The sequence below is a fragment of the Nocardia alni genome (genome assembly GCF_019038435.1).
GTDB lineage: Bacteria > Actinomycetota > Actinomycetes > Mycobacteriales > Mycobacteriaceae > Nocardia > Nocardia alni.
Genome location: NZ_JAGPOX010000083.1, coordinates 1 through 41670, shown reverse-complemented (window position 1 = coordinate 41670; position 41670 = coordinate 1). Strand labels below are relative to the sequence as shown.

Here is a 41670-nt window from a genome sequence, read left to right as displayed (position 1 = left end):
CCGTCCCCTCCACCGTGAACCAACTCGTCCCCCAGGGCGCCCCCCACCGATCACCGGATTCGATGGGCGTACGTTCGGCGGCCAGTCCCTGCGCCACCGGCACCGGTTCACCGGGTGCGACCCACACCGACACCCGCAGCGGCACAGACTCCGGATAGATCGCCGGAACGATACGCTCGGACAGAACCCGCCCGAGCCGGTTCTCAACCAATCGACGGTCATCGTGCATGACGGCGCTCCCAACCGGCCCGGGGACATGATCAACCTCATTGTCCGGCAGCTCAGTGAATTCCCCGTACCGTTTCCCCGAACGGCGATAGATCACACTTCAGAAGGGCGCAGGCTGAAGCTCGGCGCGGCGTGTAAGGATTGCCTGATGCTCTCGGTAGTGGGCTATCAGGTCCGGATCGTTGCCTGGGTGGTCGGTCGGCCTCATATGTCGTTCCCACCAGGTTTCGGTGTACAGCAGGTCGAGGGATTCCTCCGGGGTGAGTGCGTCGCTGTAGGAGTGGATCGGTGCCGTGGGTGTCTCGGGCAGCACGCTGGATGCGATGGCGAAACCGCTGCAGGGCACGGTAATTCGCTCCAGGCCACTGCGGTGCCTCCAGTGGCGTGCGCCACCGGGCAGCGCCGTACAGTTCCAGTAGCGATGCGATTTCACGTCGTGATGGCGTTTGCACAACGGTTGCAGGTTCGCGGGGATCGTCCAGCCGCCGCGGCGCGGGTCGGCGTGGTCGAATGCCGTCACGTGGTCGAGTTCGCAGCGGCGGGAGGCGACCGTGCAGCCGGGGAAGGCGCAGGTCGGATGCTGGGCGCGCACGAGCGCGGCCACATCGGCGCCCGGGCGGTAGGCCAGCGCGCCCGGTGGGGGATCCTTCAGCCCGCCGTGCCCGTCGGGGTCGCTGCGGGCGAGGCCGGGATTGCGGGCGAGCGCGTCGTCCCATGCCTCGATGAGGTCGGCCGCGCCAGTGAACTGTCGGTGAGAATCGCTGTGGCGGTGTCGCTTACAGCCGAGCACCGAGCCGGGGCGGTGTGCGCGGCTCCGTGCGAGGAAGTGACGCTCGACCGGTCCAGGCGGTGGCTTCGGCATGCTGAGATCGGCTGTGCTGAAGCATGCCTCGATATCGGCGAGAGCGGCGGCCAGTTCGGCGTCACAAGACGGTATATCGGCGGAGGTATCGGTAGCGGCATCGTCGAGATCCACCGCATTCGATCGCGCAAGCGCTGTCTTCAGTCGGGCGGCGCCCTCATCCGCGATGCTGGGCACGACCGCGAAACCCTTGTCGCGAACCGTTGCACTGTCGGCATTTTCGTTCGAAAAGCCGATGGTCCGCGTTTCGGCTGACTGGCGGGTATCGGTGATTATGGCCTGCCAGGTGGCATCCTGGGCCAGGGTGCGGGCGAGTTCGGGATCCACGGGGGTGCCGTCGGGCAGGGTGGCGGGGTGGTCAGCGAGGCCGAGCAGGGTTTCGGCGTCGACGAGTAGCTGTACCAGCGGCTTGCGACGAGGCGGGGCCGTGCGTGCGCTGCGCGGGCAATCCGGTTGACCGCACCCACAGACCAGGGCGGCCTCGCCGTGCAGCAGAGCCATCAGCCCGTCGGCCCGCAGCCCTGCCTTCGAACGCGGATCGCCCGCACACACGGTGGCCGTGATCTCGGTGAGCAGCGCATCGGCCTCGGTGCCCTCGACATCGGTCAAACACGCTGTCAGCCAGGATAATCCGTGACCGCCCCGGCGCACATACGCCCGGCGGTCGGCGGTAGCGCGGCGACGGCGAGCCTCGGCGGCCTCGTCCGGAGCGGCGGACAGCCACAGCTTCCAGGCTTGCGTGCGCAGTGCCGAGGGGGTGAACTCGGCCGCGGCGCGCGCGATCGACTCGTCCAACTGGGCGAGGGTGCCGAGTCCGGCATCGTCCGCGAAGACGGCGCCGATCATGCGGAGGTTCGCGTAATCGACCTCACCGCGCGCGACGGTGTCGCCCAGGATCGGCATGCGCAGCAGCAGCGACGCAACCTCGACGTAGCCGCAGGCGGTGGTGTGCGAGCAGCGCAGCCGGGCGGCGATCTCGGAGAACGTGTCGTTCCCAGCCAGGATGGCATCCACGCCCGCTTCGGCGGCGGTGATCATGCGCCGCTCCCACAACTCCATGGCGGCGAGAATCTTGCGATGGCACGCGATGTTTTCCACCATCCGCGCATAATCGAGATCGGCCAGGCACGAATCCGCGGCGCGCGGATCACGCGGATCCGGGTGCGCGTCAATCGTGGGCATCGTCTCGAACATGTCTTCGATTCTACCGATAGAATCTCGACACGCCCATGAAAAATAATGTCCAGCAACCAATTAGGCGTGTCTCATTGGTTCGAGCCTTACGAGGCTCCTCGATGCTCGGGAACTTTCAACCACGCGCAGCTACTCGCCAGCGCGGAGCGACCAGAGTCACGACGCGATCGGCCGTACCCGGATCATCCATCCGGGTACGGCCGATCGCTGCGAGCAACGAATTACTCTGTCGTGTCAGGTGATTGGTGGGTGCGGGCCAGTTTGGTCGGGCGCACGACGGTCCAGATCCCGAAGGCTATGCCCACGATGAGCATGACGATCCCCGACCACAGGTTGGTGTTCCAGCCGCCGCTGCGGGCCAGGTCGGCGGCGCTGTGCTGGACCGCGCCGGTGATGATCAGGATCAGCCCGTACAGACCGACCAGCGCGCCGATAATCGTTCGGATATCGAAAAACATTGCGTCACTTCCCTATGCGAAGACGATGTTCAGAACGATCACGAGCACCAGACCGATGCCGGCCATCAGCACCGGCCGCTGGTACCAGGACAGCGACGCGGCGTCGGCGTCGGCGAACGTTTCCTTGGGCGTTTCCGAGTACACGAGCCCGACCAGCTCACTGGCCGGCTTCGGCTCGGTCACCATCGTCACCACCACGCTCACCACGATATCCACGACGAACGCGATACCGGCGGCGACGAAACTCTCGCCCTGTCCGGGCAGGTGGGTCACCCCGGTGTGGTCCAGGATGAACAGCAGCAGCGCACCCGCGGTACCGAACACCAGGCCCGCCCAACCGGCCGTGGGCGTCATCCGCTTCCAGAACATGCCCAGGATGAACGTGGCGAACAGCGGCGCGTTGAAGAACGAGAACAGGGTCTGCAGGTAGTCCATCAGGTTGGAGAAGCTGCCGGCGATGAACGCGGTGCCGACCGCGATCACCGTGGCGACCACGGTGGCCCACCGGCCGATCCGGACGTAATACCCGTCCGGGCGCTCCTTCTGGATGTACTGCTGCCAGATGTCGACGCTGATCACGGTGTTGAACGCCGAGACGTTCGCGGCCATACCGGCCATGAACGAGGCCAGCAGGCCGGCCAGCGCCACACCCAGCAGACCGTTGGGCAGGACCTCCTTCATCAGGTACAGCAACGCGTCGTTGTAGGTGACGCCGCTGGCGCCGTGCCCGGCCTTGAGGTCGCTGATCTGCGGAATCATTTGCCCCGCAATCATTCCCGGAATAATGATGATGAACGGAATGAACATCTTCGGGAAGGCGCCGATGATCGGGGTGCTGCGGGCGGCGGAAATCGAGTGGGTCGCCAGCGCGCGCTGCACCTCGACGAAGTTGGTGGTCCAGTAACCGAACGACAGCACGAAGCCCAGGCCGAACACGATACCGATCACCGACAGGAAGCTGTTGGAGAAACCGGACAGCTCGGTGCCGGGCCAGGAGTGAATCTGGCTGTGGCCGTCGGCGAGTGCGGACACCTTGTCCTTCAGGCCGCTGATGCCGCCGATCCGATGCAGGCCGACCAGGGTGAGCGGCAACAGGGCCGCCACGATGACGAAGAACTGCAGAACTTCGTTGTAGATCGCGGCCGACAGACCACCGAGGGTGATGTAGGACAGCACGATGACCGCGGCGACGATCACCGACACCCACAGCGGCCAGCCCAGCAGCACGTTGACGACCGTGCCGAGCAGATAGAGGTTGGCGCCGGCGATGAGCACCTGCGCCACCGCGAAGCTGATCGAGTTCACCAGATGTGCGCCGGTGCCGAAGCGGCGGCGCATGAACTCCGGCACGCTTCGGACCTTGGAGCCGTAGTAGAACGGCATCATCACCACGCCGAGGAACAGCATGGCCGGGATGGCGCCGATCCAGTAGTAGTGGAAGGTCGGCATGCCGTACTGGGCGCCGTTGGCCGACATGCCCATGATCTCGACGGCGCCGAGGTTTGCCGACATGAACGCCAGACCCGTCACCCAGGCGGGCAGCGATCGCCCGGACAGGAAGAAGTCCAGGCTCGAGGAGGCCCTGCGGCGGGCCAGCAGGCCGATGCCGAGAACGAAGACGAAATACAGTGCGACGAGGACATAGTCGACCGGAGCCGCGTTCAGCCGGAGGCTGCTTCCGCCGGCTAGGACGGTCTGGGTAGGCCCTCCTGCCAGCACCGTTTCGATAATTCCTGGTGGCGCAGCAGCGGGTGGCATGCGGCCCTCCTGTCCCATGAAATCCACTGACCGGTTGGTCGTCGTTGTCCGAATCCTAGCGGCACGTTAGCGCTCACATAGCCAGTACGCCCAACCGTCCTCGCACGTGTCCTACGTCACCAGCCGTGATGCCTCATCGACATTATTCGATGCGGACCGACACGCACTCAGTTTTGCCGCAAGGTCGCCCTTCAAAATGCAACACTGAGATCATGGGGGAAGGATCGACAGATGCTTACGACGTATAGACAGCACGGCCCGCACTCCGGATCACATCCCATCGCGGGCACGGGCCAGACCCGCTCCACCGCACTGACGATCGAGGTCGGGGCGGCCATCGGGCGTGGGGCGACCTCGATCGCCGCGTTCGACGCCGCGTTGCGCGAACTTGGTGTGGCGGACGCGAACCTGATCCGCCTGTCCTCGGTGATCCCGCCGCAGACGACGATCGAGCGCACGCGCCGGGTGCGCATGCCCATCGCCTGGGGCGATCGGCTCTACTGCGTCTACGCCTCGCATATCGCCACCGAGAGGGGCAGCGACGTCGCCGCGGGCCTGGGCTGGGCGCTGCGCGAGGACGGTTCCGGCGCCGGGCTGTTCGTCGAGCACGAGGGCGAATCGGGCTGGGAGGTGGACGAACTCATCCACGCCAGCCTGGCCGACATGACCGCCCGGCGCGCCGAATCCTTCGGTCCGGTCCGCACCTGCACGGTCGCCGCGCGCTCGGACGGGCGGCCCACCTGCGCACTGGTGCTGGCGGCGTATCTGACGGTGGGGTGGACCGTACCGTGAACGACATCCGGGTGAGCATCGAGACCACGATTCCCGACGCCGAGATCGAGGGGTTCCACCTGCTCTACGAGACAGCGTTCGCCCCCTTGCGCACCGTGGCGGTCGCGCGTCAGGTACTACACCCGGCCGAATTCCGCGAGGAGTTGGCAGATCCTCGAATTCAGAAACATGTGGCCCGTACGGCACAGGGAAAACCGGTCGGTCTTACTACTTTGACCAGGCATCTCGAAACTGTGCCCTGGATCAGTCCGGAGTATTTCGCAATGCGGTTTCCGCAACACGCCGAACGCAATGCGATCTACTATGCAGGTTTCACATTGGTCGACCCCAGTGCGCGACAAGGGGCCGCATTTCATGTCATGATCGAATCAGTCGTGCGGATCTTGGCGGTCGAGCGTGCGGCCGTCGGCTGGGACATCTGCGCGTACAACAATTCTCGTTTTTCGTTTGCCGACGCGTTGCGTACGGCGGTCGGCGAGCAAGCGAACGTGGAAATCGCGGTGGAGGACTCGCAGACCTACTACGCGGCGCGGTTCATCGAGGGCGGAGCGGACTAAGGGGGACTGATGGCGCTCGGCGAACAGCATACGGTTCTCGTCCGGCAGCTGACCGGACCACTCGGCCGCGCTCTACTTCCGATGCTCGCCGCGTTGTTGATCGCGCTGCCGCTACTCACCTCCGCCGCCGTGGTCACGGCCATCGTGCTGGTCCTGGCTGTCGCCGCGACCGTGACGATGATCGCGCTCGGTCTGCGCCGGCACCGTCCACCGGCACCGATGCCGTGGTATCTGCTGGGCGGGTCGGCGGTGCTGTTCGGGATAGGGATCGCGCTGCGCGATGTCGTCTCCGATCGCTACCTGTTCGACGACGCGTTCACCCTGTCCGGATACGCCGGGGTCGGCCTGGCGGCCATGCTGTGGCTGGTGCCGCGCCGGGTGCGCGGCGGTAACGATCTGCTGCTGGACTCCGGGCTGATCGGTCTGGCCGCCCTGCTGGCCTCCTGGACGTTCCTGATCGCGCCGATTCTGGACGAGGGGCCCAGCCCGCAGACCATCGTGGCGGCCTGCTATCCGGTGATCGACGCGGTGCTGCTGACGGTGGTCAGCCATTCCATGGTCACCGCGCTGCGCTCGGAGACCTCGCTGCGGCTACTGCACGCGAGCCTGCTGGCGATGCTGGCGGCCGATCTCGGCTACAACCTGGACGACGCGGGCTCGTTGCACGTGTCGCACCAGATCCTGCTCGTTCCGTTACTGGTCGCCTATCTGCTCGTGGGGCTGGCCGCGCTGCATCCGACCATGGTCACCCTGGGGCAGCAGCAGCGCATCCGCCCGGAACAGTCCCGCAAGCGTGCCAGCATCGTCGCGGTCGCCCTGGTGGTGGCGGCGCTGGTGCCGACGCTGGGCGCCAAACCCGGCGCCCTGGATCGCGCGGTGGTGTCGGTGTTGCTGGCCCTACTGCTGATCGGTGTGCTGGCGCGTAGCGAGCGAGCGATCGTGCGCAGCGCCCGCAGCGAACGGCGCGCGCAGTATCAGGCCGATCACGACATGCTCACCGGTCTGCTGAATCGGTCGGCGCTGTTGCGCGCACCCGCACGCAATCACGAACGCTGGGGTGGGCGGGCGCTGTGCCTGCTGTTCATCGACCTCGACGGGTTCAAGACCGTCAACGACAGCTACGGCCACGCCATCGGGGACGAGCTGATCGCCAACGCCGCGGCGCGCATCCGCCGCATCATCGGCCACGACGACGTCGCCGCTCGCTACGGCGGCGATGAGTTCGTGGTGCTGACCTGCGCGGACCGCGCGGACACCGCCACGCTAGCGGAGAAGCTCATCGCCGCCTTCGGCAAACCCTTCGAGCTCAGTGTCGGCGAGGTCGCGATCACGGCGAGCATCGGCATCGCCTGCGGCGCGACACCGGGGCTGCCCCTGTCGCGCACAAGCGGCGGCGCCGGTCCGACGGCCATCAAGGTCAAGACCGCCGCTGCCGGAAATACCAACGATGAGACCGTGAGCGCCGCGGCCGCCGACCCCGATGCCCGAGCCGCCGCCGAACTGGCGGCGTACACCGAGGCCACGGTGTACGACCTGCTGCGCGAGGCGGATTCGGCCATGTACCACGCGAAGGAGTACTCGCTGGGGTACGTGTTCAAGGACGAGATGCGCCGCAGCGGACATCCGGAGGCCCGGCGAGTGTGGCGACGCGAACCCCGTCAGCCGGGCGACAACCGGCAATCCCACGAGTCTGTCCTATATGACCTGGGTTGACGGCGTGAATCCCGGCTGACACGGTTCGCGACGACTTTCTACCCCTGTAGTTCGTCCAATACCTTGCGGGCCTGTTCGAGTTCGGCCTGCAGCAGTTCCACCTTGGCGCGCTGGGAATCTCGCACGGAATCCAGCACCGAATCGACGACCTCGGAGACCTCGGGGTGCAGCAGTTTGGCCGCCTGCGCGACGGCCGAACCCGACACCGACAGGCCGCGCACGGTGCGCTTCTTGCCGTTGACCACATCCACCGTCCACTCGCCGTCGGCGGTACCGGAGAGTGTGACTGTGACCTCGGCGGGTTTCGCCTTGCGCGCGGGGGTGGCGGGCTTCTCGCGAGCCGGGCGCGCGGGCTGTTTGGCCGGGGCTGGCTTGGCCGCGGACTCGGCGGGTTTCGATGCGGAACTCGACGGGTCTTGTTGCGCCGCACCGGAATTTGCCGCGCTGGACTGCGGCGCGGCGGCGGGTGTCACCGCCGAGCTCCCCGAATCGGGGCTCGGTGACGACGCCACGGGGGTGGCGCTCACGGTCGACGGGGCGACAGACGGCATGCTCACTGCGGTGTCCTTCCTGGGTTTCGCGGCGGCCGCACGGGCCGGTTTGGTCAGCGTCACTTCGGTGGGCGAGAACGACAGCACATCTTTCGAGCCCGTGGGCCGCACCTGCAGGAAATCACCCTCGGCGGGATCGCCGAGTGCGAGTACCTTGCCCGAGCGGCCCTCGGGTACTCCGACCGCGTCCGCGGTGAACCACACCATCGGCGGGCGACCTTCGGCAAGATCGGCGGTGATCTGTCGAATTTCTGTGTCGGACAACGGCTGCGGCTTCGTTCGGCGGGGCGACATGGTGTACTCCGGGCGGGTTCGTAGACATCTGCGTGCCAAGAGCATGCCCCATGACACCGACAAGTCCACATCGCCCGAACGTCCCGAGCGCCTCGATGGCCAATGGCAATCCTATGGCAACCAATACATTCGACACCAACCGGCGAACTCGACCGATTCGAAAATCGTAGTCGCTACCCTGAGTACGCGTATCCGCATGCGGCATATGTCCGTACCGCGCACGCCTGAGCAAGAGCATCCGGCAAACCGGGCAGCAATTGTTCAGTATCCTCGCGCCGCACGGACAGTCGGGCCCTGACCGGGTAACCTTCGGAATTCATGAGTAACCCGGTGGCTGTCGGGGCCACGAGATCTGTCAGGGCCACGCGATGAGTTCACCTCTCCTGCCCGCACTGCGCGACGAGCGGCGGGCCGTCCTGACGTTCTGCGGCGACCTGACCGAGGCCGATCTGGCCGCGACCAGCGCCGCGCCCGGCTGGTCGGTCGCCGATGTGCTGGTTCACGTCACCACGATCACCCGCGCGGTGATCACCCCGGCGTCCGTCCCGTATATGACCACCCGGAATGTGGAGGCCCTCAACGAGCAACTGGTCGGCGAGAGACGCGCGCACGGACCGGGTTACACCGTCGACGAATTCGCCACCTGGAGCCGCCGCACCGCCAAGGCGCTGACCGCGCTGACCATGCCGGGCCTCCGCCTGGTTCGCGTGCCGCTCGGCGAATTGGGCTGGTACCCCTCGAGTCTGATCCCGGCGATCCTGCTGTTCGAGTGGCACACCCATCTGCGCTACGACATCGCCGCCGCCCTGGACCGGCCCACCCCCGCCACCGACGCCCGCCGCATGGCCGCGCTGCTGAGCTGGTTGACCGCTCAGCTCGAGCGATCGCATCGCGAGGCGCTGGGCTGGCTGGACGCGGTGGTGGCGCTCACGCTGCGCGGCCCCGGTGGCGGCACGTGGCGGCTGGATCCACGCGATGGGCGATTACGAATGCGCCCCGGCGAGGCCGCGGGCGCGACGACCCATATCGCGGCTCGGTCACTGGAATTCCCCCAGTGGAGCACTCGCCGGGTGCCCTGGCGCGCCTGCGAGGTCACGATCACCGGCGATGCCGAGGTGGGTACACGGGTACTGGACTCGATCAATCTGCTGTGAACGGCGATCTCGGTTCCCCCCGCCACCACCCGGCGAACGCCACGACTAGCATTCCGGATGCGGACCGTCCACGCAGGCACGGTCCGCGATACGAGTGTTGGTAGAGGTGTTGCGAGTGGACAGGCCGGCGTGGGCGCCCGAGGGCGTCGACATGAGTCAGGCGAGCCCGGCGCGGATGTATGACGCGCTCCTGGGTGGATCGCACAATTTCGAGGTCGACCGCAACGCCGCGGAAATGGGCAAGCGGCTCGTGCCCGATCTACCGCGCTTGGCGCTGAGCAATCGGGCCTTCCTGCGGCGGGCGGTGCGTTATCTGTCGAACGCGGGAATCCGCCAGTTCCTGGATATCGGCTCCGGCATCCCGACCGCCGGGAATGTGCACGAGGTGGCGCATGCCCTGGACCCGGCCGCGCGCGTCCTGTACGCCGATATCGACCCGGTGGCCGTGACGCACGCGCGCACCATCCTCATCGGCGACGACAACGCCGACGCCATCGAGGCCGACCTGCGCAAACCGGATGATTTGCTGGCTCTCGCCGAGCGCACCGGACAGATCGACTTCGCCGAGCCCGTCGGCCTGCTGCTGGTGGCGGTGCTGCATCTGGTGCGCGACGACGAGCGGCCGCGCGAGCTGGTCGAGCGGCTGCGCGCCGCGCTGCCGACCGGCAGCCACGTGGCCATCTCACATCTCACCTCCGCGCTCCGCCCCGAGGACGCGGCCCGGCTCGGCGAACAGTCGGCGAACCGAACCCATACCGGCATCATCTTCCGTGACCGCGCGGCGATCACCGCCATGTTCGACGGCTGGGAGCTGATCGAACCCGGGGTGGTCGAATTACCCCTGTGGCATCCGGAGTCCGAGCGCGACTTACACGAAACCCCTGGCCGCTCACTCGGTTTGGCCGGTGTAGGCCGCAAGGTCTAAGGGGCGCAGGTGGGTTCGCACGAGCTGGCGGTGCGGTGGGCCGACGCACTCGACGGCCTCGTCGCGCCGACGCTCACCCGAACCCAGATCGAGGCGCTGCTGGCCGGTCTGTCCGAGCAGCTGCTGGCCGCGCTGCGCCAGGGCGGTGACGTCGCGACCGCACGGGTCGCGGCCTCGGCCCTGGTGGCGGCGAACTACCGCGACGAGGCCGCGGTGAGCCGCACGGTCTCGGTGATCTGCCGCGAGATGGTGAACGAGGTATGCGCCGGGCTCGCGGCACAACCCGCCGCGTGTGCCCGGGTGCGCGAGCGCGCGATCGATCTCGCGGCGGAGTTCTCGGCCGGGTTCACCTCGGCCCTGCGCACCGCGGCGCTGGCCGAACAGGAGGCCACGCTCGCCGCGGCGCTTGCCGCGGCGCGAGAGGCACAGGCACAGCGGCAACTGTCCGAGGCGCGGTTCGCGGCCATCTTCGCCGGGGCGTCGGTCGGCATCGGCACCATCGACGCCGCGACCGGACGGGTCGTCGACGCGAACGCCGCGATGGCCGAAATGCTCGGCACACCGGCGGATGTCATCACCGGCATGCTCGTCGCCGAGGTGCTGGGGCCGATCAATATCGGCCCCGCCTACGCGCAGCTGCGGCGGCTGCTCGACGGGAGTCTCGACCGGTTCCGGCTGGAGACCGGCCATACCCACCCCGACGGCCACCGCACCGCGATCGACCTGTCGATGTCGGCCGTGCGCGACAGCGGGGGCCGGGCCCGCTTCCTGATCGGCGTGGCCGTGGACATCACCGAGCGCAAGGCGCTGTCGGATCGGCTCTGGCACGACGCGCATCACGACAATCTCACCGGCCTGCCCAACCGCGTGCTGTTCTTCGACCGGCTCGCGCACGCCACTCCCCCGACCGGGCTGTGCTACCTGGACCTGGACGGCTTCAAGGAGATCAACGACGAGTACGGGCACACCGTCGGGGATCAGGTGCTGCGCGCGGTGGGCGAGCGGCTGCGCGCCGCCGCGGAACCGGGGCTGGCCGCGCGGCTGGGCGGTGACGAATTCATCGTCCTGGTCGAGAACTGCACCGACGACGACCGGCTGCTGACGCAGTCCGATCGGCTGCTCGCGGCCCTCGCGGAACCCATCGTCGTTGCCGGACAGTCGATCTCGGTCGGCGCATCGATCGGCACGGCCCGGGTCACCGAACGACCCGAGGCCATCGACGATCTCATGCACTCCATCGATACGGCCATGTACCGCAACAAATCCGCCCGCGTCCGCGGGGGTCTGCGCGACCAGCAGGGCCGTTGACCCCGTGGGCGGCCGGATCGCTTCGTGCTTATGATCTGTGCGGTAGCCAGGAGTTCTCCGGAGTCGGGAAGGTAGCTGTCATCGATGACCTCGCTGACCAGAACCGTTGACGATGTGCAGCAGGCCGGGGATCTGCTCGGCGTGTTCGCCTTCGCGGTGTCCGGTGCGCTGCTGGCCGTGCGCAAGGACTACGACATGGTCGGCATCGCCGTGCTGGCGTTCGCCACGGCGGTCGGCGGCGGGGTGGTGCGCGATCTGGTGATCGGCGCGCGGCCGGTGGCTGTCACCGATCCTTGGTATCTGGGCCTGTCGCTGTTGGCCGCGGTGATCATCTTCTTCTGGCATCCGCCGGGCAGGCTCATCGGCGGTCCGCTCGCCTTCGTCGACGCCATCGGGCTCGGACTGTTCAGCGTGACCGGCACAGTCACCGCGTATCAGCACGGGCTGGCCACGGTGCCCTCGGCGATGCTCGGGGTGGTGACCGCGATCGGCGGCGGGCTCATCCGGGACGTGCTGGCCGGCGTGCAGCCCAGCGTGCTGCGCGATCAGGAGATCTACGCCCTGCCCGCACTCCTCGGCGCGAGCGTCGCCGCCGCGCTACTGCATTTCGGCGCGTTCACGGCGTGGTCGGGAGCGCTGGCCTCCGCGGTGGCGTTCGGCCTTCGATTGCTGGCACTGCGTTTTCACTGGCATGCGCCGAAGGCGCGCCGACGGTAGAGCCGTCAGCCTCTGTGCAGCCAGGTGTCGTGGAACTGCAACCGCGCAGAGGCTTCGAACTTCAAGTCCGACAACGTATTCGATACACCGATCGCCTGGGACAGTTCGATGGTGGGTATCCACAGGCCGTTGTCGAGGATCAATTGCTGTGCCCGGCCGATCAATCGGGCGCGCACCGCCTGGTCGGTGGTCTGCAACTCGGCGGTCAGCGCCTGATCCAGGTCCGGGATGGGGCCGCGCACATTGAGATTCTGGCCGTCCAGCCCGAAGGTGGTGCGCAGGATGTCACCGTCGGCGCGACTGCTGTTGTAATAGCACGTGTCGAAGTCGCGATTGTTCTGCCGCACGGTGTATTCCGCGTCGGTGACCGGTTCCAGGCGGATGTCCACGCCGACCGCGCGCAGTTGCTGTTGGATCAGTTCCAGGATCGCCTGATTTCCAGCGAAGTTCTGGCTGAACAGCACCCCGAACGACAGGCGTGCGCCGTCCTTCGCCCGGATCCCGTCGGAGCCGGGGGCCCAGCCCGCCCGGTCCAGCAGCTGCCGCGCGGTCCCGGGGGCATAGGCCAGCCGGCTCGACTGATCCAGGTAGCCGGGAGTTTTCGAGGCCAGCGGGCTCTCGGCGGGCCGGAACTGCGGCCCCAGGACGGTATCGACCAGCTCCTTGCGATTGATCGCGGGCAGCAGCGCCGCGCGCACCGCGGGATCGCGCAGCGGACCCCGGGTCAGGTTGGGCTGAATACCGAACGGCACACCGGGATTCGAGGTGAACTGCACCCGGCCCCCGGACGCCTGGATCTGCGGCACGTCCTGCGGCAGCGCATCGCTGATCGCATCGAGCTGCCCCGAGGACAGGCTGCCGGTCCGCACGCCGGACTCGGGGATCACCGTGAAGTCGATCCGGTCCAGATACGCCTCGCCCGGATGCGCGAATATCGCGGAGCCCCAGGTATATCCGGCGCGTTTGACCAGGGATGCCGACGCGCCCTGCCGCCAGGCGGCATAGGTGAACGGCCCGCTGCCGATATCGTCTCCGCCGCAGCGTTGATCGGCCGGCTTCGCGGTCGTGGCATCGGCCAGGATGCCCAGTTGCGGGGTCGAGACCGCCTGCAGGAACTGCGCGTCCGGGTGGTCGAAACTCACCCGCGCGGTCAGTGGGTCCGGCACCGCGGTGCCGGTGTACCCGGCCAGATAGCTGGCCGCCAGCGGCGCCTTGGCCCCGGTGAGGGTGTGCACGATGGCGTCGAAGTTGTGCTGCACGGAGGTCGCGGTCAGCGGGGTGCCGTCGCTGAAGGTGACGCCCGGGCGCAGATGGAAGGTGAACGTCGTCGCGTCGGGGCTCACCTCCCAGCTCTGCGCCAGCCAGGGCACGATCGCGCCGGTCGCCGGGTTCTGATCGGTGAGCGAATCCACGATCTGCCGTGTGACGTAGAGGGTTTGGTTGGTCGCGGACTGCGCGGGGTCCGAGCAGGTCGGCGCCAGCGACAGGCCGTAGCGCAGAGTGCCGCCGGGCCGCGGCGGACCGGTCGGGGTATCGGCGCCGGGACCGCCGCCACAGGCCGATGCCGCGAATACCGTTGCGAAAGCGGCCGATAAGGCGACCACGCGAGTCGTCAGCGAGATTCCGATCTTCACGGCGCCTTCTTCGGTAGCCCGGGCGGGTTGATGCGGGACTGCTGGACGGCCTCACTGTCCAAGCCCCACCGGTCCAGCACCTTTCGGTACTGACCGTGGTCGATGGCGTACTGCAGCGCCTCGTGGATCGGGCCGATCAGACCGTTGTCCTTCTTGGTGAGCACCGCGATCTCGGCCTGCAAAGCGTCGCCCGCGCCGGAAAACCTCGCGACGATCTTCGTCTGGTTCGCGGTGGCGACGTGATAGGCGGCGGCCGGGTTGGGGCCGAGGAATCCGTCCAGGCGATGCGAGGCCAGCGCCAGGTAGTAGTCGGCGGTGTGCTGGTAATAGGCGATATTGATCGGAGCCAGCCCCTGTGCCCGGTTCTGCTGATCCCACTGCACCAGCAGCTGTTCCTGATTGGTGCCGCTTCCGACACCGATTCGCTTGCCCGCCAAGGATTTCCGATCGGTGTAGGTCCAGGTGGAGTCCTTGGGCACCTCGAGGGCGACATTGTCCAGGCGATAGGTGGCGAAGTCGTACTTCTCCTTGCGCTCCTCGGTCACGGTGACGTTGGAGACGAACGCGTCCACCGTTCCGTCATCGATCGCGACGAAGTTCTGCGCCCAATCCGCGTTCCGCACGTCGAGCTTCAGTCCGAGGACGTCCGCGATCAGCGAGGCGAAGTCGACATCCGAGCCGATGACGGTGCGGTCGTCGGTGGCGTAGAACCGCAGCGGGGCGCCGCCATCGGCCGATCCGGTGACGATGAGTGTGCCGCGAGCACGGATGGCCGCGGGCACCTGCGCCGCGATGGCGTCCACCCGCTGCGTGTGCAACCGGCCCGCCTGCTGCGGTGAGAGGTCGTAGGTCTGCCCGTTCACCGAGTGCACCTCGTTGTCGGGGTCGGACCCGGCCCCGCACGCACCGACGAGCAGGGCCACCAGGGCGAGCACGGCGCTCAGCGCCACCACCCGCCGCCGGGTGCGCGAATGTGCCAGGGGTCTCATGAATCCTCCATCGATCCTGGCGGTAGCACCCTCTCGCGAATCGGCCGGACCCGCGAGAGCACCCGGGCCCGTGCGCCGGGGGTTGCTGCAACGTCGACGAGCCAGGTCTCTCGGTCGCTCTGGATGGTCGGCATCGACGCTATGCGGATCACGCTGTGGCGTCTGCGTTCTCGATCCCGATGAATCGAATCCTTGCCGCCGCGCGCGGCGCATACTGTCCGATTCCTTGGAATGACCGGTGAGTACGCCCGGAAACGCCGCGCGCTGGGAGCTCCGCGCTATTATGTGGAGGAGAACTCCGTTTATCATCGCTTTCACTGGAGGGTCCTTGGACGCAACGGTGCGGCCCATGCGCGCCGACGCACGGCGCAACTACCAGCGCATTCTCGAATGCGCGGCCGAGGTGTTCGCCGAGCAGGGCCCGGAGGCGCCGCTGGACGACATCGCCCGGCGTGCCGGCGTCGGCCCCGGCACGCTGTACCGGCACTTCCCGCATCGCGAATCGCTCATCGCGGCCGTGTACCGCTCCAGCGTCGAGGACCTGCGCGCCCGCGCCGTCGAACTGTCCGGGACACGCTCCGCCCTGGACGCCTTACAGCTGTGGATGCGCTCGCAGGTCGAATTCGTCATGGCCAATCGCGGGCTCGCGGTCACGCTCAAGGGCGCGCTCGACCACGACTCCGACGCCTACCAGGCGTGTTCCCTCATGGCCACCGACGCGGCGGCCGCCGTTCTGAAACCGGCCCAGGACGCCGGTCTCGTTCGTCCGGACATCGAGGCCCGCGATCTGATCCGCCTCGGCCACGGCATCGGCGTCGCCTGCGAAACCGCGCCCGAGGCCGCGCAGCGCCTGCTCGAGGTGGCTTTCGCGGGTCTGCGCAGCCCTCACACACGGTCCAGCACGAGTTCGTAGTCCCGGCACCGCGCCGTCACATCCAGCCCCGCGGTGGCCAGCGCCGCGCGGACGCGCGGTTCGTCGCATTCGAAGACCCGCAGTACCAGCGCCTGCGGCACCTGATCGCGCAGTTCGGCGATCACCGCGCCGATCAGCGCGGCGAGCCCCTCGGAACCGACGTCCTGATACGAAAACCCCTCGCCCGCATTGATATACGCCTCGCTGCCGGTGACCGAGGTGGCCACGCTGGCGATCGGATCCATCTCCCCCGGCGCGAACAGAGCCTCCACGAGCACTTGCCCCGGCGGTTCGGCGGACTCCGCCAGGGCGTGCAGCACGCAGTCGACCGGATCGGCGAAATCCAGCGCGACCGGCGCCTGCCAGGTGCGGGGTTCGGCGGTCCACACCCGGGCGTACTCACCGATCGTGACCGCGCCCAGCGCCGCGGCCGCGCGGCCCTCGGGGCCGATGTCGGTGCCGGGCCATTGCAGCACCCGATAGCCCAGCGCCCGCGCCTGTTCGGCCGCGCCCGCCAGCAACGCCAGCACGATACGTTCCTCCGTGTCGGTCGCGGGCTCGAAATCGTAGTGTCCCCACTGAATCTGCCGCAGATACCGCGAGGCGAAGACCGGATCGGCCACCACCCGCGTGCCGGTACCACCGCTGAGCGTGGTCCAGCCGACCAGCTCGCCGTCCTTCCGGGCGGCCAGGATGCCGAGCCGGAGGCCGGAGGCCCGGCACACCCGCAGATCGAGGACGTCGGTCTCATGGGTGGCCAGACCGGCCGCACCCGCCAATTCGTTGGCCAGGCGCAGACCGGTTCCCGGATGCCGATCCCATTCGAGCGCCAAGTCCATATCCGCACAGTATCGCGGAGAATTTGCTGTTGGATTACTAGACACGTCACGCGACGGCAACGCGTGATCACGGACAGGTGTCGAGTTCCGACAGAATTCCGCTAATCGGCATAAAATACAGCCGGGTTGACACAGCCTTCGGAGGCGTGATTCGCAGAGGGTAACTAGATGTTGACCAGGCGGGCGATACCAAGGAGAGGTTCGATGACCACACCACTGCGATCCGGCCATGCTGCTCTCGTCGCGGTCACCCTGGCGGCAGCCGGTTACGTAACCATGCCCGCCCTAGCGCACGCCACCCCGTTCCCCCTGGACGGCCGACCGGCCGACGCCGCGAATCTGGTCGCGAACGCCGACTTCCACCACGGTATGAGCGGCTGGGGCACCCACGTATTCCACGCCGGAATCGGCGGCCACGGCGCGAACCTCTACGACAACGGGTACGTCGGCCAGGACGTCCCGGTGAACCAGGGCGCGAGTTACACCTTCTCCGTCCAGGCCGGGCCCAACGCCGGTGGATCGGTCATCGCTCTGGCCCTGGACTCACACAGCGGCGTCCAGTACGTCGCCCGGACGGTCAACGCGCCGACGACCGTCACCAGCACCTTCATCGCCCTGGGCCCCACGGTGTACATCGCCTGCCAGGCCTCCGGCCGTGGCGGCTGGTGCGACAACTTCAGCGTGGTCTCCGCGCCGAACGCCGGGTTGGGGTCATCGAACACCGGGTCGAACTGATCCACGCGTAGTCGCCTCGGCTCAGCCCGCCGTATCCGGTCGGTCGGTCAGCCCCAGGCGCAGGTGTTCGCTGTGATAGACGGCCTCGTCGAGTAGCTGCGCGACGTGATTGTCGTACAGGCTGTAGACGATGCTGCGCCCCGAGCGGGCACCGCTGACCAGGCCCAGATTGCGCAGCAGCCGCAGCTGATGTGAGACGGCGGACTGTTCCATCCCCACCGCCTCCGCGAGGGCGCCTACCTGCCGGGGGCCCTGGCGGAGTTCGGTGAGGATGAGCAGTCGGCTCGGCGTCGCGAGGGCCTGCAACGTGGTCGCGACGTGGGCGGCGGAGTCGGCGTCCAACCGCGCCACGGGCCGATCGCGGCCCTGAACCCCGTGTCCCATAACCGTGCAGTTTATCCCACCCACGGGATATACCCGTGGCCGTACATGAACACCTCTTCATATGTTCTGTTATTCTCAGGTCGCTCATCAGTCTCGCTCGACCGGAGGTCCGCCATGACCGCGTCTCTCGCGACCGTCCGCACCGTCGCACCCGGTCGTACCCGTCTGTTCGCGCTCACGGAAATGCGCTGGGCCGCCGCGGCATTGGCACTGTTCCTGGTCGGGCTGGCCGATCAGCTGGCGGACGGTCCCCGATGGTCGTGGTGGGCGCTGTATCTGGCGTGCTACCTGTGCGGCGGATGGGAACCGGGCCTGGCCGGACTACGCGCCCTGCGCGAGCGGACACTCGATGTGGATCTGCTGATGGTCGCCGCGGCGATCGGCGCTGCGGCGATCGGGCAGATCACCGATGGTGCGCTACTGATCGTCATCTTCGCGACCTCCGGCGCGCTCGAGGCCCTGGCCACCGCCCGCACGGAGGATTCGGTGCGCGGGCTGCTGGACTTGACCCCCGATACCGCGACCCTGATCACCCTCGACAAGGAACGGACCGTGGCGGCGATCGAGCTGCGGATCGGCGACCGAATCCTGGTGCGCCCGGGCGAGCGGATCGCCGCCGACGGGGTCGTCGAGTCCGGCGCGAGCGAGGTCGATCAGGCCACCATCACCGGCGAGCCGCTGCCGGTGGACAAATCCACCGGCGACGAGGTCTTCGCCGGAACCCTCAACGGCACCGGCGCGCTGCGAATCCGGGTGGACCGGCGGGCGCAGGATTCGGTGGTGGCCCGCATAGCCGGACTGGTCGCCGAGGCCGGGCGCACCAAGGCTCGCACACAGCTGTTCATCGAGAAGATCGAGCAGCGCTACTCCGTCGGCATGGTCGTCGCCACCGTGGCGCTGTTCGTCGTGCCACTGGTATTCGGTGAATCCCTGCGGATTTCGTTGTTGCGGGCGATGACGTTCATGATCGTCGCGTCGCCGTGCGCGGTCGTCCTGGCGACCATGCCTCCGCTGCTGGCCGCGATCGCCAACGCCGGACGGCACGGCGTCCTGGTGAAATCGGCGGTGGTCCTGGAACGGCTCGGCGAAATCAGCAAAATAGCGATCGACAAGACCGGAACGCTTACTCGCGGAACGCCCGCCGTGAGCGAGATCCACTGTCTCACCACTGATCTCACCGAGAGCGAACTTCTGCGCCTGGCCGCGGCGGCCGAACATCCCAGCGAGCACCCCTTGGGCGCGGCCATCGTGCGCGCGGCGCGTGAGCGCGGGCTGGCACTGCCGGAGGCACGGGAGTTCTCCGCGCAACCGGGCCGGGGAGTCACAGCCCGGGTCGACGGTCACATCCTCGAGATCGGCTCGCCCGCGGCCCTGGTGTCGGTGCGGAACCAGGCCGTCCGGCCACTGGCCGTGCTCGGCGTCTCGTCGGTGATCTGCCGCCCCGCAACAGAATTCCCCGCCACGCCGGTCGAACCGACCTTCGGCGATGCAGGAGCCCTTGCTCGCGATCTCGCCGACACGGTTGCCGCCGTTCAGAACAGCGGTCTGACCGCGGTCGTGGTGCTGTGCGATCACCGACCGGCAGGGGTACTGGCGATCGCCGATCTGCTGCGTCCCGAGGCCGCGACGGCCGTGGCCGCCCTGGCCGATTCGACCGGATCGGCGCCGGTGTTACTCACCGGCGACAACGCGGTGACCGCCACGGCCGTGGCCCGCCGAGTCGGCATCGCCGACGTGCGAGCCGGACTGCTGCCGCACGACAAAGTGGCCGCCGTGCGCGCACTGGCCGCCGACGGGGCCGCCGTCGCGATGGTCGGCGACGGCATCAACGACGCACCGGCCCTCGCCGCCGCCCACGCCGGAATCGCCATGGGCGCGGCGGGATCCGATCTCACCCTGCAGACCGCCGACGCGGTGGTCGTCCGTGAGGACCTCACCGCGATACCGGCGATCCTCGAGCTGTCCCGGCGCGCCCGCCGGGTCGTCACCGCGAATCTGGCGATCGCCGCGACTTTCATTGCGGCCCTGGTACTCTGGGATCTGATCGGCACACTTCCGCTGCCGCTGGGTGTCGCCGGGCACGAGGGATCCACCGTCATCGTCGGCCTCAACGGGCTGCGGCTGCTCCGCCGCGCCGCGTGGCCACGGATCACCTGATCCATGCGCTCCGGTACTTCGGCGGCGGGACTCAGCGGCCGAGCATGTTGAGCACCGCCACATGGCTGAACAGGACCGAGGTGCCGATCGGGTTGCCGCCGCCGGGGTAGACGGTTCCGCTGGGTGCGGCCATCGTGTTGCCCGCCGCGTACAGGCCCGGGATGGGGTCGCCGGACTCGGTGAGCACGCGGGCGGCGGTGTCGGTGCGCAGGCCGCCCTTGGTGCCCAGGTCCGAGATCCCGAATGCGGCGGCGTGGTACGGGGCTTTCGTCAGCGGCACGAGCGGTGAGGCGCCGCCTGTGAACATGCGGTCGTAGGCCTCGTCGCCGCGACCGAAGTCCTCGTCCTTGCCCCCGGCCGCCAGCTCGTTGTAGCGAGCCACCGTGGCGACCAGCGCGGCGGGCGGGACACCGATTTTCTCCGCGAGTTGCTCGAGCGTGCCGGCGGTGTGGCGTAGTCCGGCCGCCTCGTACTTCTCCGGCTCGACCATCGACACGTTGCTGGCCCCGACCGGCGGCACCGGGCCCTGGCTGTCGTCGTAGATCATCCAGTACGGCAATGTGGTTGCGCCGCTGTCGATCTGCTCGATGATCGAGCGGCCCAGCCGGTCGTAGGGTCCGGATTCGTTGACGAATCGCACGCCGTCCTGGTTCACGAACAGTCCCCCGGTGAACCACAGCGCGAACGCCGCGCGCCCGTCCGGGTGGATCATCCCGGGCGACCACCACGCCTGATCCATCAGGTCGGTATCCGCGCCGACCGCCAGCGCGGCCTCGAGCGCCTTACCCTGGTTTCCCCACGGCCCCATGGTGTCTCGCGCCACGCCCGGCACACCGTAGCGCTTGCGCAACTCGTCGTTGCCCTCGAAGCCGCCGGCGGCCAGCACCACGCCCCGGTGCGTGCGAATCGCGACACGCACGCCCTCGCGCTCCACGATCGCACCGGTCACCGCGCCGTCCTCGGTCACCAGCTGCACCAGTGTTGTGTTCAGGTGCACGGATGCGTTGGGGTACTGGGATATCGCCTTCAGGAACCGGCCGACGAGGGCGCGGCCGCCGATCAGCAGTGCGGGCGGTTCGGCGCCGAGCCGGTCGGTGTCCAGCGGGCCGCGGATCGCGGTACCCAGCTCACCCACCTCGGCGACGGGCAGCGGGGTCGGGATGATGTGACGTTTGCCGTCCAGTCTCGCCTTCGGCGCCGAGCCGAAATAGTCCGGCCAGGGGTAGACCTCGAAGGAGAAACTGTCGTCCTGCAGCAGGTATTCGATCACCTCTGCGCCGCGGCGGATATAGGTCTCCTGCAACTGCGCGGGCGTGCGGTCACCGACTACCGCGCGGTAATAGGTGAGCGCGTCCTCGAGGGTGTCGTCGACGCCCGCGCGGCGCAGCACCGGATTGCACGGGAACCACACGCCGCCGCCACCGGACAACGAGGTGGTGCCGCCGAATTTGTCGGTCGCCTCCGCGACCGCGACCCGCAGCCCCTCCCGCGCGGCCGTGTAGGCGCCGGACAGCCCACCGCCCGAGCCCACGACCAGCACATCGAGTTCTTCGTCCCAGATCACTGCCTACCACTTCCGCCGAACTACCTTTCCTCGACGGTAGGGCGCGAAGTGCGGCGCTGATCCCGAAGGTCCCGGTGATCGGAACCGGCTCATCGGCGGGACGGAACGCACCTCACCTCGGTGTGAGCCCGTCGCGCAGGATGCCGAGCAGCCTGCGGACCTGATCGTCGTCGGCCGCCGCGTGGCCGATTCCGTTGGCGGAGGCCAGCAGATCGGCGAGTGCCAGGTCGTCCCGCAGGACCCCGGCGTCCTGGGCGCGGCGCAGCAGGTTCGCCGCCGCGGTGTGCAGGGTGTCGTGCCACTGGCGGTACAGCTCGGATCGCTGCCCGGCGTCGTCATCGGAAATGGCCAGGGGCAGTTCGCGTTTCGTATTGATATGGGTGATGAACGCGTGCAGCCAGGTGAACAGCGCGTCCGCGGGCGAGGGATCCTCGAGCAACGATCGGCCGAGGTCGCCCAGCGCGGCGATCTCGTCGGCGTAGACGGCGATGACCAGGTCCCGGCGCGTGGGAAAGTGCCGGTACATCGTGGCGTTGCCGACGCCGGCGCGGCGGGCGATCTCGTCCAGGGGCGCGGCGACGCCGAGTTCGTCGAACACGTCCTTCGCCGCGGCCAGCACCAGTTCGTAGTTGCGGCGTGCGTCGGCGCGGCGCGGTCGTTCGGCCATACCACTCCCTTGCTAAGTGGGGATCTCCCCGGTTAGTCTATCTACAGCTAAACGGGGAGTTCCCCACTTATGAAAGAGGCTGTTCATGCTGGATATAACCACCGAGGATCGGCTCGCCATACACGAGGTGATCGCACTGCACGGACACGTGGCGGACGATCGCGCGTGGGATCGCTGGGGCGAGTTGTACACCGACGACCTGGTCTTCGATCTGGAGGACTTCGGCCAGGGAACCCTGCACGGGTTGCGGGCACTGCGCGAGCTGGCCACCGCCCAGCAGGACGATTCCGGACAACCGCTGGGCCACCACGTCACCAATATCGTCCTGACCGCCCGCGACGGTGACAAGGTGCGGGCGCGTTCGAAGGGTCTGGCGGTCATGGCGGACGGCGCGAGCGGGACCGTCGTCTACGAGGACACCCTCCGCCGGGAACCACGGGGCTGGCGCATCTGCCACCGAAAGATCCTGGGCCGCAAGGGGTAATCGCTATCGTTCACTGCCCGACGACGTTCAGATGCCCGGTGTCCTTCTTCGGCGCGGCGGCCGCGGCTCGGTCTCGTTCGAAGCTCAGCAGCAGGTCCGCCGCCACGCTGACCGCGATCGTCGCGGGCTCCTTGCCGGTGATCTCGGGGAGTCCGATGGGGGTGCGGATGCGGGCGATGGCCTCGGGGGTGTGGCCCCCCTCGGTCTCGAGGCGGCGGCGGAAGCGGGACCATTTGGCCGACGAGCCGATCAGGCCGATCGAGCCCACGTCGCCACCGCGCAGGGCCGCGTCGCACAGGGCAGCGTCCTCGGCATGGTCGTGGGTCATGATCAGCAGGTGTGTGCCGGGCGGGAGTTCGGCCAGGACCTGTTCGGGCAGTAGCGGCACGTGGTGGACGTGCACCCGGGCCACCGGCTCGGACAGCACGCGCAGGCGTTCGGCGGTGAGCACGTCGGGGCGGGTGTCGATCAGGTGCAGGTCCAGGTCGTGGCGGGCCAGGATGCGCGCGAGTTCCAGTCCGACGTGGCCCACCCCGAAGATCGCGACCGCGGGCACCACGGGCAGCGGTTCCAGCAGCACCGCGATCGTGCCGCCGCAGCACTGCACGCCGTGCCGGTTCACGACCTTGTCGTTGAGCGCGAAGTCCATCAGCTCCGGCTGCGGGTCGGGCGCGGCGAGCAGTTCGCGCGCCCGATCGATCGCGACGGCCTCCACGTTGCCGCCGCCGATCGAACCCCAGGTCTCATGCTGCCCTACAACGAGTTTCGCACCCGGTCGGCGTGGTGCATGGCCGCGCACGGTCACGACGGTCACCAGCACACCGGGCTCACGGCGAGACCGTAACCGCGTGACCGCGTCCACCCACGTCATCGCACACCTGCCGGGTTGTTCGCGGCGGCGCTGTCGTCGCTCACCGAGCTGTCGTCGGCCGCACCGACGACAGTACTGCCGTTACCGCGTACAGCATTGTCACCGTCCGCATCACGGCTCCCCTGCGGGGCACTGCCATCCGCCCCATCGCCGTGTGCACCAGCGGAATCCGCGCCGTTACTCGCGCGAGCGCCACCCTTCGGACCATCAGCGTGTGCGGCAGCGACATCCGAATCGTCCTGACTGTGCCGCGCCCGCTCGATCGCCCAATACACCGCCTCCGGAGTCGCCGGCGCCCCGAGTTCCACACTCACCCCGCCCGGCCCGAACGCCGCGGCCGCCGCCCGCAACGCCTCGCGCACCGAGAACGCCAGCATCAGCGGGGGTTCGCCGACCGCCTTGGAGCCGTAGACCGCGCCCTCCTCGGTGGCGTTGGTCAGCAGCTCGACGTTGAACACCTCGGGCATCTCCGAAAAGCTCGGCAGCTTATAGGTACTCGCGGCCTGGGTCAGCAACCGGCCGCGGCCCGGACCGTCGCCGGTATCCCAGCGCATGTCCTCCAGCGTCAACCAGCCCGCGCCCTGGACGAATCCGCCCTCGATCTGGCCGATATCGATCAGCGGCGAGAGGCTGTCTCCGACGTCGTGCACGATGTCAACGCGGCGGATGCGGTACGCCCCGGTGAAGCCGTCCACCTCGACCTCGCTGGCCGCCGCGCCGTAGGCGAAGTACTTGAACGGCGAACCCTGCATATTCTTCGCGTCCCAGTGCAGCCCCTCGGTCCGGTAGAACCCGGCCGCGGACAACTGAACTCGCTGCATATAGGCGGCTCGCACGAGATCGTCCCACTCGACGCCCTCGGACCGGCCCAGCGCTCGAGCCACCCCGTCGATGATCCGCACGTCCGCGGCGCCACAACCGAGTTGGGTCGCGGCGACCTGTACCAGCCGCTCGCGCAGCTGCTCGCAGGCGTTCTTGATCGCCGCGCCGTTCAGATCCGCGCCCGAACTCGCCGCCGTGGCAGAGGTATTGGGCACCTTGTCGGTCCGCGTGGGCGCCAGGCGCACCTTGTCCAGTCCGATGCCCAGACTGGTCGCGGCCACCTGCAGCATCTTGGTGTGCAGGCCCTGCCCCATCTCGGTGCCGCCGTGATTGATCAGGACCGAACCGTCCTTGTAGATCAGCACCAGCGCACCACCCTGATTGAAGGCGGTGAGGTTGAACGAGATCCCGAATTTGACCCCGGTCACCGCCAGACCTCGTTTGGTATGCGGGTGCGCGGCGTTGAAGGTCTCGATCTCCCGGCGGCGTTGCGGCACATCGGCTTTCTCGTGGACCCTGTCCCAGATGACCCGTATCCGTTCGGGATTTCGCACCGGTTGCCCGTACGGGGTGAACTGTCCGGCGGTGTAGAAGTTGCGGCGGCGCAGTTCGCCCGGATCCAGCCCGAGCAGCGGGGCGCAGCGCCCCAGCAGATCCTCCATGACCAGCATGCCCTGCGGACCGCCGAAGCCGCGGAAGGCGGTGTTCGAGGTCTTGTTGGTCTTGGCGATGCGACCGATGAAGCGCGCGTTGGGAATCCAGTAGATGTTGTCGACATGACACAGCGCGCGGGCCAGCACCGGCTCGGACAGATCCAGGCTCCAGCCGCCGTCGGCGGTGAGCGTGGTCTCGAGCGCCTGTACGCGGCCGTGCGCGTCGAAGCCGACCCGCCAGCTCGCATGGAATCCGTGCCGTTTACCGGACATGGTCAGATCCTGAGTCCGATTCAGGCGCAGCCGAACCGGCCGACCGGTCAGGCTCGCACCGAGCGCGGCGATGGCCGCGAATCCGTGCGGCTGCATCTCCTTACCGCCGAAACCACCGCCCATGCGCAGACATTGGACGGTCACCTCGTGGTTGTGCAAGCCGAGCACGTGCGCGACGATCTCCTGGGTCTCCGAGGGATGCTGCGTACTGCTCTGCACGAAAACCTGTCCGGCCTCGTCGATCTGGGCGAGCGCCGCATGCGTTTCGAGGTAGAAGTGCTCCTGATCGGAGAACTGGAACTCGCCGGTGAACACGTGCGCCGACTCCGCGAATCCGGCCTCCACATCACCGCAGCTCACCTGCGGCTGCGCACCCTGAAAATGCTGCGCCGCAATCGCGTCCGCGATCGTGATGAGCGCGGGCAGCGGCTCGACGTCGACCTCGACGGCCGCCGCGCCCAGACGCGCGGCCTCCAGGGTCTCCCCCAGCACCCAGCACACCGCATGCCCGTGGAACATGACCTCCTCGGTCGGGAACAGCGGCTCGTCGTGCTTGACCCCGGCATCGTTGACACCGGGCACATCCGCCGCGGTCAGAACCCGGGCCACACCGGGCACCGCCAGCGCGGGCGAGGTGCGCAGCGCCAGGATGCGCGCGTGCGCGTGCATGACCTGAACCGGATACGCGTGCAGCACATCCTTGGTGCGATGCACCAGATCGTCGGTGTAGAGCGCGGCGCCGGTGACATGCAGGGCGGCGCTCTCGTGCGGGACGGGCACACCCACCGACGGGCTTTCGGGACGATCGGACAGCGCGCTCATCGGGGCACCCCCTCAGCGGTCCGGGCGAAAAGCTTGCGCAGGCTCTGCCCGAGCATCGCGCTGCGATAGCGCGCGCTGGCGCGGTGATCGTCCATCGGAGTTCCCTGCGCGGCAAGGATTTCCGCTGCCGCATCGACGGTGTCCGAAGTCCAGGCCCGGCCCACGAGCGCGGCTTCGACGTCGTACGCGCGGATCGGGGTCGCGGCGACGCCGCCCAGGCCGATCCGCGCCGACCGCACCATCCCGTTCTCGACGTCGAGCGCGAAAGCGACCGCGACGCTGGAGATATCGTCGAAGCGCCGCTTGGCGATCTTGTGGAACCCGGCGAACGGGGACAGCGGCCGGGGAATCCGCACGGCACGGATCAGCTCGTCCGGACGCCGCACGCTGCGCCGGTACCCGGTGAAGTATTCCGCCAGGTCGACCTCGCGCTCGCCGTCGGCGTCGGCCAGGACGACCGACGCGCCGAGCGCGAGCAGCACCGGCGGGCTGTCGCCGATCGGCGAACCGGTCCCCAGATTGCCGCCCAGGGTCGCGGTATTGCGGATCAGCCGGGAGGCGAACTGCGGGAACAGCTCGGCCAGCAGCGGCACGCGGCCGTCCAGCCGGCGTTCGATCTCGGTGAGCGTCAGGGCCGCGCCGAGTTCGATCCGGTCCGGTTCCACGCGCAGATCGCGCAGCTCGGGCAGGCGCTCGATCGCGACAACATAGTCGGCGCGGCGGCCGCGGATGTTCACCTCCACACCCCAGTCGGTGCATCCGGCGGCCACCACGGCGTCGGGGTGCTCGCGGAGCAGTTCCAGCGCCCGTGCCAGGGTCGGGGGCCGGAGGAAGGCACGGCCGTCACGTTCCAGGACGGTCGGCACGGTCTCGGGTGGCGCCTGGTCGCGGCGGTGCGCGAACGGATCGTCCGCGTCCGGGGTACCCACCGCGAAGGCCGCGTCGCGAATCGGGCGGTATCCCGTGCAACGGCACAGGTTGCCGCTCAGCGCGTGCAGGTCGAAGCCGTTGTGACCGTGTTCCGGATCGACGGGGTGCGTCGGGCCGTTGGCGGTGAGATCATCCCCCGCGTGGACTGATCCGTTGGCAGCCGCCACGTCCGCGGGGGACCGGTCCGCCCGGTAGTACTCGGCCGCCATGCTGCACACGAAGCCGGGCGTGCAGTATCCGCACTGCGATCCCCCGCGCACCGCCATCTCCCGCTGCACCGGATGCAATGCCTTCGGGGTGCCCAATCCCTCGGCGGTGACGACCTCCTGGCCATCCAGCGCCGCGACCGGCATCAGGCACGCGTTGACCGCCACCCATTCGGTGCGGCTGTGTTCGGCTACCCCGCCGGCTCGCCCTCCTCGGGGGATCCCGGGACGGGCCACCAGAACCGAACACGCGCCGCATTCTCCCTCGGCACAACCCTCTTTACTCGCGGTGAACCCCCAATGCCGCAGAAAATCGAGCAGCGTCGTGGTCGGCGCGGCCGGAGATATTGGCATGGACTCACCGTTGACCGTGATTCGCGGCACTACCATGGCAGGCCTTTCGACAAAATCCATTTTAGGCTGCTTTCTACATCGTGACGCGAATCAGCGCGCTACCGCGATACGTCGAATATGGCGAGAGAAAATCGCGATCGAGCCTGGCGATCAGCAGCCGTGCGCGACGCGCCCGGGAATCCACACCTCACTGTGGGCGAGACGGCGCAGGTCATGGTCTGCGGCCATGGCGATCGCCTCCTGTCTCCGGTATTCGCGCGTCGATGGCCTCAAAATCTAGTCGTGCCGGGACGATAGGGTCAAGATGATACGACGGTCCCGCCCCGCCTTCTGGATGATCCTCCAAACCGCGTCGCTCATGCGAACCCCCCTCCCGGATTATCGTACAAATCCACACGACGGGGGTGTTACGTGTTGTAAACATATCGTTGCGGCACAGCCGGGCGTCGTCTCGCGGCATTTACGCTGCCAGAAAATGCCATCTTTCGGGTCGGAGCTCCGGTTCGCTGTCGGCCGTTATATCTGCTTGCCCAGGAGGCTTGCCATGCAATTGCGCTTCTCGCGCCCCTCCCGCAATCCCGGCGACGGCGTGCCGTCGCCACGGCACCCCGTCGACGAGGTACCGCCACCGACCCGAATGGCATTGCTCGGCCTGCAACATCTGGCGATCATGTATGCCGGTGCGATCGCCGTGCCGCTGCTGGTCGGCGGTGCGCTGAAATTACCCCAGCACACCATCGGTGTTCTGGTCAACGCCGATCTGCTGGTGTCGGGCATCGTCACGCTCATCCAGTCCGTGGGCATCGGCAAGATCATCGGCGTGCGCCTGCCGGTGGTCGCCGGTGCGACGTTCACCTGTGTCTCACCGATGATCCTGATCGCCCAGCAGTTCGGCGGCGGTGAGGCCGGACTGCCGACGGTCTACGGCGCGGTGCTGGTGTCCGGCGTGTTCGGCCTGGTAATCGCGCGATTCTTCGCGATGGTGGTGCGGTTCTTCCCGCCGCTGGTGTCGGGCTGTGTGATCTGTGTGATCGGGTTGTCGCTGATCGGCGCGGACGCCGGGCTCATCGCCGGGAACGATCCGAAGTCGGCCGACTACGGCCAGGTTTCGCATATCGCGCTGGCGGGTCTGGTGATGCTGCTGATCGTGCTGCTGCACAAGTTCGGCCGGGGCCTGGTGAGCCAGATCGCCGTGCTGCTCAGCATCGTGATCGGCACCCTCGTCGCCATACCGATGGGGCTGGTCGACCTGTCCGGGATGGGCAAGGTGGGCTGGTTCGGCGTCTCGCATCCGTTCACCTTCGGCGCGCCCCAATTCCATATCGCCGCGATCATCTCCATGTGCGTGGTGATGCTGGTGACCTTCACCGAGTCCACCGCGGACATCGTCGCGGTGTCCGAGATGGTCGACAAGCCACTGGCGCCGGGCGATCTGGCGCGCGGCCTGGCCGCCGACGGCCTGTCCGGAGTCCTGGCCGGATTCATGAACTCCTTCCCCGACACCGCGTTCGCCGAGAACGTCGGCCTGGTCGGCCTGACCGGCGTACGCAGCCGATGGGTGGTCGCCACCTGCGGCGGCTTCCTGGTCGTACTGGGCCTGATCCCCAAGGTCGGCAGCCTCGTAGCGGCGCTGCCCGGCCCGGTGGTGGGCGGCGCGGCGACGGTGATGTTCGCGATGGTGACCGCGGTAGGCCTGCGGGTGCTGCACAAGGTGCAGTTCGAGGGGACGCACAACATGCTGATCATCGCGGTGACCCTGTCGGTGGCGCTGCTGCCCTCGGTCGCCCCGACGTTCTACGCCAAGTTCCCCAGCGACTTCCAGATGATCGCCAGCAGCCCCATCACCTCGGCGGTGATCGTGGTGTTTCTGCTGAACCTGCTGTTCAACCACTGGCGTGTCGGCAATCGGCCGGAGGTCCCGGCGGGCACCCACTGAACCACGTGAGTTCCGGTGCGTGACGGCCGCAGCGGAATCGACGGCCCGGCGAATGCTTTCGCCGGGCCGTTCACGTGTCCGGACCGCAGAACTGCTTCCGATCTCACAGAGCTCAACGCTTCACATAGACGCCGAGTTGTAGTTGCGTGGATGGGAGTGCGGTGCGGTAGCTGACTCGGCTCGGCGTCGCACCGCGGCACGACGATTTCAGGAGCAGCGAGATGACCTACCGCCCCGACATCCACCGATCGGACACCTTGATCTCGGTCGAGGAGTTGCGCGATCGTCTCGCGCTCGGGCATCCGCTGACGATCCTGGACGTGCGCTGGCGGCTGGACCGGCCCGACGGCCGCACCGAATACCAGCTCGGGCATATTCCCGGCGCCGCCTATGTCGACCTCGAGACCGAACTGTCGGATCACTCGGTGAGCGGGCACGGACGCCATCCGCTACCGGACGGCGCCGATCTTCAGGCCGCCGCCCGGCGCTGGGGTGTACGCAACGACGTACCGGTCATCGTGTACGACAACTGGAACCGGGCCGGTTCGGCGCGCGCGTGGTGGGTGCTGCGCGCCGCGGGAATCCCGGAGGTGCGCATACTCGACGGCGGGCTCGCGGCGTGGAGCGCGGCCGGCCGTGAACTGGCCACGGGCACAGAGCATCCCGACCCCGGCAATGTCGAGCTGGCCTACACCGATCTCTACCACGGCGCGCTACCCACGCTGACGGTCACCGAGGCGGCCGCCCTGCCCGAGACGGGGGTTCTCATCGATGCCCGTGCCCCGGAACGTTTCCGGGGCGAGGTCGAGCCCGTCGATCCGGTGGGCGGGCACATTCCCGGAGCGCGCAACGTGCCCAACGGATCACTGCTGGACGAGCGTGGATTCTTCCGCCCCGCAGACGAACTCGAGGCGCGGTTCGCCGCCGTCGACGCGCATCGGGCGCCGGCGGTCGGCGTGTACTGCGGATCGGGCGTGACCGCCGCCGTCGATCTCGCCGCGCTGGCGGTTCTCGGCATCGACGCGGCCCTGTTCCCGGGGTCCTGGTCGCAGTGGAGCGGCGATCCCGACCGTGCGGTGGCGGTGGGTTCCGCCGCACCGCACGGAGAGTGACCGAACGGGATTACGCGGTCTGCTCGTCGGTGTACCTGATCCGGGTTTCACCGGCGCGCACCGCGGTGTCGAGCCGGTTCGAAGCCGGGGGCAACGGGCACAGATAGTGCTCGGTGAAGGCACTGGGCGGCAGATACGCGCGGTTGAAGTCGAGTTCGACCCGGGCCTGTTCGTCCGGCGCCGCGACGGTCAGGAAACGGTAGCGCTGGGTCTCGACGCCGACCGTGGTGTCGGAGAACGTGATCGCGATGCTGCCGTCGGCGGCCGAAACGCCCCACAGCCGCACCTCGCGCCCCTCGATGCGCACCCGTAGCCGGATCCCGGTGTTATCGCTGACGAAACCGTCGACATGCTCGAGTTTCAGTGGCCGCGTTCCGGTTTCGACCACACCGGTAAGTATCCAGGCGGGATCCGGATCGAAGGTATCGATGCCGATGAGCCCCCGGCGGGTGGCGGCCTGCGGATCCAGGACGCGCAGGGCCACCCGTCCGGGCCGCGCGATCGCCGTCACGGTCCGGGCCTCGAGCGTGACCCGCTCGCCTGGTCCGAGGTCGATACCGAGATCCGGGCTGACGACGCGCCCGTCTCGGGCGATCCACGTGCCGGACGCTCCCGGGATCCGCCGGGCGGTGTCGTCGAGGAAGTGAGTGCCGGTCGCCGCGGCCAGGCCGTCCACGGCGGTGGCGGCTGCGGTGCGTTCGGCGTGCCAGCCTTGCCAATCGGCCAGCCAGGTATCGGTCAATGTGGTCACGGGATTCCTCTTTCTCGAGTGGACGGTCAACTGCGGCGGGCCAGCGCCCGCCGTCCGGGTATCGCGGCGAGCAGCCGCTGGGTGTATTCGCTGCGCGGATTGTCGAACACCTCTGCGGCCGAACCGGATTCGACGACCTCGCCCGCGTCGAACACCGACACCGTGTGCGCGATCTGCGCCACCACAGCCAGATCGTGCGAGACGAACAGATACGCCAGACCCAGCCGCTGCTGTAGTTCGCCCAGCAGCGTGAGGATCTGCTCCTTCACCGATACGTCCAGCGCCGAGACCGGTTCGTCCAGCAGCACCAGCTCCGGGGACAGGGCCAGCGCGCGGGCGATGGCGACCCGCTGGCGCTGTCCGCCGGACAGCTCGGCCGGCAGCCGGTCGGCGAAGGTTCGCGGCAGCGCCACCTGGTCCAGCAGTTCGGCCGCCCGGGCACGCCGCTGGGCACGGTCGCCGACTCGAAACGACACCAGCGGCTCGATGATGCTCTCGCGCACCGAGTATCGAGGGTCGAGGGCGGCGAACGGATTCTGGTGCACGAGTTGGAAGCGCCGTCGCAGCGGACGCAGCCGCCGCCGGTTCATCGCGGTGATGTCGGCGCCGTCGAATCGCACGACGCCCGACGTCGGCTGGATCAGCCCCATCGCGATGCGCAGCGCCGTGGACTTACCGGACCCGGATTCGCCGACCACACCGTGCGTCTGGCCGTACATCACGCGAAACGATATGTCCCGCAGCGCCACCACGGGCTCACGCCCCGCGCCCCGGGGCTGGCGATAGTGCTTGCGGACCGCGTCCAGTTCGAGGATCGGGTCGGCGGGCGCGGTGACCGCGACCGGCACGCGCGAGCGCCCGAACACCGGGGCCGCGGTGATCAGCCGCCGCGTGTAAGCGTTCTCCGAGTCGGTGAGAATCTCTGTGGGCGAGCCGGATTCGACGATCCGCCCGGACCGCATCACCACGATCCGATCGGCGCGATCGGCCGCGACGGCCAGGTCGTGAGTGATGATCAGCAGTGACGTGCCGCTGTCGCGCACGAGCGATTCGAGGTGGTCCAGAATGCGGGCCTGCACCGTGACGTCCAGGGCGCTGGTGGGTTCGTCGGCGATGATCAGATCCGGATGCCCGGCCAGGGCGATGGCGATGAGCACGCGCTGGCGCTGACCGCCGGACAGTTCGTGGGGATAGCGATGCACGCGGTGTCGCGCATCGTCCAGCCCGGCCTTGTTCAGGAAGTCCAGAACCTCCGCCCGCACCCCGGCGCCGCGCACTCCGCGCAGCTTCACCGCCTCGGCGACCTGAGCGCCGATCCGCTGGGTGGGGTTGAGTCCCACCATCGGATCCTGCGGTATCAGCGCGACGGTCCGGCCGCGCAGTGCGCGCACCTGCCGTTCGGTGGTGGACTTCGCGGTGATGTCGATGCCGGCCACGGTCACGGACCCGCCGGTGACCCGGCAGTTGTCCGGCAACAGGCCGATGAGCGCGTGGGCGGTGGTGGACTTCCCGGACCCGGATTCGCCTACCAGGGCGACGATCTCACCGGAGCGCACCTGGAGCGACAGCTCGCGTACGGCGGGCGTCACCACGCCGCCGCGAAGGTACCCGGCGTCGAGACGATCGATGTCGGCGATCACCTCGTCCGTGCGCACGGGGGCGCTCTGTCCCCGGTCTGTCGGTGCCGTCATCGCCGCACCTCCTGCAAGGTCTTGGCAATGTGGTTGAGCGACAACACCGTCACCACCATCACCGCTCCGGGCAGCAGCGACACCCACGGAGCGGTCAACAGATAGTCGCGCCCGGAGGCCACCAGCGAACCCCATTCGGCCCGCGGCGGAGCTGCTCCGAAACCCAGAAAGCTCAGTGCCGCAACGGTGATGATGGCCGTACCGAAGTCCAGGACCGACAGCGACAGCACCGGCCCCCACGAGTTGGGTAGCACGTGGCGCAGCACTATCCGCAGCCACGAGGCGCCGCCCACCCGCGCCGCCTCCACATACGGCAGCGTTTTCACCCGCAGCACCTCCGCGCGGGTGGTCCGGGCGAATCCCGGAATCGTCCCCACACCGACCGCGAACGCCACCGGTATCGTCCCGAAGCCGAGCGCCGTCACGATCGCCAGCGCCAGCAGTAGTCCGGGAATCGCCAGTTGCACATCCACCGCGCGCATGAGCACGGCGTCGATCGGGCCACCGAAGAATCCGGCGGCCAGACCCAGCACCAGCCCGACGACGAGCGCGATCCCGACCGCGATGAGCGCCGCCTTGACGGTGAGGTCCGCACCGTAGACCGTGCGCGCCCACAGGTCGCGGCCCAGATTGTCGGTGCCGAACAGGTGACCGATGCCGGGCGGGCGCAGCAGTCGATCCGGTGCGGTGGAATACGGGTCGACGGAGGTGAGCGCCCGCGGCGCGAACGCGGCGACGATCACCCCGGCCACCACGAGGACCGCCAGCACGAATCCCGGTCGGCGGGCCAAGCGCCGCAGCCGCGAGCGCGGATGGGCCGAGGCGGGCTCCTCGACCTCCACGCGGGCGGGTTCGACCGCGGTGGTGACAGCAGATACCATCTCAAGCCTCCTTGGCGGCAGCCACGTGCGTGATGCGAGGATCCAGCAGCGCATACAGCAGATCGACGACGAGGTTCACCACGACGAATCCAGCCGCGCCGATCACGACGATCGCCTGTACAACCGGAATGTCCTTGTCCAGCACCGATTCCTGGGCCAGCTGGCCGATGCCCTCACGGCTGAATACGGTCTCCACGACGATCGAGCTGGTCACCGTCAGCCCGACCAGCACGCCGAGGATGGTCAGCGCGGGCAGGGCGGCGTTGCGGAAGGCGTGCCGCAGCTGAACCGCGCTGCGCGACAGACCCTTTGCCCGGGCAGTCACGATATACGGCTCGCGCAACGTCTCGGAAAAGCTGCGCCCGAGCACCTGCGCCAGCTGGGAGGCGGGCGGCAGGGCCATCGTGATCACCGGCAGCACAAGATATTTCCATCCCCCGGTGCCGCCGGAGGGCAGCCAGCCCAGCCGGAACGAGAAGTACTGGATCAGCACCAGCGCCACCAGGAACGACGGCACCGCGACACCGACGGCGGGCGCCCGGTCCAGCACCACCTGCACCCACCGCACTCGTACGAAGGCGGCCAGATATGCCAGGGCGGTGCCGATCAGCACCGCGAGCAGACCCGCGACCGCGCTGAGGATCAGCGTTCCGCCGATGCGGTCGGCGATGAGCTGGCTCACCGGAACCTGTTTGGCGATCGAGGTTCCGAAATCACCGTGCAGCGCGCCGGCGAGGGAGGAGAAGTACTGGTCGAGTATCGGACGGCCCAGACCGTACTCGGCCTTCGCCGCCGCGAGTTGGTGCGGCGTCAGCGAATCGGGTTCCAGGCCCGCGGCGCTGAGCTGGATCGACACCGGATCGCTGGGCAGCAGGTACAGAATCATGAACGAGACGGTGAACGCCGCCCACAGCACGACCGCCGCCTGCGCGATCCTCCCGGCCAGATAGCGAATCATCGTGTCTTCCAGACGTTGTGCAGGTCCAGCAGGCTTTCGGAGGTGAATCGGAAGCCGTCGACCCGGTTGCGGATTCCGGCGAATTGCAGACGTTCGAACAGCGGGAAGGTGATCCCGTCATCGATGAGGGCGCCCTGCAGCCGGGCGTAGATCTGCTGCCGCTGTCCGACGTCGCTGGTCTGCACCGCCTGGGTGAACATGTCGGCGATCTGCGCCGCGACCTCGGGATGCTGCGAATTGCGAGCCAGGGCCTTGGAGTTGGCGAGCGCCTGCACCAGGATGAACTGCAACGATCCCGGGTCGGCGCGAGTGAAGTAGTCCTCGATGAGGTCGTAATGGCCGGAGGCCAGATCGGCGGACCGTTCGGCCGCGGTCACCGTCTCCAGCCGCAACTCCACGCCGACCTTGCGCAACTCGTCCTGCAGCAGTTCCCCGCCGATGCTCCCCGTGTCCACCAGCAGTGTCAGCGTCAGATTCCTGCCGCCCTTGGTGCGGTACTGCTCGCCGGGCGCCCGCCGCCAGCCCGCCGCGTCGAGTATGCGGTCCGCTTGCTGCGGGTCGTACCGCAGCTTTGCCGTCTGCGGTGTGTAGTACGGAGTGGTGTTGTCGAAGGCTCCGGCGACGACCGGATAATCGGCGCCGTATGTCGTCGCGGCCATGGCTCGTATATCGATGGCACTGAACAATGCCTGCCGAACCTGATCGTCGGCGAGCGGATGCCCCTGGGACACATTGGGGTAGAGCGCATACGAGACGCCCGGCAAGGATCGCGAGCGCAGGTAGGCCCCGGAGCGAGTGACGAGTTCGCGGTCCTGGACGGTGAACGGGTTACGGGGCCAGTCGATGTCGATCTGCCCGCTGGTGAGGTCGCCGGTGCGCACACTGTCCTCGGCGACATACCGGGCATGCACCTTGGCCAGATAGGCGTCACCACGGTTGGTGTCCAGTGGTGACCCCCACCGGTATCCGGCCCGACGGCTCAGGCTCACCCCGACCTCCGGAACATAACTGTCCAGCCTGAACGCACCCGAGCCGACGATGTGGCCCAGGCAGCGCTGCTGCGGCGAATTCCGGAACGACGCGGGTGAGAGCAGCGCCAGGTTGGTGGTCGAAGTCGCTTGCAGGAACGACGAATTCGGCCGGCCGAAATGGAACCGGACAGTCATCGGGTCGAGCACCTCGGTCGATGCCAGCCCCTGGATGTAGCTGGCGCCGAAGACCGTCCCCCCGCTCGAACGGGTGAGATCCAGGAAATTGTCGAAGTTCGTCTTCACCGCGGCCGCGTCGAGCGGCGCGCCGTCGGCGAAGGTAACCCCTTGTCGCAGTTCAAAGGTGTAGTCCAGCCCATCGGGGCTGACCTGCCAGCCCGTCGCCAACCATGGCACGATCGCCCCGGTAGCCGGATCCTGATCGGTCAGCGAATCGGCGAAATTGCGGATCAGCGTGCGGCTTTCGAGCCAGTAGGTCTGAAACGGGTCAACGCAGGTGAATGCCGCGTTGTCCGGAAAATACGCGAGTTCGAGCGTGCCGCCGCTCACCGGCGTCCTGCCCGCCCCCGAGGGTCCGCTCGGCTGCGCCGGACCACTGCCGCATGCGCTCGCCACCAGGGCGACAACGGCGATGGCCGCTGTTACGCCGTATCTTCGGATGCGGCGCAGGCTGGGAGGTCTACGGGAGGGAGTCGACATCGGGACGGAACTTCCTCTATGCCTGACCGAGACCGACAGCCCCGGCGACTGATAGGGACAAGGGACGAACGCGCACACTCGAGTCGGACCCGATATCGTGCGCCGGGCGCCGCGTCATCTCGAACCCTCCTGCGGCACGCTCAGTGCCGCCCGTCCAGCAGCCACCAGCGCCGTATCCTCCTGGGGCGGATGCACACGCACGCACAGCACATCGCGCAGGTGCCGCTCGAGCGGACGGTGTCGGGTGAGCGCGGCATTGCCCAGCGCACCGACAGCCGTCTGTACGGCGGCGATCACCGATCGCGCGATTTGCGTCTTCACCAGTGAAAGCCCCGGCACCACACCGGGTTCCTGCGCCTCGAGGCGATGCAGCGTGCCGTACAGCAGCGTCTCGGCCTGCACGATCTGCGCCTCGATCTCCCCGGCTACCGCCTGGATGCGCTCGGTCTCGGCGATCGGCTTCCCCAGGGCCGTCGGCACCCGGGACCGGGCGAAGTCGGCGAAAGCGGTACGGGCCGCCCGCGCCACACCGACATAGAGCGCGGCGTGCCCGAACGAGGTGGGTGAGGAGGCCGAGGCCGGATCGCGGTACACCCCGTCCCGCAGCGGGATCTCCAGGAAGTTCTCCAGCGGCACAACGACATCGGTGTACGCGACATCGTGAGTGTTGGAGGCGCGCAGCCCGAGGTGGTCCCAGGTCTCGTGCCAGGCGATGCCCGCGGTCTCGGCCGGGACGACCAAGTGGCCGACTCGCGCCGGAACCTCGTCGGTGACGACCCACACGAGGTGGTAGGCCAGCGCCCGGCCGCCGGTGGCGAAGGTCTTGCGGCCGTTGAGGATCCAACCCTGCGCGGTACGCCGCGCCACTGTCGCGGGAAGCCCGCCGCGCGCGGGAGCGCCCAATTCGGGTTCGGCGCGAATCACATTCAGCAGCGTCGGAGCCTCGGCCGAGCGGCGCACCGCGGCGGCGTAGAGCTGCTCGGGCCACAGACCCGCGATCGCCTGAGCCTGATGTGCGGCCAGGGTGTTGGCGGCGATGAGCGCCACCGACGGATCCCCCTCACCCAGTGCCACAAGGACTCGCACCACCTCGGCCTGCGGCAGGCCGGGGCCGCCGTGGCGCGGTGCGACCGTGGCGGTCAGGTAGCCGCCCCGGTGCGCGGCCGCGATACCGGCCTCCGGGATCGCGCCGGATCGGTCGTATTCCGCCGCGGTGGCGGCGATCTCGGCAGTGAGGGCGGCGAGCGCCGCCGGGGAGACATCCGGAACGGTCAGCACTCGGCCGTCGGCCACGGCGGTCATGGCCGGCCCACCCCGGCCAATGCGCCCGGGTGGTCCGCCTGCAATCGGCCACGCTGCCCGGTCGCCCTGCGGTGGGCCAATTCCTGACGGACCAGCGGCAGAACGTAACGCCCGTAGTCGATCGCGTCGTTGAGCGTGTCGTATCCGCGGATCGACACCAGGCTCGCACCCAGATCGATGTAATCCACGATCGCGGCGGCCACCGTCTCCGGGGTGCCGACCAGGGCGGTCGAGGCGCCCTGCCCGTTGGTGGCCGCGGCCGTGCGGGTCCACAGGGCGCGGTCGTAAATCTCCTGGCGGCGTGCGAATTCCAGCGACCGCTGCGAGCCGACGTTCTGCGGCGCGTTCTTGTCTCGCCTGCGGTGCGATCCGGCCTGGAAGGTCTGCGTGATCCGCTCGACATAGGTGTGGGCCTTGGCCCAGGCCAGTTCGTCGGTGCGGTCGATGATCGGGCGGAAGGTGACCCAGATGCGGGGCCGGTCGAGGCGGCCCGAGGCGGCGGCGATCGCGTCGATCCGCTCGATCTGGCTCTTGATGTCGGCCAGCGGCTCACCCCAGAACGAGAAGATGTCGGCCGTGGTCCCGCCGATGTCGAACGCGGCGTCGGACTGCCCACCGATGGAGATCGGGATCGGCGCGGCGTACGGCGGGAACCCGGGACCGAATCCGTCGAACCGATAGTGGGCGCCCTCGTGCGAGAACGGTTCGGTCTCGGTCCACGAGCGGCGCAGGATCTCGATGAATTCGGCGGTGCGCGCGTATCTTTCGCTCTTGGGCAGGTAGTCGCCCTGCCGGGCCTGCTCGGCATCGCTGCCGCCGGAGATCAGGTGCACCACCGCGCGGCCCTCGGTCAGCTGGTCCAGGGTGGCCAGCTGCTGGGCGGCGACGGTCGGGAATACGGTGTTGGGCCGCACCGCCACGATCGGCTTGATCCGCTCGGACAGCTGACCGACGGCCGAGGCGAGCACGAACGAGTCCGGGGTGTTCGACCCGTATGGCAGCAACGTCAGATCGAAGCCGCCGTCCTCGAGCGCCCGCACATACCGGCGCACGTACGCGAGGTCGATGCCCCGACCGGAGACCGGCGCCAATTCGGTCGACGCGTTGGTGTGGGTGAGGCTGATGAACTCGACATCGCCGGAGGCGGTCGCGGGCAGCTCCGCTAGGACGGGATCGGCGGTCATGAAACGGTTCCTCTCGGCGGCGAATCCGCGGAATTACGTACTGCGTCATGGTAGGGACGACCTCCGCGCCGAAACCATATTTGTACGCGTCGAATTCAATTCGAATGACCGATGGCGACCGATAGGAGAAATACCACGGGCATTGAGATCTCACCGATTCAAATACTGGAAATACCGTCGAATCTGCGATGTGATCCGCAGGAACAGTCGTGTCTGGTGAGGTGGTCGGAAATATGGCGGATCCGCTGGATTTAACACATCTGCGCACATTGGTGGCCATCTGCGAGACAGGCGGGTTCCGCCGGGCGGCCGACGCCCTGCACCTGAGCCAGCCGACCGTCAGTCAGCACATCCGCCTGCTGGAACGGCGGCTGAAACGATCGTTGATGGAAAAGGACGGTCGCGGTTCGCGATTCACCGCGGACGGGGAGCGGCTGGTGGTGGAGGCCCGGCGCCTGCTGGCGGTGCACGATGAGGTGCTCGCGCGTTTCGCGCCGTCGGATATGCAGCGCATCACCATCGGATCGACCGAGCACGCCGCCGACGGCCTGCTGCCGGACCTGCTCACCGTGCTGCGGTCGGCGTATCCGGATGTGTCCCTGCACTTCCGCATCGATCGCTCCACCACCCTGGCCGAATCGGTGGAGCGGGGCGCCCTGGATCTGGCGGTCGTACTCGGCGGCAACGCCGACCCCGCCGGCGTCGAGGTCGGCGAGCTGACCCTGCGGTGGGTCGCGGCGGCAGGCCGGCAGCTACCACCCACCCCAGGCCCGATCTCCCTGGTGGCCTTCGAGGAACCGTGCGGGCTGCGCCGGCGCGCGGTCGCCCGGCTCACCGAACTCGGTCACGAGGTGTCGGTCACCGCCGAGTCCGGCAGCCTCGACGGCGTACTCGCCGCCACCAAGGCGGGACTGGGAATCGCTTTGCTGCCCTTCCACATCGGCGTGCCCGATGGAGTCACCGAGGTGCACGAGCTGCCCGCGATGGGGACGATCGATGTACGCCTGGTCGCGCGCCGAGGTCTCGGCGCCGATATCGAGGCGACCGCCGCCGACGTCGTCACCGCGCACTACCGGACCGTCAACGGCCGGCGCTTACGCGGCGTCGCCTAGCACCACGAGTCGCGTCATCCCGGAGAGCGGGTGTCCCCCTTCGGCATGCCTTGCAGCCTGGGCCGAGCACATCGCGATGACTGGATTCGCCGGGGTCAGTAGGCCTTTCCCGGATTGAACAAGCCAGCCGGGTCCAGGGCATTCCGAATCGCTCGCTGCACCGCCAGCGCTTCGGGCGGTTGCTCGCGTTCGAGCCAGCGCCGTTTCAGCACGCCGACACCGTGCTCCCCGGTGATCGTCCCACCCAGTTCCAATGCGGTGGCGAAGATTTCGTCGGCGGCGTCGGCCGCGCGCACCGCCGCGGCCTCATCCCCGTCGGGGATCACGATGATCGGATGCAGATTGCCGTCCCCCGCGTGACCGAAGGTGTAGATGCGACTGGCGTGCCGAGTCGCGATCTCGGAGACGCGCCGCACGGCCGCCGCGATCGCCGAACGGGGCACCGCCACATCCTCGATGAGCACCCGGCCGTGGCGCTCCAGCGCCGGTAGCGCCGCACGCCGCACCGCGAGCAGCCGCTCGGCCGCCGCCGGGTCGTCGCCGATCTGGATGCGAGAGGTGAACTGCCGGAATGCATCCGCGACGAGCTGCGCCTCGGCCCGGGCGCCGAACCCGTCGGTCTGCGCGACCACGAACGCACCGGCCGACTCCGCGCGCATCCCGAGCAGATCCTGAGCCTCACGCAGCGACGGCTCGTCGAGCAGTTCCAGCATCGCCGGGCGCACCCGCGCGGCCGACACCGCCGCCGTCGCCGCGGCGGCCTGTTCCACATCGTCGAAATACGCCGCGACGGTGATGGTTTCCACCGGCAGCGGCTGCAGCCGGACGGTCGCGTCCACGATCACCCCGAGCGTGCCCTCCGATCCGGTGAACAGGCTCGTCAGATCCAGTCCCGCAACCCCTTTCGCCGTCCGTCGTCCGGTCCGCAGCAGGCTGCCATCGGCCAGAACGACACTCAGGCCCAGCACCGCGTCTCCGGTCACGCCATACTTCACGCAGCGCAGACCGCCCGCATTCGTGGCGATATTCCCGCCGATAGTGGAGATCGCCGTACTGGCCGGGTCAGGGGTATAGCGCAGTCCGTGCCGCCCGGCCTCACCATCCAGCACCGCCGCACTCACCCCCGCCTCGACCACCGCCAGCTCATCGACCGGCGAGATCTCCACGATGCGATCCAGCCGCGAAACATCCAGCACCACCGTGCCTTCCCCAGCACACGCCCCACCGGCTGTCTCTTATACACATCT

At 68.3% G+C, this 41670-nt stretch carries 36 protein-coding genes, 1 pseudogene and 1 riboswitch; of the genes and pseudogenes, 14 read left to right on the top strand and 23 right to left on the bottom strand.

The window, feature by feature from the left end; all coding sequences use genetic code 11:
* The 4 genes from JZ791_RS27480 to JZ791_RS27465 all read right to left on the bottom strand — a co-directional run.
* The coding region (locus tag JZ791_RS27480; protein ID WP_216898147.1) for a hypothetical protein at positions 1–229 on the bottom strand (229 nt) is incomplete at its 3' end.
* 99 nt (positions 230–328) lie between these two features.
* The gene (locus JZ791_RS27475; RefSeq protein ID WP_216898146.1) at positions 329–2284 is read right to left on the bottom strand and encodes an HNH endonuclease signature motif containing protein; all 1956 of its coding nucleotides are present in this window, start codon (positions 2282–2284) and stop codon (positions 329–331) included.
* A 221-nt stretch (positions 2285–2505) separates the two neighbouring features.
* On the bottom strand, positions 2506–2742 hold the full coding sequence (locus tag JZ791_RS27470) for a hypothetical protein (RefSeq protein ID WP_216898144.1): 237 nt from the start codon (positions 2740–2742) through the stop codon (positions 2506–2508).
* A gap of 12 nt (positions 2743–2754) precedes the next feature.
* Positions 2755–4500 (bottom strand): sodium:solute symporter family protein, encoded by a 1746-nt coding sequence (locus JZ791_RS27465; RefSeq protein ID WP_216898142.1) that lies wholly within the window; start codon positions 4498–4500, stop codon positions 2755–2757.
* Between the two features lie 231 nt (positions 4501–4731).
* Here JZ791_RS27465 and JZ791_RS27460 point away from each other — a divergent pair, with 231 nt between their 5' ends.
* The 3 genes from JZ791_RS27460 to JZ791_RS27450 are packed head-to-tail and all read left to right on the top strand — an operon-like array spanning position 4732 to position 7562.
* Entirely contained in the window at positions 4732–5292 is a 561-nt protein-coding gene (locus JZ791_RS27460; RefSeq protein ID WP_216898140.1) for a pyruvoyl-dependent arginine decarboxylase, read from the top strand.
* Positions 5277–5849, top strand: coding sequence for a hypothetical protein (locus JZ791_RS27455; protein WP_254206396.1), 573 nt, complete (start codon positions 5277–5279; stop codon positions 5847–5849). The genes JZ791_RS27460 and JZ791_RS27455 overlap by 16 nt, the downstream gene beginning before the upstream one ends.
* A 9-nt stretch (positions 5850–5858) precedes the next feature.
* Entirely contained in the window at positions 5859–7562 is a 1704-nt protein-coding gene (locus JZ791_RS27450) for a GGDEF domain-containing protein (protein ID WP_254206395.1), read from the top strand.
* 38 nt (positions 7563–7600) lie between these two features.
* On the opposite strand, the gene JZ791_RS27445 is transcribed toward JZ791_RS27450, so the two are convergent.
* Positions 7601–8320 carry a DUF6319 family protein gene (locus tag JZ791_RS27445; protein WP_254206394.1) on the bottom strand — a complete coding sequence of 240 codons (720 nt, stop codon included), beginning with the start codon at positions 8318–8320 and terminating at the stop codon, positions 7601–7603.
* Between the two features lie 455 nt (positions 8321–8775).
* Between JZ791_RS27445 and JZ791_RS27440 the strand changes: the two genes are divergently transcribed.
* The 4 genes from JZ791_RS27440 to JZ791_RS27425 all read left to right on the top strand — a co-directional run bounded on the left by JZ791_RS27440 (position 8776) and on the right by JZ791_RS27425 (position 12511).
* A complete protein-coding gene (locus JZ791_RS27440) occupies positions 8776–9561 on the top strand; it encodes a maleylpyruvate isomerase N-terminal domain-containing protein (protein WP_216898137.1) in 786 nt (261 codons plus the stop codon).
* A 115-nt stretch (positions 9562–9676) separates the two neighbouring features.
* Entirely contained in the window at positions 9677–10486 is an 810-nt protein-coding gene (locus JZ791_RS27435; RefSeq protein WP_216898136.1) for an SAM-dependent methyltransferase, read from the top strand.
* Between the two features lie 9 nt (positions 10487–10495).
* Entirely contained in the window at positions 10496–11794 is a 1299-nt protein-coding gene (locus JZ791_RS27430; protein ID WP_216898134.1) for a sensor domain-containing diguanylate cyclase, read from the top strand.
* Positions 11795–11878: 84 nt separating this feature from the next.
* The gene (locus JZ791_RS27425; RefSeq protein WP_216898132.1) at positions 11879–12511 is read left to right on the top strand and encodes a trimeric intracellular cation channel family protein; all 633 of its coding nucleotides are present in this window, start codon (positions 11879–11881) and stop codon (positions 12509–12511) included.
* A 5-nt stretch (positions 12512–12516) separates the two neighbouring features.
* Here the strand turns inward: JZ791_RS27425 and JZ791_RS27420 are convergent, their stop codons facing one another.
* Together JZ791_RS27420 and JZ791_RS27415 are read right to left on the bottom strand one after the other, a co-directional pair.
* The gene (locus tag JZ791_RS27420; RefSeq protein WP_438804563.1) at positions 12517–14145 is read right to left on the bottom strand and encodes an ABC transporter substrate-binding protein; all 1629 of its coding nucleotides are present in this window, start codon (positions 14143–14145) and stop codon (positions 12517–12519) included.
* Complete coding sequence (locus JZ791_RS27415) at positions 14142–15134, bottom strand: ABC transporter substrate-binding protein (protein ID WP_216898130.1); 993 nt, start codon at positions 15132–15134, stop codon at positions 14142–14144. The genes JZ791_RS27420 and JZ791_RS27415 overlap by 4 nt, the downstream gene beginning before the upstream one ends.
* Before the next feature lie 4 nt (positions 15135–15138).
* A riboswitch (SAM riboswitch) is annotated at positions 15139–15264 on the bottom strand.
* Positions 15265–15483: 219 nt separating this feature from the next.
* Here JZ791_RS27415 and JZ791_RS27410 point away from each other — a divergent pair.
* Positions 15484–16047 (top strand): TetR/AcrR family transcriptional regulator, encoded by a 564-nt coding sequence (locus JZ791_RS27410; protein ID WP_216898129.1) that lies wholly within the window; start codon positions 15484–15486, stop codon positions 16045–16047.
* Here JZ791_RS27410 and JZ791_RS27405 read toward each other — a convergent pair.
* The gene (locus tag JZ791_RS27405; protein WP_216898128.1) at positions 16020–16886 is read right to left on the bottom strand and encodes a hypothetical protein; all 867 of its coding nucleotides are present in this window, start codon (positions 16884–16886) and stop codon (positions 16020–16022) included. The genes JZ791_RS27410 and JZ791_RS27405 overlap by 28 nt on opposite strands.
* A gap of 204 nt (positions 16887–17090) precedes the next feature.
* Here JZ791_RS27405 and JZ791_RS27400 point away from each other — a divergent pair, with 204 nt between their 5' ends.
* The gene (locus JZ791_RS27400; RefSeq protein ID WP_216898126.1) at positions 17091–17621 is read left to right on the top strand and encodes a hypothetical protein; all 531 of its coding nucleotides are present in this window, start codon (positions 17091–17093) and stop codon (positions 17619–17621) included.
* A gap of 21 nt (positions 17622–17642) precedes the next feature.
* Here JZ791_RS27400 and JZ791_RS27395 read toward each other — a convergent pair whose 3' ends face one another.
* Positions 17643–18005: an ArsR/SmtB family transcription factor gene (locus JZ791_RS27395; RefSeq protein WP_216898124.1), complete on the bottom strand. Its 363-nt coding sequence runs from the start codon at positions 18003–18005 to the stop codon at positions 17643–17645.
* Between the two features lie 114 nt (positions 18006–18119).
* On the opposite strand from JZ791_RS27395, the gene JZ791_RS27390 reads away from it, so the two are divergent.
* The gene (locus JZ791_RS27390; protein WP_216898122.1) at positions 18120–20162 is read left to right on the top strand and encodes a heavy metal translocating P-type ATPase; all 2043 of its coding nucleotides are present in this window, start codon (positions 18120–18122) and stop codon (positions 20160–20162) included.
* A gap of 31 nt (positions 20163–20193) precedes the next feature.
* On the opposite strand, the gene JZ791_RS27385 is transcribed toward JZ791_RS27390, so the two are convergent.
* Together JZ791_RS27385 and JZ791_RS27380 are read right to left on the bottom strand one after the other, a co-directional pair.
* Positions 20194–21726, bottom strand: coding sequence for an FAD-binding protein (locus JZ791_RS27385; protein ID WP_216898120.1), 1533 nt, complete (start codon positions 21724–21726; stop codon positions 20194–20196).
* A 112-nt stretch (positions 21727–21838) separates the two neighbouring features.
* Positions 21839–22393 (bottom strand): TetR/AcrR family transcriptional regulator, encoded by a 555-nt coding sequence (locus tag JZ791_RS27380; RefSeq protein ID WP_216898119.1) that lies wholly within the window; start codon positions 22391–22393, stop codon positions 21839–21841.
* Between the two features lie 85 nt (positions 22394–22478).
* On the opposite strand from JZ791_RS27380, the gene JZ791_RS27375 reads away from it, so the two are divergent.
* On the top strand, positions 22479–22877 hold the full coding sequence (locus tag JZ791_RS27375; RefSeq protein WP_216898117.1) for a nuclear transport factor 2 family protein: 399 nt from the start codon (positions 22479–22481) through the stop codon (positions 22875–22877).
* A gap of 10 nt (positions 22878–22887) precedes the next feature.
* Here JZ791_RS27375 and xdhC read toward each other — a convergent pair whose 3' ends face one another.
* Genes xdhC through JZ791_RS27360 form a run of 3 tightly spaced genes read right to left on the bottom strand, consistent with a single transcriptional unit; the run spans position 22888 to position 27844 of the window.
* The gene (gene xdhC, locus JZ791_RS27370) at positions 22888–23748 is read right to left on the bottom strand and encodes a xanthine dehydrogenase accessory protein XdhC (protein WP_216898116.1); all 861 of its coding nucleotides are present in this window, start codon (positions 23746–23748) and stop codon (positions 22888–22890) included.
* Positions 23745–26318 (bottom strand): xanthine dehydrogenase molybdopterin binding subunit, encoded by a 2574-nt coding sequence (gene xdhB, locus JZ791_RS27365; protein WP_254206393.1) that lies wholly within the window; start codon positions 26316–26318, stop codon positions 23745–23747. Before xdhB ends, xdhC begins: the two co-directional genes overlap by 4 nt.
* Entirely contained in the window at positions 26315–27844 is a 1530-nt protein-coding gene (locus tag JZ791_RS27360; protein ID WP_216898150.1) for a xanthine dehydrogenase small subunit, read from the bottom strand. The genes xdhB and JZ791_RS27360 overlap by 4 nt, the downstream gene beginning before the upstream one ends.
* Positions 27845–28352: 508 nt before the next feature.
* Here JZ791_RS27360 and JZ791_RS27355 point away from each other — a divergent pair.
* Positions 28353–29744: a nucleobase:cation symporter-2 family protein gene (locus JZ791_RS27355; RefSeq protein ID WP_216898114.1), complete on the top strand. Its 1392-nt coding sequence runs from the start codon at positions 28353–28355 to the stop codon at positions 29742–29744.
* 221 nt (positions 29745–29965) lie between these two features.
* Positions 29966–30856, top strand: a complete 891-nt coding sequence (locus JZ791_RS27350; protein WP_216898112.1) for a sulfurtransferase — start codon at positions 29966–29968, stop codon at positions 30854–30856.
* Positions 30857–30866: 10 nt separating this feature from the next.
* Here the strand turns inward: JZ791_RS27350 and JZ791_RS27345 are convergent, their stop codons facing one another.
* From JZ791_RS27345 to JZ791_RS27315, 7 genes are all read right to left on the bottom strand, one after another.
* Positions 30867–31607, bottom strand: coding sequence for a DUF1684 domain-containing protein (locus JZ791_RS27345; RefSeq protein WP_216898111.1), 741 nt, complete (start codon positions 31605–31607; stop codon positions 30867–30869).
* A gap of 26 nt (positions 31608–31633) precedes the next feature.
* The gene (locus tag JZ791_RS27340) at positions 31634–33298 is read right to left on the bottom strand and encodes a dipeptide ABC transporter ATP-binding protein (RefSeq protein WP_216898110.1); all 1665 of its coding nucleotides are present in this window, start codon (positions 33296–33298) and stop codon (positions 31634–31636) included.
* On the bottom strand, positions 33295–34179 hold the full coding sequence (locus JZ791_RS27335) for an ABC transporter permease (protein WP_216898109.1): 885 nt from the start codon (positions 34177–34179) through the stop codon (positions 33295–33297). Before JZ791_RS27335 ends, JZ791_RS27340 begins: the two co-directional genes overlap by 4 nt.
* Position 34180: 1 nt before the next feature.
* Complete coding sequence (locus JZ791_RS27330; protein WP_216898108.1) at positions 34181–35137, bottom strand: ABC transporter permease; 957 nt, start codon at positions 35135–35137, stop codon at positions 34181–34183.
* Positions 35134–36825: an ABC transporter substrate-binding protein gene (locus JZ791_RS27325; RefSeq protein WP_216898107.1), complete on the bottom strand. Its 1692-nt coding sequence runs from the start codon at positions 36823–36825 to the stop codon at positions 35134–35136. The genes JZ791_RS27330 and JZ791_RS27325 overlap by 4 nt, the downstream gene beginning before the upstream one ends.
* A 114-nt stretch (positions 36826–36939) precedes the next feature.
* Positions 36940–38127, bottom strand: coding sequence for an acyl-CoA dehydrogenase family protein (locus JZ791_RS27320; RefSeq protein WP_216898106.1), 1188 nt, complete (start codon positions 38125–38127; stop codon positions 36940–36942).
* Positions 38124–39311: an LLM class flavin-dependent oxidoreductase gene (locus tag JZ791_RS27315; protein ID WP_216898105.1), complete on the bottom strand. Its 1188-nt coding sequence runs from the start codon at positions 39309–39311 to the stop codon at positions 38124–38126. Before JZ791_RS27315 ends, JZ791_RS27320 begins: the two co-directional genes overlap by 4 nt.
* Before the next feature lie 209 nt (positions 39312–39520).
* On the opposite strand from JZ791_RS27315, the gene JZ791_RS27310 reads away from it, so the two are divergent.
* Positions 39521–40423 carry a LysR family transcriptional regulator gene (locus JZ791_RS27310; RefSeq protein ID WP_308163120.1) on the top strand — a complete coding sequence of 301 codons (903 nt, stop codon included), beginning with the start codon at positions 39521–39523 and terminating at the stop codon, positions 40421–40423.
* A gap of 95 nt (positions 40424–40518) precedes the next feature.
* On the opposite strand, the gene JZ791_RS27305 is transcribed toward JZ791_RS27310, so the two are convergent.
* A complete protein-coding gene (locus tag JZ791_RS27305) occupies positions 40519–41298 on the bottom strand; it encodes an FAD-binding oxidoreductase (protein ID WP_368858344.1) in 780 nt (259 codons plus the stop codon).
* A 54-nt stretch (positions 41299–41352) separates the two neighbouring features.
* A pseudogene (locus tag JZ791_RS46135) lies at positions 41353–41637 on the bottom strand (FAD-binding oxidoreductase); the annotation flags it as partial.
* Between the last annotated feature and the right edge of the window lie 33 nt (positions 41638–41670).

What these genes read in the sequence shown, in the direction of transcription:
- JZ791_RS27475 (WP_216898146.1), bottom strand. Translation starts at nt 2,284, where the DNA reads ATGTTCGAGACGATGCCCACGATTGACGCGCACCCGGATCCGCGTGAT.
- JZ791_RS27470 (WP_216898144.1), bottom strand. Translation starts at nt 2,742, where the DNA reads ATGTTTTTCGATATCCGAACGATTATCGGCGCGCTGGTCGGTCTGTAC.
- JZ791_RS27465 (WP_216898142.1), bottom strand. Translation starts at nt 4,500, where the DNA reads ATGCCACCCGCTGCTGCGCCACCAGGAATTATCGAAACGGTGCTGGCA.
- JZ791_RS27460 (WP_216898140.1), top strand. Translation starts at nt 4,732, where the DNA reads ATGCTTACGACGTATAGACAGCACGGCCCGCACTCCGGATCACATCCC.
- JZ791_RS27450 (WP_254206395.1), top strand. Translation starts at nt 5,859, where the DNA reads ATGGCGCTCGGCGAACAGCATACGGTTCTCGTCCGGCAGCTGACCGGA.
- JZ791_RS27445 (WP_254206394.1), bottom strand. Translation starts at nt 8,320, where the DNA reads ATGGTGTGGTTCACCGCGGACGCGGTCGGAGTACCCGAGGGCCGCTCG.
- JZ791_RS27440 (WP_216898137.1), top strand. Translation starts at nt 8,776, where the DNA reads ATGAGTTCACCTCTCCTGCCCGCACTGCGCGACGAGCGGCGGGCCGTC.
- JZ791_RS27425 (WP_216898132.1), top strand. Translation starts at nt 11,879, where the DNA reads ATGACCTCGCTGACCAGAACCGTTGACGATGTGCAGCAGGCCGGGGAT.
- JZ791_RS27415 (WP_216898130.1), bottom strand. Translation starts at nt 15,134, where the DNA reads ATGAGACCCCTGGCACATTCGCGCACCCGGCGGCGGGTGGTGGCGCTG.
- JZ791_RS27410 (WP_216898129.1), top strand. Translation starts at nt 15,484, where the DNA reads ATGCGCGCCGACGCACGGCGCAACTACCAGCGCATTCTCGAATGCGCG.
- JZ791_RS27405 (WP_216898128.1), bottom strand. Translation starts at nt 16,886, where the DNA reads ATGGACTTGGCGCTCGAATGGGATCGGCATCCGGGAACCGGTCTGCGC.
- JZ791_RS27400 (WP_216898126.1), top strand. Translation starts at nt 17,091, where the DNA reads ATGACCACACCACTGCGATCCGGCCATGCTGCTCTCGTCGCGGTCACC.
- JZ791_RS27395 (WP_216898124.1), bottom strand. Translation starts at nt 18,005, where the DNA reads ATGGGACACGGGGTTCAGGGCCGCGATCGGCCCGTGGCGCGGTTGGAC.
- JZ791_RS27390 (WP_216898122.1), top strand. Translation starts at nt 18,120, where the DNA reads ATGACCGCGTCTCTCGCGACCGTCCGCACCGTCGCACCCGGTCGTACC.
- JZ791_RS27380 (WP_216898119.1), bottom strand. Translation starts at nt 22,393, where the DNA reads ATGGCCGAACGACCGCGCCGCGCCGACGCACGCCGCAACTACGAACTG.
- JZ791_RS27375 (WP_216898117.1), top strand. Translation starts at nt 22,479, where the DNA reads ATGCTGGATATAACCACCGAGGATCGGCTCGCCATACACGAGGTGATC.
- xdhC (WP_216898116.1), bottom strand. Translation starts at nt 23,748, where the DNA reads ATGACGTGGGTGGACGCGGTCACGCGGTTACGGTCTCGCCGTGAGCCC.
- xdhB (WP_254206393.1), bottom strand. Translation starts at nt 26,318, where the DNA reads ATGAGCGCGCTGTCCGATCGTCCCGAAAGCCCGTCGGTGGGTGTGCCC.
- JZ791_RS27360 (WP_216898150.1), bottom strand. Translation starts at nt 27,844, where the DNA reads ATGGTAGTGCCGCGAATCACGGTCAACGGTGAGTCCATGCCAATATCT.
- JZ791_RS27355 (WP_216898114.1), top strand. Translation starts at nt 28,353, where the DNA reads ATGCAATTGCGCTTCTCGCGCCCCTCCCGCAATCCCGGCGACGGCGTG.
- JZ791_RS27350 (WP_216898112.1), top strand. Translation starts at nt 29,966, where the DNA reads ATGACCTACCGCCCCGACATCCACCGATCGGACACCTTGATCTCGGTC.
- JZ791_RS27340 (WP_216898110.1), bottom strand. Translation starts at nt 33,298, where the DNA reads ATGACGGCACCGACAGACCGGGGACAGAGCGCCCCCGTGCGCACGGAC.
- JZ791_RS27335 (WP_216898109.1), bottom strand. Translation starts at nt 34,179, where the DNA reads ATGGTATCTGCTGTCACCACCGCGGTCGAACCCGCCCGCGTGGAGGTC.
- JZ791_RS27330 (WP_216898108.1), bottom strand. Translation starts at nt 35,137, where the DNA reads ATGATTCGCTATCTGGCCGGGAGGATCGCGCAGGCGGCGGTCGTGCTG.
- JZ791_RS27325 (WP_216898107.1), bottom strand. Translation starts at nt 36,825, where the DNA reads ATGTCGACTCCCTCCCGTAGACCTCCCAGCCTGCGCCGCATCCGAAGA.
- JZ791_RS27320 (WP_216898106.1), bottom strand. Translation starts at nt 38,127, where the DNA reads ATGACCGCCGTGGCCGACGGCCGAGTGCTGACCGTTCCGGATGTCTCC.
- JZ791_RS27315 (WP_216898105.1), bottom strand. Translation starts at nt 39,311, where the DNA reads ATGACCGCCGATCCCGTCCTAGCGGAGCTGCCCGCGACCGCCTCCGGC.